This is a genomic window from Leisingera sp. G5_S3_59_S7 (genome assembly GCF_054968485.1).
The window spans coordinates 1-55,653 of sequence record NZ_JBQKUH010000002.1 but is presented as its reverse complement, the minus strand read 5'-3'; the positions used below and the strand labels follow the sequence as shown (position 1 = coordinate 55,653).

Below are 55,653 nucleotides of genomic sequence, written 5' to 3'. Positions count from 1 at the left end.
AGTTTTTTGCGTTGGAGGGCGTGACGCAGTTGATGCTGACCATCCGCGAAGTGCGCCAGTCTGCAAACCCGAACTTGCGGATCGAAGGAATCGTTTTGACGATGTTCGATCGGCGCAACAACCTGTCTCAGCAGGTGGAGCAGGATGCCCGCGATAATCTGGGGGATTTGGTGTTCCAGACCAAGATACCCCGGAATGTCCGGGTGAGCGAAGCACCCTCATATGCACTGCCCGTGCTGAACTATGACACCAATTCTCTGGGAGCGCAGGCCTATCGCGCCCTGGCGGAAGAACTCCTAAATAAACATCACAAGATAGCGGCCTGAATGCAGAATAAGAACCGGAGGCAACCATGGCAGACAAAAAGACGAAACCGCGCGGGCTTGGCCGGGGACTGTCGGCGTTGATGGCTGATGTGAACCCTGCACCGGTGAGCACACAGTCAGAGGCCCCGCGGAATGCAGAAGTGCTGGTGCCGATCGAGAAGATCGTTGCCAACCCGAACCAGCCCCGCCGTCAATTTCTGCAGGAGGACTTGGATGACCTGACTGCGTCGATCAAGGAGAAAGGCGTCCTGCAACCCTTGATCGTGCGTCCCAAGGCGGGAGGCGCCTACGAGATTGTTGCCGGTGAGCGCCGGTGGCGTGCATCGCAGGCGGCACAGCTCCACGAAGTGCCGGTCCTGATCCGGGAATACTCTGACCAGGAGATGATGGAAGTCGCCATCATCGAAAACATCCAGCGGTCTGATCTGAACGCAATGGAAGAAGCGCAGAGCTATAAGCAGCTCATGGAGAAATTCGGCCATACTCAGGAAAAGATGGCGGAGGCGCTTGGCAAAAGCCGAAGCCACATTGCCAATTTGGTACGCCTCCTGCATTTGCCGGAGGATGTGCAGATCCTGGTGCAGGAGCGCAAGCTCTCAGCCGGACATGCCCGGGCCCTGATTACCTCGGACAACGCGTCTGATCTGGCCCGGAAAATTGTAAAGGGCGGGCTGTCGGTCCGGGCAACTGAGTCCTTGGTAAAAAAGGATGCAGCGGGTATTCGTACGGCGTCGGCTAAGAAACCCAAGGCTGCTTCTGAGAAAGATGCGGACACCCGCGCCCTCGAAGGGGATCTGTCCGCGATGCTGAAGATGAAGGTGTCAATCAATCACAAGCCTGGTAGCGAGGCCGGTTCCGTAACGATCAGTTATGAGAATTTGGATCAGCTGGACGAGCTGTGCAATATGCTCAGCCGTTAGGGCGGGTCCAGATAAACGTCAGGACAGCTGTGAGAACCAATGCCTGGATGCCCAGCACTTGACAGGGCACGCCAAGCAGAAGGGATAACCCAAAGACGGCGGCAATCGAAACGGTTGCCGCCTTTTTTGCGCCTGGCCGAATGGCCCCGCGTTCCCGCCAATCCAGGATCATCGGGCCAAACACGTTATGGGCAACGATCCAGTTGTGCAGCCGGTCGGAGGAATTGGCAAAGAAGAATGCGGCGAGCAGGAGGAACGGTACGGTTGGCAAAAGAGGCAGTACAATCCCAATTGCCGCCAAGGCCACGCAGCACAGTCCCAAGCCGGCATAAAGGAAACGCATTGCCTCAATCCATCAACAGGTCGCGGAGCACCGCATTCAAAACTGCGCGCCCTTTGTGGGTCGTGCGAAGTCTCTGCTCAGAGATAGTCACCATACCCAAGTCCGCAAGATCTGCGAGCTTGCTTTTGCGGATGGGGCGGCCAGAAAGCTGGGCATAGCGTACCATATCCAGACCCTCTGTAAGCCTCATCCCCATCATAAGGTATTCAGCCGCAGCATCTTCCCGGGAAAGGAGTTCACGCAGGGATTCTCCATTTCCCTTGTTGACTGCCTCTATCCAGGCGCCGGGGGCGAGGTGGGTTTCGGTGGCGAAGCGGGCGCCGTTCAGGGTCAGGCGGCCATGGGCGCCGGGGCCGATACCAGCATAGTCTCCGTAGCGCCAGTAGATCAAATTGTGCCGCGACTCTGCCCCGGGCTTAGCGTGGTTGGAGACCTCATAACCGGCCATGCCATGAGCCGAGGTAATCTCCTGGGTGGCCAAGTACATATCCGCAGCGGTATCATCTTCCGGCAGGCCGCGCAGTTTTCCCCGGGCGTAACGGTCACCGAAGGCAGTGCCGTCTTCTATGGTGAGCTGGTAGAGCGAGACGTGGTCGATGGCCATAGAGAGCGCCTCATTCAGCTCCGCCTTCCAAGCCTCAAGGGTCTGACCTTGACGCGCGTAGATCAGATCGAAGCTGACCCGGTCAAAGCAATTGCGGGCGATGTCGAAGGCCGCCTTGGCTTCAGCGACACTGTGGATTCGGCCGAGCCGGCGCAGGTCCTCGTCGTTCAGAGCCTGAATACCCATGGAGACTCTGTTGACGCCGGCGTCCCGGTAACCGGCAAAGCGGCCGGCCTCGACGGAACCTGGATTTGCTTCCAGAGAAATCTCCATGTCATTGGCAAAAAGCCAGATTTCACGTGCCCGTTCTATAACGGCGGCAACGGTTTCCGGATGCATCAAGGAGGGAGTTCCACCGCCGAAGAAGATCGTGTTGAGCACGCGGCCGGAGAGCTGTTCTGAGAGCCTGTCAAGCTCAGCCAAGTAGGTTCTAACCCATAGCTTCTGGTCTATTTTTGCGGAGACGTGACTGTTGAAGTCGCAATAGGGGCATTTGGCCTGGCAAAAAGGCCAGTGCACGTAGAGGCCAAAGCCCCCATTGCGCCAGTCATCCACTGAAACAGCCTTGCACGAAGTGTGCCAACGCCTTGCCGCGGTGGCTGATCTTGTTTTTCTCCGCCGGGTCCATCTCGGCGCAGGTGATTTTATAGCCGTCGGGCTGGAACATCGGGTCATAACCAAAACCATGCTCGCCGCGGATCGGCCAGACCAGCTGGCCCGGCATCACGCCTTCAAACACCTCGTCATGGCCGTCGGGCCAGGCGACGACCAAGGTGCAGCGGAATTGGGCAGTGCGGGGCGCGTTCGCCCCGGCCGCAGTCAGCTCGTCATTGGCGCGGGTCATCGCCATCTTGAAGTCCCGGCCGTTCGGGGTCTCGGCCCAGTCGGCGGTATAGACACCAGGGGCGCCGTTCAGCGCGTCGATGGTGATGCCGGAGTCATCGGAGAGGGCAGGGAGACCGGTGGCCTTGGCGGCGGCATGGGCCTTGATCCGGGCATTGCCAACAAAGGTGTCTTCGGTCTCTTCCGGTTCCGGCAGGTCCATCTCGCCGGCACCGATCACCGTCACGCCGTAGGGGGCGAGGATTTCGGAAATCTCGTTCAGCTTGCCCTTGTTGTGGGTGGCGACAAGCAGCTTGCCGCCTTCCAGTTTGCGGGTCATTTGGACGCGGCCTTCTGCATCTCTGCAAGTTCGACAGTGCCTTTGACGGCCAGGTCCATGAGCTGGTCCATTTGATCGCGGGAGAAGACGGAGCCTTCAGCAGACATCTGCACTTCGATCAGCTTGCCGGAGCCGGTCATGATGAAGTTGCCATCGACGCCAGCTTCGGAATCTTCGGGGTAATCCAAATCGAGGATAGGCTGACCGGCGTAGATGCCGCAGGAAACGGCAGAGACCGGGTCCACCAGCGGGTCGATCTGAACGTCGCCGGCTTTCATCAGCTTGTTGACCGCGAGGCGCAGCGCAACCCAGCCGCCGGTGATGGAGGCGCAGCGGGTGCCGCCATCGGCCTGCAGCACGTCGCAGTCGACGGTGATCTGCCGTTCTCCCAAAGCAACGCGGTCTACGCCTGCGCGCAGCGCGCGGCCGATCAGGCGCTGGATTTCCACGGTGCGGCCGCCTTGCTTGCCCGAAGAGGCTTCGCGGCGCATCCGGGTGTTGGTGGCACGCGGCAGCATGCCGTATTCGGCGGTGACCCAGCCCAGGCCAGTGCCTTTGATAAATGGCGGCACGCGGTCTTCGATAGTGGCGGTGCACAGGACATGAGTGTCGCCAACCTTGATCAGGCAGGAGCCCTCGGCGTGTTTGGTAAAACCGGTCTCGATCGAGACGGGGCGCATTTCATTCAGTTCTCGTCCTGAGGGTCGCATGGCACATCCTTTGTTAGCTGGCTTGGGGATATCCCCCGGATGCGGGGCTATGCAAGCCCGATTGACCTTTTGACGCGCTGCTCTTTAATGACATCCGGGTAACGGGTTCCTATGTTTAAACCGTAAGAAATACTGGATGAACGATGAGCAATCCGAACAACATTCTGGAGGACTTGAACGACCGCTCCCGGGAGGTGTTCCGGGCGGTGGTCGAAAGCTATCTGGAAAGCGGCGATCCAGTGGGCAGCCGCACGCTGACACGCTCGCTGAGCGAAAAGGTCAGCGCTGCGACGGTCCGTAACGTGATGCAAGACCTGGAGTTTCTGGGACTGCTGGACAGTCCGCATGTCAGCGCCGGGCGGGTGCCGACACAGCTAGGGTTGCGGATGTTTGTCGACGGTCTGCTGGAGGTTGGCGACCTCAATATTAAGGACCGGGAGAAGATCGACGCGACGCTGGGCCGCAATGCCGGCGATGTGGGCGGAATGCTGGACCGCGTCGGGGCGGCGCTGTCAGGGGTGACGCAGGGCGCGTCGCTGGTGCTGACACCCAAGCATGAGGCCGAGATCCGCCACATCGAGTTTGTCTCGCTGGCGCATGACCGGGCACTCGTGGTGCTGGTGTTCTCGGACGGGCATGTGGAAAACCGGCTGTTCACCCCGCCGCCGGGGCAAACCCCCAGCTCAATGCGGGAGGCGGCGAATTTCCTGAATGCTCTGATCGAGGGCAAGACCTTGAGCGAAGTGCAGCGGCAGATCCAAAAGGAGATCAGGGCGCGGCGTCAGGAAATCGACAGTCTGGCACACGCGATGATTGAGAGCGGCCTCGCGGTTTGGGAAGATGACGGCAGCGAGCAGGCCCGGTTGATCGTGCGCGGCCGGGCGAATCTGCTAGCGGAGCCGGGTGCCGCGGAGGAGCTGGAGCGGATCCGAACCCTGTTCGACGACTTGGAGCGCAAGCGTGATATTGCCGAATTTCTGGAACTAACGGAAGACGGCGAAGGTGTGCGGATTTTTATCGGTTCCGAGAACAAACTTTTTTCACTTTCGGGTTCCTCTTTGGTGGTGTCTCCCTATATGAACGCGGATCGGAAGATAATCGGCGCGGTGGGGGTGATCGGCCCGACGCGCCTGAACTACGGACGGATCGTGCCGATTGTGGACTATACGGCACAACTGGTCGGCAAGCTTTTGTCGGACCGGAGTTAGAGGTGAAATATGGCAGAGCTCAAGAACGAAGACTTTCTGGATGACATCGCCGATGCCGAGGCTGAAGAGCTCGCGGCGCAGACCGAAGAAATTGACGACGATGCGCTGGAGATCGACGCGCTGCGGGCCGAGCGGGACGAGTTAAAGGACCGGTTCATGCGGGCGCTGGCGGATGCGGAAAACGCCCGCAAGCGCGGCGACAAGGCCCGCCGCGAAGCAGAGAACTATGGCGGATCGAAGCTGGCCCGCGACATGCTGCCGGTCTATGACAACATGAAACGCGCAATCGAAGCAGCAACTGACGAGCAGCGCGAAGTGTCTGCCGCACTGATCGAAGGTGTTGAACTGACCATGCGCTCGCTGCTGGGTGTTTTCGAGAAGCACGGCATTCGGGTTATTTCGCCTGAGGTTGGCGACAAGTTCGACCCGCAGGTGCATGAAGCGATGTTTGAGGCGCCTGTGCCGGGCACCAAGGCGGGCGACATCATTCAGGTGTCGGCAGAAGGCTTTATGCTGCACGACCGTCTGCTGCGTGCGGCGCAGGTTGGCGTTTCGTCGACTCCTGCCAGCTGATGAACAGGCCCTTGCGGGCCTGTGCCTCCGGCGGGAGTATTTCTGGAAAGATGAAAGAGCGGTCCCGATTGGGGCCGCTTTTGTTGTTTCAGTTAGTTGCTTCTTTCAGTTTGTAGAGCATTTCCAGGGCTTCCCGCGGAGACAGGTCGTCCGGGTGGATATTTGCGAGCATTTCTTCGGCAGGCGAAGGACCAGCCGCCGCCTTGGGCTGTGGCGGCGGGGCAGCCGCAAAAAGGGGCAGATCGTCGATCTGTATCTTTGACCCGCCCTCGCGGCTGCCTTGCTCCAGCATGTCGAGAACATCGCGGGCACGGGCGACAACGGACGCGGGGAGGCCAGCAAGCTGAGCGACCTGCACACCATAGGAACGGTCGGCAGCGCCCTTGCGCACCTCGTGCAGAAAGATCACCTCACCCTCCCACTCCTTCACCGCGACGGTGGCGTTATCTACACCTTCGAGTTTGGAGGCGAGCTGGGTCAATTCGTGGTAATGGGTGGCAAACAGCGCCCGGGAGCGGTTCACCTCATGCAGATGTTCCAGCGTGGCCCATGCAATGGACAGGCCGTCATAGGTGGCGGTGCCGCGGCCGATTTCGTCGAGAATGACCAGCGCGCGGTCGTCTGCCTGGTTCAGGATGGCGGCGGTTTCGACCATTTCCACCATGAAGGTAGACCGGCCGCGCGCTAGGTCATCCGAAGCGCCGACGCGGCTGAACAGCTGGCTGACGACGCCGATATGGGCGCTTTCCGCGGGCACGTAGCTGCCCATCTGGGCGAGCAGGGCAATCAGTGCGTTCTGGCGCAGAAAGGTCGATTTACCGGCCATGTTAGGACCGGTCAGCAGCCAGACAGCCGCACCGTCCTGAGCAGTGAGGTCACAGTCGTTGGCCACAAATGTCTCGCCGCCCTGCTGGCGAAGGGCTTGTTCCACCACCGGGTGGCGGCCGCCTTGCACGTGAAACGCGCGGCTGTTGTCGACCTTGGGGCGGGTCCAATTCTCGCCGCGGGCCAAATCAGCCAGGGCTGTCAGCAAATCCAGTTCCGCCAGTCCGCGGGCAGCGGTGTTAAGGCGCGCCGCAGCGTCCAGAATGGCACCGGATAGCCTTGCATAGAGCTGCTTTTCGATCTCCAGCGCCCGATTTCCAGCATTGAGGATCCGGGTTTCGATTTCGCTTAGCTCCACCGTGGTAAACCGCACCTGGTTGGCAGTGGTCTGCCGGTGGATGTAAGTTTCGTTCAGCGGCGGCGACATCATCTTGTCCGCATGCGTTGCGGTAGTTTCGATGAAATAGCCCAGCACGTTGTTGTGCTTGATCTTCAGCGAAGAAACGCCGGTGTGCTCCGCGTATTTCGTTTGCATGGCGGCGATGACCGAGCGGCCCTCATCCCGCAGCGTTCGGGCCTCGTCCAATTCCGGGTCATAGCCTGATGCGATGAAGCCGCCGTCGCGGGCCAGCAGCGGGGGCTCGGCAACAAGGGCTGCGTCAAGCAGCGAGAGCAGGCCGTCGAACCCTTGCAGATCCGCAATTGCATTGGCCATCAGCGCGGGCAGTTCCCTGCCGCCGCAGAGTTCCGCAATCACCTCTGCTTGGGACAGACCGTTGCGGATGGCCGCCAGGTCGCGCGGGCCGCCGCGCTCCAACGCAAGGCGGGAAAGCGCCCGGTCAAGGTCCGGCGTCTTGCGCAGGGCGGCGCGCAGGTCCTCGGCGGTCCGGGTGTTCTCAACCGCGAAATCCAGGGCTGCGAGGCGCTGATGGATGGTGTCCAGATTGCGTGACGGGCTGGACAGGCGCTGTTCCAGCAGCCGGGCGCCTCCGGGTGTCACTGTCCGGTCAATTACTGCCAGCAAAGAGCCTGCGCGGCCGCCGGACAGGGACCGGGTCAACTCCAGATTGCGGCGGGTGGCGGCGTCAATCTGCACAACGCGGTCCTGGGCTTCCTGCTGAGGCGGCTGCAGCAGCGGCAGCTTGCCCTTTTGGGTGATCTCCAGATAGTCGATCAGCGCGCCCATGGCGGAGACTTCGGCGCGGGTGAAGGTACCAAAGCCGTCCAGCGCGCTGACATTAAACAGGGTACAGATACGTTTCTCAGCTGCCGTGCTGTCAAAGCTCGCCTTGCCCAGCGGGGTCAGCGGGATCTTGTATTCATCGGCCAGCGGGCGGGCGGCGTCATAGGCCGGACCATCTGCGACAATCAATTCTGACGGCGCCAGACGGGCCAGTTCCGGCGACAGCCGTACACGCGCGACCGGCATCACGTGAAACGCGCCGGTGGAGATATCGGCCCAGGCCAGCGCGGCCTCATCCCGCAGTTCGGAATAGGACACCAGGAAGTTGTGGCGCCGCGCCTCCAGCAGAGAATCCTCAGTCAGGGTGCCCGGGGTGACCAGCCGCACCACATCGCGTTTCACGACGGATTTGGAACCGCGCTTTTTGGCTTCGGCCGGGCTTTCCAGCTGCTCGCCCACTGCAACACGGAAGCCCTTGCGGATCAGCGTCAGCAAATAGCCCTCGGCAGCTTGAACCGGCACGCCGCACATCGGAATGTCGTCGCCGTTGTGCTTGCCGCGTTTAGTCAACGCGATATCCAGGGCCTCTGCCGCGTTTACGGCGTCCTCAAAGAACATCTCGTAGAAGTCGCCCATCCGGTAAAAGAGCAGCGCGTCAGGATGCGCGGCTTTGATCTCCAGATACTGCGCCATCATGGGCGTTACGGTCATGAAAAGTCCCCCGGGTCGTCGTTGCCAGACATCTACAATGGGGGCGGTCTGAGGAAAACCCGGATGTGGCTGCCGCCGGTGACGCCGGCGGCAGCCTGCTGTCAGTAGAGATTGCGCAGGGTGTCGGGCATCGTGTTCACGATGGAGAGCGACAGGGTGCTGAGCTGCTGCTGCGCCTGCAGCGCCAGCAGCTTGGTCGCGGCTTCTTCCATGTTGGTGTCGATCATCGAGCTGACACCCCGGGTGAGCGCGTCCGACTGCTTGCTCACATAGTCACCCTGGCCTGCAAGCTGATTGGCGCTGGATCCCAGAGTTGCCGAACCTTCGATAGCATAGGCAAGAAAGCCTTCGATTTCTCCCAAGGCGGTCAGGGCACTGGCGCTGTCAGTGATTGCAGTCCGGCTGCCAAGGTCAAACTGCGGGCTGCCTTCAAAATCCACGCCATCCACACTGAGGGTGCTCAGGTTGCCGTTGCCGGATACCGCAGAGGGCACTGTCAGCGCGGTGCCGCCTGCGCCGTCGACATCGGTTTTCAGGAGGTTTACCCCGTTGAATTCTGACGACGAGATGATCGAATTGATCTGCTCGGTCTTCTTCGCCATGGCGGCCTCATACTTGCTGAAGTCGCCCATGCCGCTTGCCGCCATGACAGCCAGTGACCGCATCTCGGTAAGAGTTTCGGTAATCTGTTCGGCCCCGGCGGAGGCAACCGCCACCGTGGCCTCTCCCAGCGACAAAGAGTCCGAGACCGAGCGAAAGCCGGAGATATCAGAATTCATCAGTTCAGAGATCGCCCAGAGCGCCGCATTGTCTTGTGCGGAATTAATGGTTTTCCCAGTGGAGATGCTGTCTTGCGTGTGATCGAGCTGAGAATTGACTCCGCCCAATGTCTGCAAGGCCACCATTGCACCGGAATTGTTGTGGAAGCTTATCATTCCTCACTTTTCCTTTGATCCTATGCCCTTATACGGGCGGACAAACGCCATTCTGACCGTTGCTTACAGGCCTCTGACTTCCCGGCCTCAGCGCCACCTGGGAGGCAGGTGCGCGTTAATACCTATTAAGAAAATACAGCATTCCGCGGTCTGCTTTGAGGCGAAAACCTGACGGAATTTATCGTCTTTTAGCCGCTTTTTTCTAAAATCTGGCGATACAGATTCTTGAAACCGCGGATTGAGGGGCGCCGTGGGCTGGGCTAAGACGGTCCGCGACGAGGAGAGGACACGAGATTAAATGCCCAAGAACAAGATCACCGATGAAGAAGCCCTGGCGTTCCACCTGGAGCCTTCTCCGGGCAAATGGGAGATCAATGCCACCGTCCCGATGACCACGCAGCGGGACCTGTCGCTGGCATATTCTCCGGGCGTTGCGGTGCCTTGCGAGGCGATCGCGGAAAACCCCGAAACCGTCTATGACTACACCAACAAGGGCAACCTGGTGGCGGTGATCTCCAACGGCACCGCTGTTTTGGGGCTGGGCAATCTGGGCGCGCTGGGGTCCAAGCCGGTGATGGAAGGTAAGTCGGTCCTCTTCAAGCGCTTTGCCGATGTGAACTCGATCGATATCGAGCTGGACACCGAAGATCCGGACAAGTTCATCGAAGCGGTCAAGCTGATGGGGCCGACCTTCGGCGGCATCAACCTGGAAGACATCAAAGCGCCCGAATGCTTCATCATTGAGCAGAAGCTCAAGGAAGAGATGGACATCCCTGTTTTCCATGACGACCAGCACGGCACCGCGGTGATTTGCGCGGCCGGCCTGATTAATGCCCTGCACCTGTCGGGCAAGAAGATCGAAGACGTGAAAATCGTCCTCAACGGTGCCGGCGCTGCGGGCATTGCCTGCATCGAGCTGCTCAAAGCCATGGGGGCACGGCATGAAAATTGCATCGCCTGCGACACCAAGGGTGTGATCTATCAGGGCCGCACAGAGGGCATGAACCAGTGGAAATCGGCCCATGCGATCCAGACCGATCTGCGCACCCTGGAAGAGGCGATGCGCGGGGCTGACGTGTTCCTGGGGGTCTCGGTCAAAGGCGCGGTGACCCAGGAGATGGTGGCCTCGATGGCCGACAACCCGGTTATCTTCGCGATGGCCAACCCGGATCCGGAAATTACCCCGGAAGAGGCGCATGAAGTGCGTGTGGATGCCATTGTTGCCACCGGCCGCTCAGACTATCCGAACCAGGTCAACAACGTGCTGGGCTTTCCCTATCTGTTCCGCGGCGCGCTGGACATCCATGCCCGCGCCATCAACGACGAGATGAAGATCGCCTGCGCCCATGCGCTGGCTGCGCTCGCACGTGAGGACGTGCCGGATGAGGTGGCGCTGGCCTATGGCAAATCGCTGTCCTTTGGCCGCGACTACATCATCCCGACGCCGTTCGACCCGCGCTTGATCCACCGGATTCCGCCGGCCGTTGCCAAGGCCGGCATGGACACAGGTGCGGCGCGGCGCCCGATCGTGGACATGGACGCCTACGAGGTCGGCCTGAAATCGCGGATGGACCCGACAGCGTCGATCCTGCGCGGGTTGAACGCGCGCGCCCGTTCCGCCCAGTCGCGGATGATCTTTGCCGAAGGCGACGACCCCCGTGCGCTGCGCGCCGCGGTGATGTATCAGCGCTCCGGCTTCGGCAAGGCGCTGGTTGTGGGCCGGCAGGATGATGTGCGGGTCAAGCTGGAAAAGGCTGGGCTCGGCGATGCAGTGCGCGAATTGGAAATCGTGAATGCCGCCAACACGCCGCATTTCGAGATGTACAAGGACTTCCTGTACAACCGCCTGCAGCGCAAGGGTTTCGACCGCAAGGACATTCATCGCCTGGTGGGCCGGGACCGGCATGTGTTTTCCAGCCTGATGCTGGCGCATGGCCACGGCGACGGATTGGTGACCGGCGCAACCCGCAAGTCCGCGCATGTTCTGGACCGGATCAACCATGTATTTGATGCTGATGCCGATCACGGAGTGGCCGGTGTCACCGCGCTGCTGCACAAGGGCCGGATCGTGCTGATCGGCGACACGCTGGTGCATGAATGGCCGGACCAGAACCACCTAGCCAACATTGCTGAGCGGGCTGCTGTCGTTGCGCGCCACATGGGTCTGGAGCCGCGTGTCGCCTTTGTCAGCTTTTCAACCTTTGGCTATCCGGTGTCTGAGCGGGCGGAGAAGATGCATGTCGCCCCTACCGTTCTGGACCAGCGCGGCGTCGACTTCGAATACGAAGGCGAGATGACTGTGGATGTCGCCCTGAACGAGCGCGCCCAGCGGTATTACCCGTTCCAGCGCCTGACCGGCCCCGCCAACATTCTGATCGTGCCGGCCCGCCACTCGGCCTCGATCTCGGTCAAGCTGATGCAGGAAATGGGCGGCGCCACGGTGATCGGCCCGATCCTGTCGGGCATCGACAAGCCGATCCAGATCTGTTCGACAACCTCCACCACCAATGACATCCTGAACATGGCGGTGCTGGCGGCCTGCAACATCGGGTGATTTGATATGGCGATCTGGAACCTCGGTTCAATCAACGCGGATATGGTCTATTCCATGCCGCATCTGCCGGCGGCGGGGGAAACCCTGGCCGCCCTGCGGCTTGACCGGTTTCTCGGCGGCAAGGGCGCCAATATGTCCGTCGCCGCCACCCGGGCGGGCAGTGAGGTGCACCACATTGGCGCGGTCGGCCCAGACGGGGTCTGGGCAATTGAGCGGCTGAAGGCCTACGGTGCCGGCACGGACCACGTTTCCCAGGTGGCAACGCCGACCGGTCATGCCATCATCGCGGTGGAGCCTGAGGGGGAAAACCAGATCATTCTATTCCCCGGCGCTAACCGTGTGCTGAACAGCGTGCAGCTGGAGCAGGCGCTGGCCCAGGCAAGCGTCGGCGACATTCTGGTGATGCAGAACGAAACCAACCTGCAGGCAGAGGCGGCGCAGTTGGGCCGGCGGATGGGTCTGCGGGTATGTTATGCCGCGGCCCCGTTTGATGCGGACGCCGTGCAGGCGGTGCTGCCGTATCTGGATTTCCTGATCCTGAATGAGGTGGAGGCCCAGCAGCTGCAGCAGGACACCGGTAAGACGCCGGGTGAACTCGGCGTCAAGGACGTGATCATTACCCTTGGCTCCAAAGGCGCCCGTCACATCGACGGTGAAACCGGCGCCGTTCTGGACGTGCCCGCGCTGCCGGTCATGGCGGTCGATACGACCGGGGCCGGCGACACCTTCACCGGCTACGTCCTGTCGGGTTTGGACCAGGGGCTGGCGATGGCAGAGGCGATGGCTCAGGCCAGCCGTGCCGCGGCACTGATGGTTACCCGCCATGGCACTGCGGATGTGATCCCTGAGCTGGCAGAAGTTCGAGCCGCCCGTTTCTGATACGGGTGGCCCGCTTCTGTCTGGGCGCAACAAATTTTCGGGAAATGGCTGTCAGGCCAAGGAGGCAGGCTCTGCCTCAATACCCCTTGGCAAAAGGCGCCGCGTCGCCCCATAGTTTCGCCACCCTTGCGTCCCGGCCGCAGGCCTGGCGGTAACGCTTATAGGCCGCCGCCTGCCGCTTGGGACCAAAACGGGTGAAAACCAGGCTGTTCCCCTTGTAATAGTCCTGGTGATAATCTTCGGCCTTGTAAAAGGTCTTCGCCGGCAGAACAGGCGTCACGATTTTTTGCCCCAAGGCCTGCTGTGCTTCGGCTTTTACCCTGTCAGCCAAAGCTGTTTCCGCCTTGTTAGAGACAAAAACAGCTGTACGGTAGCTCTCGCCGCGGTCGCAGAACTGGCCGCCTGCATCGGTTGGGTCGACCGAGCGGAAGAACATCTCCAGAAGCCGCTGCCGGGACACTTTTGCCGGGTCAAAAATGATCTGCACCGCCTCGTAGTGGCCGCTGCCGCCGCGGGTCACGTCCTTGTAGGTCGGGTTCACTACCTTGCCTCCAGTGTAGCCTGAAACCGCTTCGATCACCCCAGGCACGCTTTCGAAATCGCTTTCCACACACCAGAAGCAGCCGCCAGCCACTGTAAGGACTTCAGTAGACTGAGCCTGCAGCGGATTAGTTTGCGCCGCGGTGCCGATGGCGATCAAACCCGCCAGAGCCAAAGGTTTAAGTCTCTCCAGAACACGCATCTCCGCCTCCATCCTGCTTCGATGCCACCCTGCCGGCAGTTGCCGCGCCTCTCAACCCGGCATGGGCAGTTCTCACAAACAGGTGACAGCAAGTTACCGCTTGGAAATTGGATCCAATCTTATTAACGTGCCGCCAGCAGGAGGATTCCATGACAAAAAAGATGAGCACCCACCAAGCCGAAGAAGATCAGCGCAATGAGGAGATCCTGATCTATCTGAACGGCGAAATCGTTCCCAAGGCCGAAGCCAAGGTGAGCGTCTATGACAGCGGCTTCATGCTGGGCGATGGTGTCTGGGAAGGGCTGCGGCTGTACAACGGCACCTGGGCCTTCATGGATGAGCATCTGGACCGGCTGTTCGAGGCTGCAAAGGCCATCGACCTGGACATCGGTATGGACCGGGAAGATGTCAAAGGTGCCTTGTTAGAGACACAAAAAGCCAATGGCATGACGACAGACGCCCATGCCCGGCTGATGCTCACACGGGGGGTGAAGACCCGGCCCTTCCAGCACCCCTCCCTGTCGCAGCAGGGGCCGACCATGACTATAATCATGGAACACTCGCGCCCGAACCTGCCGCGCCCGATCAAGCTGGCTACGGTACCGCATATCCGCGGCCTGCCGATGACCCAGGACCCCAAGCTGAACTCTCATTCCAAGCTGAACTGCATTCTCGCCTGTATTGCGGCGGAAAAAGCCGGTGCGGATGAGGCGCTGATGCTGGACGTGAATGGCTTTGTAAACACCACCAACGCCTGCAACTTCTTCATCGTGCGCAAGGGCGAGGTTTGGACCTCCACCGGGGATTATTGCATGAACGGCATCACCCGGCAGAAGGTGATAGACCTATGCCGGGACAACGGCATCCCGGTGTTTGAGCGTAACTACTCGCTTGTAGACACCTACGGCGCAGATGAAGCCTTTCTCACCGGCACCTTCGGCGCCCAGACCCCGGTGGGAGAGATCGACGGGCGGCAGATCGGCAGCGGTCAAATGGGTCCCGTAACCGAACGTATCCGGGGCCTCTACAAGCAACTGATTGAAAAGGAGTGCGCGTGATGCGGGTTGCTATGTGGTCAGGACCGCGGAACCTGTCGACCGCGATGATGTATGCCTTTGGCAACCGCGGCGATTGCGCCGTGGTGGACGAACCATTCTATGCCGCCTATCTGGCGATGACCGGGCTCGGCCATCCGATGCGAAGCGAGATTCTGGACAGCCAGCCGCAGAATCCTGAGGCGGTGGCGGAGGCGCTGCTTGGACCGGTGCCTGGGGCAAAGCCTCACTATTATCAAAAGCACATGACCCAGCACATGATTCCGGGCGTGCCGCGGGACTGGATGCGGGAGGCTGTCAACGTCTTTCTGATCCGCCATCCGGCGCGGGTGATTGCCTCTTATGCGGCAAAACGGGAAAACCCCACACTGGAGGATATCGGCTTCCGCCAGCAAGCAGAACTGTTTGAGCTGGTGCGCGGCTGGGGGCAGACGCCGGTGGTGGTGGACAGCCACGATATCCGTGCCAACCCGGCTGCCAAGCTGGAGCAGCTTTGCGAAGCAATCGGCATCCCCTATTCCCCGAAGATGCTGAGCTGGCCCAAAGGCGGGCACAAGGATGACGGCGTCTGGGCTGAGCATTGGTATGGCGCGGTCTGGAACTCCACCGGGTTTGCCGGCGCCGAGGGGCCGTTGCCGCAGGTGCCGGACGCGCTGCAGCCCGTGCTGCGGGCGGCAATGCCCTATTACAAGCAGATGAAAGCCGTGAAGATCTGACGCGCGCAGGGGGCTTTGCCCCCTCGCGCCTGCGGCGCTCACCGCCAAGGATGTTTGGCGCAGGAGGAAGCAGTTCAGCCGATCAGCTTGCTCAATTTCATGGCGACGCCCATGTCGCCGGAAACCTTGATCTTGCCCATCATCACCGCGGTCATCGGGTTCAGCTTGCCGGCGAGCAGCTTTTGCAGGTTGTCTGCGGACAGGCGCAGCGTGCAATCGGTGTCCCGGTCCAGGGTTGTGGCATCCCCCTGTGAGAGCACGATGACGCCGTCATCGCCGCAATCGAATTTCAGCGAGCCATCGAAAGTTTTGCCGGCGAGCCCAGTGCGGATGCCCGCTGCGATATCTTCAAGTGCCATGGTGTCCTCCCTTGCCTGACGTGAGCGTTAGGCAGGCAAGGCGGTCCGGGCAATATTGACCAAAGGGGAAGCTGGCGGATTACCCGCCGGCAAGCGCGTCCTGGGTGAGCGGGCAGGGTTGGCCATCATAGAAGGCGACAAGCACCTCCCGAAACTCTGCCGGCGCGCCGGGCACGGCGGCAAACAGCGTCATCGAGGAGCGCAGTTTCTTGGCGTCGATGCTGCCAAGGATCTGTTCCGGCGCTTTGCCGCGATGCTGCAGCATCAGCTGGCTGACCTCGACCAGGCGGGCGCGGAGTTTATCGTGGTTCAGGTAGGCGGTAGCCTCCGCCAGATCCTCGATCCCGTAAAGCTGCGCCATGTGGGAGCGGCAGAGTTCGGCCAGCTGGGGAAAGACGAACCACATCCAGTGGCTCGTCTTCTGTCCTGCTGAGAGCTCACTCAGGACAGCCGCCCAGACGGTGTCCTGAGCCTCGACGAACATGTCCAGCTCTTCCGCGAAATCATCCTCGAAATCGCCGTCTATGCCGTCTTGATCACTCACTTTTTGATCCGGCGCTCGCGGGCGGCCAGCAGCTTGAGACGCAGGGCGTTCAGCTGGATGAAGCCTGCGGCGTCCTTCTGGTCGTAGGCGCCGGCGTCTTCTTCAAAGGTCACATGCGCCTCGGAGTAGAGCGAGTTGTCCGACCAGCGGCCAACGGTAGAGGCCAGGCCCTTGTAGAGCTTCACGCGCACGGTGCCGGAGACGAATTCCTGGCTCTTGTCGATGGCGGCCTGCAGCATTTCGCGTTCCGGCGAGTACCAGAAGCCGTTGTAGATAAGCTCTGCGTATTGCGGCATCAGCTGGTCCTTCAGGTGCATCGCGCCGCGGTCCATTGTGATGGATTCGATACCGCGGTGGGCTTCCAGCAGGATGGTGCCGCCCGGAGTCTCGTAAATGCCGCGGGACTTCATGCCGACGAACCGGCCTTCGACCAGGTCGAGGCGGCCGATGCCGTGCTTGCGCCCGTATTCGTTCAGTTCGGTCAGGATGGTGGCCGGGCTCATCGCTTCGCCGTTGATGCTGACCGCATCGCCCTTCTCGAAGCCGATCTCGATGTATTCGGGAGTGTCGGGCGCGTCCTCGGGGTGGACGGTGCGCTGGTAGACGTAATCGGGCGCTTCCAGCGCCGGGTCTTCCAGCACCTTGCCCTCGGAGGATGTGTGCAAAAGGTTCGCATCAACCGAGAAGGGTGCTTCGCCGCGCTTGTCCTTGGCGACGGGGATCTGGTGCGCCTCGGCAAACTCCAGCAGTTTGGTGCGCGAAGACAGGTCCCATTCGCGCCACGGCGCGATTACCTTGATGTCGGGGTTCAGCGCATAGGCGGCCAGTTCGAAACGGACCTGGTCGTTGCCCTTGCCGGTGGCGCCATGTGCAACCGCGTCGGCGCCAGTGGCCTCAGCAATCTCAACCAGGCGCTTGGAGATCAGCGGGCGGGCGATGGAGGTGCCCAGCAGATAGAGGCCCTCATAGACCGCATTGGCGCGGAACATCGGGAACACGAAGTCGCGGACAAATTCCTCGCGTACATCCTCGATGAAGATGTTCTCCGGCTTTATGCCCAGCATTTCCGCTTTCTTGCGGGCGGGCTCCAGCTCTTCACCCTGGCCGAGATCGGCGGTGAAGGTGACAACTTCGCAGCCGTATTCGGTCTGCAGCCATTTCAGGATGATCGAGGTGTCGAGGCCACCGGAATAGGCGAGCACAACTTTCTTGGGCGCGGACATGGAATTCCCTCTCAGGTCAGAACGCCTGCGGCGTATCGGGTTTTGGCCGCAAGGGCAAGGTTTTCCGGGGTTTCGCGCACCGCGTTCGGTAACTAGGGTTCGCGCCAGAACGTGATTTTCATACTGGAGCAGATTTTCATGAAACCATGGGCCCTATTCAGCCATTCTGTCGGAATGCTGGCGCGGAACTTCGGCGATATGCTGCGGGTTTTTCTGGTTCCCACGCTGTTGATCGTTGCGCTGTTTGCAACGTTTTTAAAGATGACTGGGGTGTGGGAAACCTTGCAGTGGGGCGTGGTAACCCCGATGCCAGAGAATTCAGGCTTAAGCGGCCCGCTGTTCCTGGTTTCAGTCCTTTCGCTCTTGATTGGGATGTGGAGCGTTGTTGCTTGGCACCGCTTTGTCCTGCTTGAGGAAATGCCGCAGGGCTGGCTGCCGCGCCTGGAGGGTAGCCGGGTAATGGCTTATTTCGGCCGGTCTTTGCAGATTGCACTGGTCCTGATCTGTATGATGATCCCCGTAATGCTCGTGGCTCTTCTGGTGACAACCATCCTCAGCGGGGCAGGGCCGGCTGCCCTGCAATGGATCAGCCTGCCGATTGCAATCTTCACCACCTATCTGATCCTCAGGCTGTCGGTAATACTGCCCGCGGCGGCGCTGGGCGCGGGGATGGGGCTTCGGGATGCCTGGAACTCCACCTCAAACGCCTTCGGCGACTTGCTTGGACTGGCCGCCATTCTGGTTGCGGCCCAGTATGCAGCTCAATTCATCGCAACAGCCTTGTCAGCTTCTCCGTCGCTGGCCGCTGGTGTTTCAATCCTGATCTCAGCTGCGTTGGCGCTGTTGAACATCAGCCTGCTGACCACCCTTTACGGCCACTATGTCGAAGGCCGCCCGGTCTGAATGCCGGTATTCTTATGTATGCTTTGCACCCGCCTCTTGCCTTAGGGGCGGGCATACGCCACTGAAGGATACATGAGCGATTTCAAGACCCAGGCCCGCGCCGCTGAACAGGCGATGCGCGATGTGTTTCCCGCGACACCCTTGCAGCGCAACGTGCATCTGTCCGAACGCTTCGGCGCTGACATTTACCTCAAGCGCGAGGACCTGAGCCCGGTCCGTTCCTACAAAATCCGCGGCGCGCTGAATGCGATGCGCAAGCAGCCGGACCAGGAGCTGTTCGTCTGCGCCTCTGCAGGGAACCATGCCCAGGGCGTTGCCTTCATGTGCCGTCACATGGGCAAGCGCGGTGTGATCTTTATGCCGGTCACAACGCCGCAGCAGAAGATCCAGAAGACCCGGATGTTCGGTGGTGACAATATCGAGATCCATCTGGTTGGCGACTATTTCGACATCTGCCTGGCGGCAGCGCAGGAATGGTGCGCGCAGGAAGGCGGGCATTTCCTGTCACCCTTCGACGATGCGGATGTCATCGAAGGCCAAGCCTCCATTGCGGTTGAAATTGAGGCTCAGTTTGGCAAGGCCCCGGATCACGTTCTGTTGCCGGTGGGCGGCGGCGGCATGTCAGCGGGCGTTTCCTCCTGGTTTGGTGAGGATGTGCACAGCCTGTTCGTGGAGCCTGAAGGCGGCGCCTGCCTGCGCGCAGCGCTGGCGGCGGGCAAGCCGGTGCCGCTGGACACCGTCGACACCTTTGTCGATGGTGCGGCGGTGGGGCGGATCGGCGATCTGCCCTTTGATATTCTGAAGGATGTGCCGCTGCCGGATGTGCTGGCAATCTCTGAAGACCGCATTTGCGCGACCATCATCGAGATGCTGAATGTCGAGGGTATCGTGCTGGAGCCGGCGGGCGCGCTGTCGGTCGAGGCGCTGCAGGATGTGCGCTCCTGGATCCGCGGCAAGACTGTGGTCTGCGTCACGTCCGGCGGTAATTTCGATTTTGAACGGCTGCCCGAGGTCAAGGAACGGGCGCAGCGCTATTCCGGGGTGAAGAAATACTTCATCCTGCGGCTGCCGCAGCGGCCTGGCGCGCTGAAGGAGTTTCTGGGCATCCTGGGCCCTCAGGACGACATCGCCCGCTTTGAGTACATGAAGAAATCAGCCCGCAATTTCGGCTCTGTCTTGATCGGGATCGAAACCAAACGGCCGGAAAACTTTGAGCAGCTGTTCGCGCGGCTGGATGCTGCTGGGATGACCTATACGGACATCACACGGGACGAAACACTGGCGCAATTCGTGATCTGAGGCTAGCGGCCGGGGTCAGAATTTTTCCGACATGCCGGTCAGAAAGGCAGACTTGGAAGCCTGAAACTTGGTGATGATGGCAGGGAGATCCACATCGTCTGCGCCGCCCTGCGCTGATTTTCTCTCGCCGTCCAGGCAGAGTGCGGAAAAATCTGCAAACCCGAGGTTGAGCGCGCTGCCTTTCAGGAAGTGCAGGTCCTGCTCCAGCTGGCTGCGGTCGCCGTCTTGCAGCTTACCGATAACCTCTTCGACTTCTTCGAGAAATATCTCTACGACTTCCTCGAAATCTTCTGCACCCACTTCTTCGCGCAGCTCGGTCACGCGCGGCCAGTCAATCATGTATCTTGTCCTTACGATCAGTCGCCATGCGCGATTTCTTAAGTTGATTGCAGTAAAAATATAGTGAAATAAAGGGGGAAGCTCAAATTTTAGGTTTCACCGCCTGTTAAATTTCTGGACCGATAGTATCACAAGACTGTCTGATTTTGCCATTTGTGAGGTGCCTTCGGTGCTGCCAGAAAGTTCGATGGACAACGAGGACCACACAGTGGCCGGATCAATACGCCGTGTGCTGGTTGTCGATGACAGCCGCCTGCAAAGACGCATCCTTGTGGCTTCACTGAAGAAATGGGGTTTTGAGGTCGTCGAGGCCGAGAGCGGCGAGGCCGCGATGGAGATCTGCCAGGCGGAAACACCGGATCTGATCCTCAGCGACTGGATGATGCCGGGGATGAACGGGCTGGAGTTCTGCCGCGCCTTCCGGGCCCGCTCAAGCGAGGATTACGCCTATTTCATCCTGCTGACCTCCAAAAGCGAAAAGAACGAGGTCGCCGAGGGGCTTGATGCCGGCGCCGATGACTTCCTGACCAAGCCGGTGAGTTCTGATGAACTGCGCGCGCGCATCTCCGCGGGGGAGCGGATCCTGCGCATGCAGCGGGAGCTGTCAGAAAAGAACCGCATTGTCTCCGAAACGCTGGGCGAGCTGCAGCGCGTGTATGACGCGATCGACAAGGACCTGATCCAGGCCCGCAAGATCCAGGAATCGCTGGTGCCGGAACTGTCCAAGACTTTTGGCTCTTCCACCGTCAGCCTGCTGCTGAAACCCTGCGGACACATCGGTGGCGACCTGGTGGGCATGTTCTCACCGGGCGTGAACCGAATCGGCTTCTACTCCATCGACGTGTCGGGTCATGGCATCACCTCCGCGATGATGACGGCGCGGCTGGGCGGTTATCTATCCTCCAATTATTTCGATCAGAACGTCGGGATGGAGAAACGGTTTAACCGCTTCTACGCCCTGCGCCAGCCGGAGGAGGTGGCCAGCCTGCTGAATGCCAGGCTGATCGCCGACACCGGCATCGAAGAATACTTCACCATGGCTTACTGCATTGCTGACCTGCGCAGCGGGGTCGTCAAGATGGTGCAAGCCGGGCATCCGCACCCGCTGCTGCTGCGGAAAAATGGCGAGATGGAATTCATCGGCAAGGGCGGCGTCCCGGTGGGTCTGGTGCCGGATATCGGTTACAGCCAGGAAGAATTCACCATGGAGCGCGGCGACCGCCTGCTGCTGTTTTCAGACGGCTTCACCGAGGCGCGGCTGGAAGGTGGTTCCATGCTGGAACCCGAAGGCCTGCTTGAGCTGGTGGGAAAATGCGGATCCGGCCAGAGCGGCAAAGAGTTCCTGGACGATCTGTACTGGCACCTGACCCAGGTGATGAGCAAGGAACACGGGCTGGAAGATGATGTCTCAGCGACCTTGTTCGAGTATCAAGGTCCCTGAACCTGCCACAGCTTCAGTCTGATGGTGTCCTGGCCGCGGCTGGGATTTTGTGTATTTGGGAGGTGGGTTTAGCCCGAATTCACAGGCGTGCTGCCAGCCGGGCTGCGAAATGGCGGTCGCCGGCGTTGCCCAGCCTGACGGCGGCCTCCTGCGGATCAACCCACAGCGCTTCATGCCCGTCTTCCAACGGCGGGCCAATGCGGCGCAGCGGCCGGGCAATGTAAATATGGCACAGCTTTTCGGCCCACAGATCGTATTCCGGCATATAGGCGAAACGCCGGAACATCCCCAGCTTGCGCGGGGCGGATATCTTCCAGCCGGTTTCCTCATACACCTCGCGGTGCAGGGCAGGGATCGGCGATTCGCCAGGGTCGATGCCGCCGCCCGGCAGCTGCAGGTCAGGGTGGGGGTCGTACTGGCAGGTGATCAGCAGCTTGCCGCCCCGCGGCAGCAGCGCATAAGCTCCCGGCCGCATCCGGTAGCGCCGGCCTTTTTGCGGCGTATCGCCAAAACGTCTGATCACGGGCCGGCCCCTTCACTCCAGTATCATTTCTCCTATATAGCCCCGGTATGCCAATCCCCGGCGCGTAAGGAAACCCCATGACTCTTGGTTCGAAAATCGCGTGGGACGACACCGTCCTGCCCTTCCAGCTTGATGTATCCGACATGCGCGGCCGCGTGGCGCGGCTGGACGGTGTGCTGGATGGTATCCTGAAACAGCATGACTATCCGCCAGCGGTTGAGGCGCTGGTCGCCGAGATGGCGCTGCTGACGGCGCTGATCGGTCAGACCATTTCGCTGCGCTGGAAACTGTCGCTGCAGGTGCAGTCCAAGGGTGCGGTGCGGATGATCGCCACCGACTATTACGCGCCGCAGAAGGAGGGCGAGATCGGCCAGATCCGCGCCTACGCCAGCTTTGACCGCGAGCGCCTGACCGATGGCGATCCGTTCGAGCAGGTGGGCGAAGGCTATTTCGCGATCCTGATCGACCAGGGCAACGGCACCCAGCCTTATCAGGGCATCACCCCTCTGGCGCAGGGTTCGCTCAGCGCCTGCGCAGAGGCCTATTTCGCCCAGTCCGAACAGCTGCCCACCATGTTCAAGCTGAGTTTTGGAAAATCGGCTGAGCCGGGCGTGCCCGAGCATTGGCGCGCAGGCGGCGTGATGCTGCAGAGCATGCCCAAGGCGTCGCCTTTCGCGGCACAGAGCGAGGGGACGGGAGAGGTCCTGCAAGCCTCCGATCTGGTCACCGGTGACGAGGAAGAGAACTGGAACCGGGTCACCATGCTGCTGAACACGGTGGAAGATCTGGAACTGATCGGACCGTCGGTCACCCCCACGGACCTGCTGATCCGATTGTTTCACGAGGAACAACCGCGGGTCTACGATTTTCAGCCGGTGCGCTTCGGCTGCACTTGCTCGGAAGACCGCGTGCGCCAGAGCCTGTCGATCTACTCGGCCAAGGACATCGAAAAGATGACCACCGATGACGGCCGGGTGACCGCGGACTGCCAGTTCTGCGGCGCGCATTACGACCTGGACCCCGCGTCGCTGGGGTTTGACGCGGAAAACCCGCCCAGTGAGTGAGCCCGCACAAGATCTTACGGACAAAATAGCCGCCGCGCTGAAGCTGGAGGGCGGCGGCTCTTCCGATTTCGATCTCAACCCCGGCACGGTGCTGCCGGAAGGGCGCAAGCTGCGGGATGCCGGCGTTCTGGTGCCGGTCTCCATCGCCTCCGGCACGCCCCGGCTGATCCTGACCAAACGGTCCTCGGCGCTCAAGCACCACCCGGGACAGATCGCGTTTCCCGGCGGCAAGGTGGACGCGGGCGACAAGGACGCCTGCGCCGCCGCCCTGCGCGAAGCCTGGGAGGAAATCGGCCTGCCGCAGGACCTGCCTGAGATTCTCGGCTGCCTGCCGGAGCATGAGACGGTGACCGGCTTCTCCGTGACCCCGGTGGTTGCCTTGATCCGCGAAAGATTTGCCGCACGCCCGGAAGCAGGGGAAGTGGCCGAAGTTTTTTCTGTTCCGCTAAGACACGTTCTGCACACGGAAAACTACATTATCGAGTCGCGCCGCTGGCGCGGGACCCGCCGGCGCTATTATACCGTACCTTATGGGCCCTATTACATTTGGGGCGCCACCGCGCGGATGCTGCGCGGCTTTGCGGCACGGATGGAGAGCTGATGCGGATCGACCAGCCCTGGCTTAAGGATCAGGCAACTCAGGCGGTTTTCGAGGCCGTTACCGCAGATGGTGCGCAGGTGCTGTTTGTTGGCGGTTGCGTGCGCAACGCGCTGCTGTGCGAGCCGGTCTCCGACATGGATATCGCCACCGATGCGCGGCCGGAGCAGGTATTGGAGCTCGCCGCCCGAGCCGGAATCAAGGCGGTGCCGACCGGGATCGACCACGGCACCGTGACCCTGATCAAAAACGGTATCCCGCATGAGATCACCACCTTTCGCAAGGACGTGGCCACCGACGGCCGCCGGGCTGTGGTGGCGTTTTCAACCGATATAGCCGAGGACGCCCGCCGCCGCGATTTCACCATGAATGCGATTTACGCGCGCCCGGATGGCGAAGTAGTCGATCCGCTGGGCGGCCTGCCGGATCTGACCCAGCGCCGGGTGCGGTTTATCGGAACGGCGGAAAACCGCATCCGTGAGGATTACTTGCGCAGCTTGCGGTATTTCCGCTTTCATGCCTGGTACGGCGATCACACAGAAGGCTTTGATCCGGATGCGCTGGCGGCGATTGCTGCCAATCTGGACGGGCTGGCGTCGCTGTCCAAGGAGCGCGTCGGCGCGGAGCTGTTGAAGCTGCTGGCGGCTCCCGATCCTGCGCCCTCGGTTGCAGCAATGCGGCAGACCGGCGTCCTGGCTCAAATTCTGCCGGGTGCCGATGACCGCGCCCTGGCGCCTCTGATTCACCTGGAGGCGGGGCGTCCGGCTTCCGGTATCCGCCGCCTTGCTGCGCTGGGCGGGGGAGGTCTGCAAGAGGCCCTGCGGCTGAGCAAGGCACAGGCCTCTCATCTGGCCGCAATCCGCGCGGCCGCATCTGGCACCGCGGCGGCGGGGGAGCTGGGATACCGGCTCGGCGCGGAGAAGGCACTGGATTCACTGCTGCTGCGCGCTGCGCTGCTGGAGCAGCCGTTTTTCCCCGATTTAGAGACTGAAATCGCGCTGGGCGCGGAGGCAGTTTTCCCGGTGAAAGCCCGGGATCTTCTGCCGGATCTGCAAGGGCCGGCTTTGGGTGCGGCAGTAAAGAAGCTGGAAGCGGACTGGATTGCGTCGGGGTTCACCCTCAGCCGCGAAGAGCTGCTGGGCACCCTCCGCTGACAAGGGGTGTCAGCAGCGTCACAACCTTGGGGGGTGACAAAGCTGCCAATCTTGCGTACCCATAGGGCAGCCACCACATGACGGAGGAATGCTGATGTATTACGGGATCTGGTTTCTTTAACGCCTGAGACCTTGCCCCGTTTGACGTGGGAGCCTTGGGCCGCCCGCTGTCTGCATCTGTATTCCGATTTGCTCGAACGCCAGGAGCACCCGCATGTTTCGCTATTTTGAAAACCTCATTGACCCCTATTGCGCCTACCCGGAAAGCAACACGCCGCCGACGCGGCTGTGGCCGTTCCTGCGCGACTACTCCAAGCCGTTCAAATCCGTCTTTATCCTGGCTGCGCTGATGTCGGTCGTGGTCGCGGGGATTGAGGTTGGCTTGATCTATTATATGGGCCGTATCGTTGACCTGATGTCGGGCACCCCGTCCGAGGTCTGGGAGGCGCATGGCACAGAATTGATCGTGGTCGCCCTGTTCATTCTGCTGTTGCGGCCGCTGATCCAGCTTTTGGACGTTGTGCTGCTGAACAACACGATCCTGCCGAACTTTGGTACCCTGATCCGCTGGCGGGCACACAAGCACGTGCTGCGCCAGTCGGTGGGCTGGTTCGAGAACGATTTTGCCGGGCGGATTGCCAACCGGATCATGCAAACCCCGCCCGCTGCGGGAGAGGTGGTCTTTCAGGTCTTTGACGCCATCACCTTCTCGCTGGCCTATCTGGTGGGCGCGGCAGTGCTGCTGTGGGTTGCCGATGTGCGTCTGATGCTGCCTCTGGCGGTCTGGTTTGTCCTCTACGCGCTACTGGTGATGTGGACGGTCAAACGGGTCGGCCCGGCCAGCCAGGCATCGTCTGACGCGCGCTCTACCGTGACGGGGCGGGTGGTCGACAGCTATTCCAACATCCACTCGGTCAAGATGTTCGCCCATCACGACCGGGAGCTGACCTATGCCCGCGAGGCAATCGAGAACACCCGCAAGACGTTCCAGACAGAGATGCGCATTTTCACCATCATGGATGCCACGCTGGTCACGCTGAACGGACTGCTGATTGTCGGTGTGGTTGGCTGGGCCGTGATGCTGTGGATGCAAGGCAGTGCTTCGGTGGGTCTGGTGGCAGCGGCCACGGCGCTGACCCTGCGGCTGAACGCGATGACCGGCTGGATCATGTGGGCGCTGACCTCCTTCTTCCGCCAGCTGGGGGTTGTGGCCGAGGGGATGGAGACTATTGCCCAGCCCATCGACCTGGTGGATGCCGCCAATGCGGAGCCGCTGCGGCTCACCAAGGGCGAGATCGAGCTGCGCAACCTATCGCACCATTACGGGCGGGAGGCCGGCGGGCTGGACAGGATCAGCCTGACCATCCAGCCGGGCGAGAAGATCGGCCTGATCGGGCGCTCGGGCGCCGGTAAATCGACCCTGGTGAAACTGCTTTTGCGATTCTACGACGCCGAGAGCGGGCAGATCCTGATCGACGGCCAGGACATCCGGGCGGTGACACAGGACAGCTTGCGCAGCCACATCGGCATGGTCCAGCAGGACAGCGCGCTGATGCACCGCTCAGTGCGGGACAACCTGCTGTACGGACGTCCGGACGCGACAGAGGCGCAGATGATCGCCGCCGCAAAACAGGCGCAGGCGCATGAGTTCATTCTGGACCTTGAGGATCCGGAGGGGCGCAAGGGATATGACGCCCATGTCGGCGAGCGCGGCGTCAAACTGTCCGGCGGGCAGCGCCAGCGGGTGACCTTGGCGCGGGTGATCCTGAAGGACGCGCCGATCCTGGTGCTGGACGAGGCCACCTCGGCGCTGGATTCCGAGGTCGAAGCAGCGATACAGGAAACGCTCTACGGCATGATGCAGGGCAAGACGGTGATCGCCATTGCACACCGGCTGTCCACCATCGCGCAGATGGATCGTATCCTGGTGATGGATCAGGGCCGTATAGTTGAAGAAGGCTCGCATGAGGCGCTATTGCAGGCGCAGGGGCTTTATGCACAGCTTTGGGCGCGCCAGTCCGGCGGCTTCCTGAACATCGAGGCAGCAGAATGAACATAGGCAACCTGATCGACGCCTTCCGCCCGGCAGAGGGCCCGCCGCCGCAACGGCTGGGGTCCTTCTTGCGCTGGTGCCTGGCCGGCGCCTGGCCGATGCTGCTGCTGGCGGCGGCATTCTCGGCGCTGGCCGGCGGAATGGAGGCGGGCACAGCCTTCATCCTGGGGATGGTCATCGACACCGCAATTTCCAGCGGACCGGAACAGTTTTTTTCGGCTGGCAATGTGGCTGTCATCGCACTCGCGCTGGGCTTTTTCCTGATTGTGCGCCCTGTGCTGTTCGGCCTCTCTGCAGCCTCCAATGCCATCGTGGTGCAGCCTAATGTGAACCCGCTGGTGCTGTCGCGTCTGAACCGCTGGACATTGGGCCAATCGGTTCGGTTCTTTGACGACGATTTTGCCGGGCGGATCGCCCAGAAGCAGATGCAGACGGCAACCGCCGTCACCTCCGTGACCACCGAGATGATCAATGTTGTCGCCTTTGCATTGGCGTCTCTTGCTGGCTCTTTGGCCTTGTTAGGGTCTATTGATTGGCGCATTACCGGGGTGTTTCTGGTCTGGCTGATCGCCTATTTCGCGCTGATCCGCTGGTTTCTGCCACGCATCCGCAAGCGGTCCGGCGCACGGGCCGGGGCGCGGGCGATGGTGACCGGGCAGGTTGTCGACTCGATTACCAACATCAAGACGGTCAAGCTGTTTGCCCATGCCGACCATGAGGAGCGCACCGCCCAGGACGCCATGGTGCGGTTCCGCGATAAGTCACTGCATTTCGGCTATCTCTCCGCCAGCTTCCGGTTTTGCCTGATGTGCCTGGCGGGCGTTCTGCCGGTGTTGCTCATCGGCGCGACGCTGTTGCTGTGGCAGTCCGGCACGGCGACCGAAGGCGACATCGTGGCGGCAGGCGCGGTCTCGATCCGCATCGCCCAGATGACCGGCTGGGTCAGCTTCACGCTTATGGCGATTTACTCCAACGTCGGCGAGATCGAGAACGGCATGAAGACACTATCCGTCCGCGACAGGGTAGAGGATACGCCCGGCGCCAAGCCGCTGGAGGTCACCGAAGGCGAGATCGTCTTTGACCAGGTCGAGTTTGCCTATGGCCGCGACGTCGGCGGCGTGCAGGGCATCGACCTGACTATTCATCCCGGCGAAAAGCTGGGCATCGTCGGGGCCTCAGGGGCGGGGAAATCCACGCTCGTGTCGCTGCTGCTCAGGCTTTATGACGGAGAGAGTGGCCGGATTCTTATCGACGGTCAGGATATTGCGACGGTCACCCAGAACTCACTGCGCAGTCAGATCGGCATGGTCACCCAGGAGACCGCCATGTTCAACCGCTCGGCGCGGGAAAACATTCTCTATGGGCGGCCGGATGCGTCTGAGGAAGAGGTCGCCGCGGCGGCACACAAGGCCGAGGCGCATGAATTCATCACCGAGCTGGAGGATGGCCAGGGCCGCACCGGCTATGATGCCTTTCTGGGTGAGCGCGGAGTGAAACTGTCCGGCGGGCAGCGGCAGCGGATCGCATTGGCCCGCGCCATTCTGAAGGACGCGCCCATCCTGGTGCTGGACGAGGCCACCTCGGCACTGGATTCGGAGGTTGAGGCCGCGATCCAGGCAGCGTTGCACCGGGTGATGGAAGGCAAAACGGTGCTGGCGATTGCCCACCGTCTGTCGACGCTCAGCGAGATGGACCGGATCATCGTGATGGAGAAGGGCCGCATCGCTGAAAGCGGCAGCCATGATGAACTGCTGGCCAGGGGCGGTCTGTATGCACAGTTCTGGGCGCGCCAGTCCGGTGGTTTCATCTGCACCGACGAGGAGCAGGCGGCGGCAGAGTAACCTGACCGGCGCATTTTGCTTTTGCTGATCCCTGTGCCGCGCTATTGAGCCGCCATGACTGATGCAGCCAGAACCACAGCAACAATCAGCCGGCTGGGCCATCAAGGCGATGGCGTGGCCGATGGCCCTTTGTTTGCCCCGCGCACCCTTCCGGGCGAGACTGTCAGCGGCATTGCCGAGGGCAGCCGTTTGACCAGCATCCGCATTGAGACGCCCTCGGAGCACCGTGTGCAGCCGCCCTGCCGCCATTACAAGTCCTGCGGCGGCTGCCAGCTGCAGCACGCCAGCGACAGCTTTGTGGCGGAGTGGAAGACGGATGTGGTGCGCAATGCACTGAGCGCGCAGGGGCTGGAGACGGAGTTCCGGCCCATCCACACCTCGCCGGCCCGGTCCCGCCGCCGCGCAACGCTGGCGGTGCGGCGCACCAAGAAAGGCGCGATGGCCGGGTTTCACGGCCAGGCGTCGGACGTGATCACCGAAATTCCCAACTGCCAGCTGCTGGAGCCGGCCCTGATGGCTGCGATTCCGGTGGCGGAAGCGCTGGCCCTGGCAGGGGCCAGCCGCAAAACGCCACTTGCGGTGACAGTCACCACGTCGGAAGCGGGTCTCGACATGCTGATCAAAAACGGCAAGCCGCTGGACGGCCCGTTGAGGATCGAGCTGGCGCAGCTGGCCGACAGACACCGGATTGCCCGGCTGACCTGGGACGACGAGCCGGTGGCGATGGAGCAGCCTCCGGTGCAGCCTTTTGGAAAGGCCCTGGTCTGCCCGCCTCCGGGTGCTTTTCTGCAGGCCACGCGTGAGGGCGAGGCGGCCCTCCTGGACGGGGTGCTGGAAATCACCAAAGGTGCCAAGCGGATCGTCGATCTGTTCGCCGGATGCGGTACCTTTGCGCTGCCTTTGGCGCAGGCTGCTGAGGTCCACGCGGTGGAAGGCGAACGAGAAATGGTAGCGGCGCTTGATGCCGGCTGGCGCAAGGCAAAGGGACTGAAGAAGGTCACAACCGAAACCCGCGACCTGTTCCGCAATCCGCTGCTGCCCGAGGATCTGAACCCATTCGGTGCAGCCTTTGACGCGGCGGTAATCGACCCGCCCCGGGCCGGCGCCGAAGCGCAGGTTGCGCAGTTGGCCAAGGCCCGCACGCGGTTGATCGCCTATGTCTCCTGCAACCCGGTGAGCTTTGCCCGCGATGCAAAGACGCTGGTTGCAGCGGGCTATAGCCTTGACTGGGTCCAGGCCGTTGACCAGTTCCGCTGGTCGGCGCATACCGAACTGGTTGCTCGGTTCACACTGAAAGACTGATATGACGGATACCCAAGCGATGACACCAACCCAACGGCTGGCAGCCATTCTGGACAGTGACCTTTTCGGCCGGTTCATCATCGCGGTCATTCTGGTCAACGCGGTGACCCTGGGACTGGAGACGTCGCCATCGGTCATGGCCAGGGCCGGCGGTCTGATCCATCTGATCGACAATACCTGTCTGACGATCTTCGTGGTGGAGATCCTGGCCAAGCTTTATGTGCGCCGGCTGCGGTTTTTCCTGAACGGCTGGAGCGTGTTCGATTTCGTGATTGTCGGCATCGCACTGGCACCGGGGGCCCAGGGGCTGTCGGTGCTGCGGGCGCTGCGCATCCTGCGGGTTCTGCGGGTGATTTCGGTCGCGCCGCGGCTGCGCCGTGTGGTCGAAGGCTTCATCACCGCACTGCCCGGAATGGGGTCGGTGTTCCTGCTGATGGCGATCATCTTCTATATCGGCGCGGTGATCTCCACCAAACTATTCGGCCAGGACTTCCCGGAATGGTTCGGCGACCTGGGCCTCAGCGCCTATTCGCTGTTCCAGATCATGACACTGGAAAGCTGGTCGATGGGGATCGTGCGGCCGGTAATGGAGGTGCATCCTCACGCCTGGGCCTTCTTTGTGCCCTTCATAATGGTCACCACCTTTGCGGTGGTGAACCTCCTGGTCGGCCTGATCGTGAATTCGATGCAGGATGCCCACCACGAGGAGGAGGGCGAGCGCACCGATGCCTACCGGGACGAAGTGCTGAGCCGGCTGGAGGCCATCGAGCAGAAAATTTCCAGCCTCGCAGAAGAAGACAGGAAATTGTGAATTTTCTTAATCCCGGTTTCGCGGTATGGCCTGAATAGAGGCAAACAAGAAATACAGGCTGAACAATGAACAGAAGGGCATTCGGGGTCGGTGCTGCCGCAAGCCTTGCACTGGCAGGTTGCAGCAGGTCAGGCGGCGCGGCGCGCAGGTTCCAGTTCTATGAAGGACCCAAGGTCACTTCGGTGGTGATCAATAAGGGCTCGCGCAAGATGTATCTGCTGCACAATGAAGAGGTGCTGCGGGAGTACGACGTTGATCTGGGTTTTGCGCCGCAGGGCCACAAGCAGTTCGAGGGCGACGGTAAAACCCCGGAAGGCACCTATAAGATCGACCGCCGCAACCCCAACAGCCGGTACCATCTGTCCGTCGGCATTTCCTATCCGAATGGGCAGGACAGGGCCAAGGCGCATGCGGCGGGCAAGCAGCCCGGCGGCGAGATCTTTATCCACGGGCAGCCCAACAACCCCAAGGAGCGCAAGCGCGCGGCGCGGGTCAGCGATTGGACCGCGGGCTGCATTGCGGTGTCAAACGACGAGATCGAAGAGATCTATGCCATGGTGCAGGACGGAACCACCATCGCCTTGCGGCCCTGAACCGCAATCAGGCGGCGGCGGGCTCCCGCGCCTGCAGATGCGCCGGCAGGGCCGGCACCTCTTGGCAGCCTTGGGCATGGCGCCGTGCTGGCTCAGCTGCCCATCACCAGCGTCCACCAGATTTTGCCATTCGGCTCCTGAAACCAGGAAAAGCCCATATTCGCGGCCTTCGGATCCAGAATCACCGCGCGGGTTGCGGGACGTTCCAGCCAGGCGGTCAGCGTCTGCTGCTCATTTTCGTAGGTTTCCGAGATATTCTCGCCCAGCAGCGTGCCGGTGTAGCCCGCCCGCGTGACCCGGTCGAGCGGCGAGGAGCCGTCGGAGCCGAAGTGCCAAGGCCGGTTTTGCACCGACATATCGCGCGAGTGGGTCGCGGCGGCGGCGGTCAGCTCAGCGTTCAGCTGAACTGCTTGCGCACCTGCGGCCTGGCGCAGCGCATTGACGGAATCTAGCATCCGGATCTGGACCTTGTCCGCATTGCGGATGCGGTAGGTGCTGCTGGAGTCGGTTGCAGGCGTGCAAGCGGCCGCAACAGTCAGAATGGCCGCAGCCATAAGCAGAAAAACGCGATTCATAATTCTCTCATGCTCCGTCAGTTGCTTTTGCACTTATCCTTCCTGTGGCCGGGAGGCAAACGGGGTGGCAGAAATATGCGGACCGGGGTGACGGATTGGTTTGCGACTGCGGCTTTCCGGCCATAAAATGCTAAAATCCTGTATCCCGATTGCGCAAGTTGGAATGAACCATGTCCCGTATCCCATTTAAGACCTTCAGCAGGCGGCACTTTCTTGCCGGCGGCGCCGCCCTGATTTCCTCCTCCGCGCTGGCGCAGGAAGATTCCGGAAACTCTCAGCAGGCTTTCGACCCGCTGCGGCCGCCGCCGGAGCCGGAACCGCCGGTCCAGCGCAATATCTCTGCTTTCCGGGCTAAGACGTGGCGGCCGTATTTCGACAATTTGCGCAACGGCGCGATTCTTGTCGATATCGACAGCCGGGCGCTGCACTACTGGTCTGCGGATGGAACCACGTACAAGCTTTTTCCCTCCTCGGTGCCGCTGTCTGACGATCTGACACGCCGCGGCCGCACCAAGGTGGTGCGCAAGGTGGAAGGGCCCAGCTGGTCGCCGACGCCGAACATGCTCAAACGCAATCCGGAATGGCCCGCATACGTGCCGCCGGGACCGGACAACCCGCTTGGCACCCATGCGCTGTACCTCAGCTGGAAGTATTACCGGATCCACGGAACCCATGACACGCGCAAAATCGGACGTAAATCGTCCAATGGCTGCATCGGGCTTTACAATGAACACATCGCCGAACTGTTCAGCTTCGCCAAAGTGGGCACACAGGTGTTGCTAATTTGACGCCACGGGAACAAGCGCTAGCCTGTTAACTATAACAAGCATTTGCAATCGCGCGATTTTGCTGGTTAGAAAAAAATACGAGGTATGTCTTGGGTGCGCGGTTCAGCTTTATGGCCCGCGCAAATTCTGGAGGTTAACATGAAAAAACTCGTTATCGCTGCCGCGCTGACCGCTGCTGCTTCGACCGCAACTGCAGGCAACCTGTCCGAGCCGGTTGTAGAACCGCCGGTCATCGTTGAAGAAGCACAGGGCTCGTCCAGCGGCATCCTGCTGCCGCTGCTGCTGCTGGTTCTGGTTGGCGCAGCTGTTGCATCGAACTAATTTCGATACACGGTTACAGAGAAGGCGGTGGTTCTCCACCGCCTTTTTTGTTGCCTGCACACCTCTGCGATAAGGGCAGTCAGACTGCTTCCACCTCGCGCATGATCTTGTCCAGAACACTGGTGATCATGTTTGCGTCATCCGAATCTATTGTCAGGGGCGGGCGGATTTTCAGGATATTGTCCTTGGGACCTTCGCTGCCGATCAGGATCCGGTGATCGCGCATCCGGTTTTTGATGTATGAACAGATCTCCGTGGCTTCGGAGCCATCCGGATTGATCAGCTCCACCCCCAGAAAGAGGCCCATTCCGCGCACATCGCCGACGCAAGCGTGCTTCTCCTCCAGTGCCTTCAACCCGTCAAACAGCTGAGCGCCGACCACTCGGGCATTTTCCTGAAGTTGTTCGTCATCGACGATATCCAGAACTTCCTTGCCGATTCGGCAGGAGAGGGTCGAGCCGCCAAAGGTTGAGAAAAACTCAATCCCGTTGTCGAAGCTCGCGGCGATTTCCTTGGTTGTGGCCAATACGCCTAGCGGGTGCCCATTGCCGATCGGTTTGCCCATCACAATGATATCCGGCAGCGCCCCCTGATGCTCAAAGCCAAAGTAGTATGCCCCCAAACGGCCCAGGCCGGTTTGCACTTCGTCAGCGATGCAGACACCGCCTGCGGAGCGGATTTTTTCATAAACCGCAGCCAGGTAGCCTTGTTGCGGGATGATCTGGCCGCCGACAGATGGAAAGGTTTCGGCTATGAAACCGGCAACACCGTGGCCCTTTTCCCGCAGACGGGCGATTGCCGGGTCTACGAGATCCGCGAACTTCTGCGCCCGGTCCGGATCGCCGCGCCGGTACGAGCCGCGATAGTCATCGGCAACTTCCACCAGCTCAACCCAATCCGCCTGCCCAACGCCGCCGGGCTTGTTGAACTTGTAGGCGGAGATGCTGATCGCTCCGGTGGTGTTGCCGTGGTAGCCGTGATCGGGCGTCACCATGCCCTTGGCGCCGGTATGGGCGCGAGCCAGGCGCAGGGCCAGCTCATTGGCCTCGGTGCCGGAGTTCACGAAAAAGCAGACCTCGAACCGGTCCGGCAGTTTTGACAGCACCTTTTCCGCAAAGGCGGTCTGTGCCGGATGCAGGTAGCGGGTGTTGGAGTTCATCCGTTTCAGTTGATCCGCCGCCACCGCCTGAATACGCGGATGGGCGTGGCCGACGTGCGGGACGTTGTTGTAAGCGTCCAGATAAGGCCGCCCCCATTCGTCGAACATGTGATGTTTCCAGCCGCGCAGCAGCATCACCGGGTCTTTGTAGGTAAGGCTCAGGTTGCCGCCGAAATGGGCGCGGCGGCCTGCCAGAACATCGTTTTTGCTGACCGGGTGATAGCGGACCTTTTCATCCGGCAGGTTCAGCAGCGCCGCCGGATTCGGACAGAGAGCCTGCCACAAATACATCTCATCAGGATCGCCGACGCCGGGCCAATCGGCCTCAATTCCGTCGGTGGTCAGCGCAAGCTGGAAGTGCACATGCGGCGCCCAGCCGCCGTTTTGGCCGGGATCGCCCAGGCGGCAGAGTTCCTCGCCTTTCTCGACGATACTGCCGGGCTTCAGCCGGTCGAGGAATTCTGGGTCCAGATGGCCGTATAGGGTATAGAACGGATCGCCCTCCGGCGTCTCGTGCCGCAGGATGATCACGCCGCCGTAGTCCAAGTGACCGTCGCGGTATTCGGCTGCAAAGACCTCACCGCGCAAGGGGGCAAACATCGGTGTGCCGGCCGTGGCAAAGGCGTCGATGGCCAGATGCACGGTACGCCGGTTGCTGGCTTTCCACGGTCCTTTGCGAAAAGCAGCATCCGTGTAGATTAGCCGCGGCTCATGATAGTAGCCCAGCCAGATCCGGCCATTGTCCTCGAACTCCTCGCCGACCCTGGCGGCCTCCTCCAGCGGCATATGGAACGGGTTCTGCGGCCAGGCGGAGTCCTCGACCGACAGCGCCCCCATCGGTGCGTCCGACAGGTCCTGCCCCATTAACGGGGCGAAGTTGCCGCGTTCCTTCTCCAGCCAGGCCATCACCCTGTCAGCGCCCTCCACCACCGGCAGGCCGCAGGCTGCACGCAGACGGGCCGTCAGCAGACTGCCATGCAGCGTATTGCCTTCCAGGAACCGCCAGGCCGGCGCTTGCGATATGGTGACATAGGAGTCGTCCGGGTTGTCCGCCGCCATCAGGGTGGAGTTCACCACGCTGACAGCCAACCGCGCGCGCAGCAGCGGCCATATCATGTCTACTTCGCCGGGTGTCAGCGGGCAGGCTTCATGGTAGCCCGCCACCAGCGCCGCAAGCGCAGCCTCCGGCGACGGATGGTCCAGCACGATATAGGCCGCGGCAATCGCCAGGTCGCAGACCCTTGGCGCGGCGCACATATCGCCGAGGTCGATAAGCCCCGACACCCGACGCGGCTCGCCCAGTTTTCCCGCCACCATGATGTTATAGTCATTGGCGTCATTGTGGATGGCCTGCTTGGGCAGCTGCGTCAAAACAGGCTCTAACTTGGCGAAATCCGCGCAGATCTCTTCAAGAATTGCACGGCGTGCGGGATCGGTGACGCAGGAAAGCCGGTCCTTAATCCAGCCTGCGCGCACCAGGTCCCATTTGAAATCACGCTCCAGACCTTCGTGCCGGAAATCCGCCAGCGCTGTGGCAGATCCGCCGAGCACTTGGCCCACCTCATGGATCAGCGCATCGCTTTTCGGCTCGGCCTTGGCATAGCAGCGCCCAGGCAGCTGGTTCAGCACCCAGACCAGCCGGCCCTGGCCGTTCTCGTCCGGGAGTGTCAGCAGAGAGCGGCCGTCAGCAGAGGAGATCACCCGCGGACAGGGCAGTTTGGGCTGGCGCATGGCGATATGCTCCAATGCCTTCACCTGCATGTCGACCAGCCAAGTCTCGCAGCCGGGGCGCATGGCCTTCAGGATATAGCCCTGACCATCTGCCTTCCGCGCCAGAAAGTTCAGGTCATACTCCCCATCAAGGCGGCTTAGTTCCGCCTTGATCCCCCAATACTGTTCAAGGGCGGCGGCCCAATGCGCAAGCGTCATCCAAACTCTCCCCGGTCTGCCGGCGTGCCCGGCGGTCCAATATTGGATCCTATTTGAACCGGGAAAGCGGTTTAGTCCAGCCAGCCTTGCAGGTTCTGCTCGATAACCCCGGCGAGTGCGGCGATATGGTCATCATCATCGTTGAGGCAGGGGATATAGAGGAAGTCCTCGCCGCCTGCGTGCTCAAAGCTTTCGCGGATTTCCTCGTTGATCTCTTCCAGCGTCTCGATGCAGTCGGCAGAGAAGGCCGGCGCAATCACCGCAATGTTCTTCTTACCTTCCTTGGCGAGCGTCGCGACGTGATCCACCGTGTAGGGTTTCAGCCATTCCTCGGGCCCGAAAACCGACTGGAAAGTCGAGGTGATCTGGGTGTCGTCCCAGCCCAGGCGCTCCTTCAGCAGGCGCGTCGTTTTCTGGCACTGGCAATGATAGGGGTCGCCCTGCATCAGATAGCGTTTCGGCATCCCGTGGTAAGACACCACCAAGATATCCGGGCGTTTTTCTGCCTTGGCATAGGCCTCCTCCACCGACCGCGCCAAAGCGTCGATATAGGCAGGCTGGTCGAAGTAGGGCGCGATCGTGCGCGCGGCGGGCTGCCAAGCTTCTTCCATCAGGGCGCGGAAGAACTGGTCGTTGGCAGTGCCGGAGGTCGCGCCGGCATATTGCGGGTAAAGCGGCACGAACAGGATCTTCTGGCAGCCGGCCTCCACCATCTGCCGCACCTTGGATTTGGTCGAGGGGTTGCCGTAGCGCATGCAGAAATCGACCATCACCTGATCGCCGTACCGCGCCTTCATCACCTCAGCCATCTTGGCGGTCTGGTCCTTGGTGATGGTCATCAGCGGGCTTTCGCCCTTGTCATGATTCCAGATCGACTTGTACGCCGCACCGGAGGAGAACGGGCGCTTGGTCAGGATGATCAGCTGCAGCAGCGGCTGCCATTTCCACGACGGGTAGTCGATCACCCGCTTATCGGACAGGAACTCATTCAGATACCGGCGCATCGGCCAATAGGAATGATCGTCCGGCGTGCCAAGGTTGGCCAGCAGGATGCCGACCTTCTCCGCCGGGATCTTGGGGTGATCGGCAGGGGCGTGGGCAGGGCATTTGGCGGTCCGGGCGGCGTCCAGCATGGGCAGGTCCTGTGGGGCTGAGAATTTCGGTGTTGGCGGCAAACTACTGTCTTTACGCGCAGAAGGCCAATTGGATCACATTGGCGCAGCCATAGCGGAAAGTTATCAGGGGTCGAGCTTGGTTTCCGGCACCTTCAGCGCATCGGCCAGGCGCATCTGGGCAGAGCCGGGGCGCAGGGGCTTTTGCTGGCTGTCCGACGGCGACCAGCCGGTGAGGCAGACCAGCTCAAATGTTGCGGGCAGCCGGCCGTCAGCGGTGGCGAAATGCTCGCGGTAGATGTGATCGGCCAGCTGGAACAGGCCGCGCGGCGCCGGGTGTTTCAGGCGCTGGGCAAGGGCGTTGGTCTCCCCCATGCCGCGCAGGTCGTGGATCAGATGGGTCAGGTCGCGGTATTCAGCGGTCAGCGGCACCAGGTCCGCCACCGGCAGTGCAAAACCGGCCCGCTGCAGCAGCCCGCCCAAGTCGCGGATCTCTCCCATCGGGGCAACGCGGGGGGACAGTCCGCCCATCACAACGGTCTCAGCTTCTGCCATGGCCGCGCGCAACTCATGCAGGGTCTGGCCGCCCAGCAGAATGACCAGCAGCAGCCCGTCTTCCGTCAGGGCGCGGCGGCATTGGATCAGCTGCCCGACCGGATCATTGGCCCAGTGCAGGCACATGGCATGGATCACCACATCATGCGCGCCTTGTTCCAAAGCCAGAACGTCCGTGTCGGCCACAATCTCCGCGTCCGGCTGAAACCCTTCCCAGACCTCCGGGAAAGGGGAGACCACGGCGGGTGCTGTAAAGGTTCTGTTAACCAGGCTCAGGCGATCCTCGGCCTCATCCCGCGCCATCTGGTGCAGGAACAAGGCGTCCGCGCGCCGGCGGGCGCGGCGGGCCGCCAGTGCGCGGCGGTCGAAGAGTTGTGCGGGCGCTTGTGTCATGGGGGCTATTTAGATGCTGCTGGCGGGGATTCAAACCGCTGTTTCACTGATCTATCCAGCCCAGTGCCTGGGCTGCGGCGGGCTGGTCGGCAGCGACTTTGGCCTGTGCGGCACGTGCTGGTCCGGGATGCGCTTCATCAGCGGCACTGTCTGCGAGGGCTGCGGTTCCCCGTTGCCGGGGGAGGGGGACGGTTTCCGCCTGGAATGCGACAGCTGCCTGCGCCATCCGCGGCCTTGGAGCCGGGGGCGCTCGGCGCTGTTATATGAGGGGCAGGGACGCAAACTGGTGCTGGCCCTGAAACACGGGGACCGGACTGAAATCGCCATGACCGCCGCGGTTTGGCTTGAACGCGCAGCGCAACCGCTTTTGCAGGATAATCCGGTCATCTGCCCAGTGCCGCTGCATTGGACGCGGCTGCTGAAGCGCAAGTACAACCAGTCTGCACTGCTGGCAGAGGCGCTGGCGGGACGCGCGGGTTTGGAGCATTGCCCGGACTTGCTGCGCCGAATCCGGCAAACACCTGCGCTGGAGGGCAAGACGCGGGACCAGCGCTATCAGCTGCTGGGGTCTGCGATCTGCGCGCATCCGGGCCGGCTGGACAGGATCAGGGGCCGCAGCGTGCTGATCGTGGATGACGTGATGACTTCTGGCGCGACGCTCAGCGCCTGCACTGACGCCTGCCTGCGGGCCGGCGCAGCCGAGGTGCGGGTGGCGGTACTGGCCCGGGTCACGCAAACGTGAGGCATTCCGCCTGCCTCTGGCAATTGTTGCAATGAATCCCCAATTCCTCCACAACCTTCGAAACCAGAATATGGGGTCCTGAATGAAAACGGTTGAAATCTACACCTCGCCTCTGTGCGGCTACTGCCATGCGGCCAAACGGTTGCTGAACCAGAAAGGCGTGGCTTTTTCCGAAGTTAACGTTCTGGAGCAGCCGGAGCGCAAGGCAGAGATGATCCAGCGCGCCAACGGCGGCCGCACAGTGCCGCAGATCTTCATCGGCGATACCCACGTGGGCGGCTGTGACGACCTTTTTGCGCTGGAACAGGCGGGAAAGCTCGACCCGCTGCTGGCGGCCTGATCCCGGAGAGACACAATGCGCGCAGCTCTGCTTCAGATGACATCCACCGATAATCCGGCTGAAAACCTGGAAACGGTGAAAGCAATGATGGCGGAGGCTGTGCGCGGCGGGGCCGGTTTTGTGCTGACCCCTGAGGTCACCAATTGCCTCTCCGGCAGCCGGACCCATCAGAATGGCGTTCTTTGCCACGAGGAGGGCGACCCGACCCTGGCCGCCCTGCGGGAAGAGGCGTCCAAGCACGGGGTCTGGCTGCTGCTGGGCTCGCTGGGGGTCAAGACCCAAGACGCGGACGGCCGCTTTGCCAACCGGCAGTTCCTGATCAGCCCGCAGGGGGAAATCACCGCGCGCTATGACAAGATCCACATGTTTGATGTGGAGGTTACGCCGGAAGAAACCTACCGCGAGTCCGATGGCTACCGCCCGGGCACCAAAGCCGTCGTGGCAGCAACACCCTTTGCCAACATCGGCATGACCATCTGTTACGATGTGCGCTTTCCGCACCTCCACCGGGCGCTGGCCAAAGGCGGGGCGCAGATCCTTACGGTGCCGGCGGCGTTCTCCTATGTGACGGGCGAGGCGCATTGGCATTCGCTGCTGCGCGCCCGGGCAATCGAGACCGGCTGTTTCGTGCTGGCACCGGCGCAGACCGGCACGCACCCGGCCTCGCGCGGGCCCAGCCGCAAGACCTATGGCCATTCTCTGGCTGTCGCTCCCTGGGGCGAGGTGCTGGCGGATGCGGGCCAGGACCCGGGCGTGACGTACGTTGATCTCGACCTCGAAAAAGTGGCAGAAGCACGCAAGCGTGTGCCTTCCCTGACCCACGACCGGGAGTTCGACGGACCCTGATGGATGAAACCCATTCCCTGGCGGTATCGCTGTTCAGCGAGATACTTATGGCTGACCAGCTGGCCCGGTCACGCCTCAGCAAGGTGCTGCCTAAGGGTATGGAGTTGTCACATTTTTCGGTGCTGAACCACCTGGCCCGCGCCGGGCTGGAACGCTCGCCCGCACAACTGGCCAAGGCCTTCCACGTGACACGCGGGGCGATGACCAACACCCTGAGCAAGCTGGAAGTCGCGGGATATATCCATGTCCGCCCCGATTGGGATGATGCGCGGCGCAAGATGGTGGCAATCAGCCCGGCAGGCAAACAGGCCCGCGATGCGGCGCTGGCGGGGATCATTCCGGTGATCTCAGAAGTGGTCGGGGAGCTGGGCAGCGACCGGGTCCGGGCCACCTTGCCGATCCTGCGCGAGCTGCGCGGCAAGCTGGAAGAAAGCGGCTGATCCGGCCGGTCCCCGCAACCTGTTGATTGAAATGAGTGCACGAAAAAGAAGGACGCCCGCAAGCAGGCGCCCCTCTTCCCCATCAGTCCCCATCATTCCGTGAGTGGCGGTCCTGGCAACCTTTGGGCGGACCCGCCGGAAACAGCGGTAAGCAATTAGTAAATTCAAGGGCTTTGCCCCAAACGGACCGGGTAACATTCCAAGTCCGTTACCTGACGTTAACAATCAGGGCGGTGCAACTAAAGGGTGCATAAGGATTACCACCTATCCTTAAGGATAGGCGGCCGTGCGGGCAGGGCGATGACAGGGGCGGCTCAGCCGGGCTTCACGCTGGCAGTCACGTAGTTCACCGACAGGTCCCGTTCGGAGATCGACCAATTCCAAGTGATCGGGTTGAACACGAACCCCTTGCGGTCCACCGGCTTCAGTCCGGCCTTGCGCAGCAGTTCGAACAGCTCGTCCGGGGTGATGAACTTGGACCATTCATGGGTCCCGCGCGGCAGCCAGCGCATGATCACCTCGGCACCGATGATGGCCATGGCAAAGCTCTTGGGGTTGCGGTTGATGGTCGAGCAGATCTCCAGCCCGCCGGGCTTCAGCAACTGCTGCGTCGCGGTCAGATAGCTGAGCGGATCAGCCACATGCTCCACCACTTCCATGTTGAGCACCACGTCGAACTGCTCGCCAGCCCCGGCCAGCGCTTCGGCAGTGGTGTGGCGGTAGTCGATCTCCAGCCCGGATTGCTCCGCATGGATACGCGCGACCGGCAGGTTGCCCTCGGCGGCATCAGCGCCCACAACCGTGGCGCCCAGCCGCGCCATTGGCTCGCTCAGCAAGCCGCCGCCGCAGCCGATATCCAGCAGCCGCAGCCCCTCAAACGGGTTCCGTGACGTCAGGTCGCGGCTGAATTCGGCGGCAATCTGCTTGGTGATGTAGTCGAGCCGGCACGGGTTCAGCATGTGCAGGGGCTTGAATTTGCCATGCGGATCCCACCACTCCGCCGCCATCGCCTCGAATTTGGCGATTTCCGCTGGGTCGACCGTGGATTGAGGCGCTTGCATTCCTGTCTCCGTGTGCTCTTTTGTAGTCTGACGTCTCACTAAGGTCAGTAATGGATAGATACCCGGACCAAAAGCGCGCAGTGCATTATCTTTACCCGCCGGTCGAGCCCTTTGACCAGCGCATGATCGACGCAGGCCAAGGGCACCGTATATATGCAGAGCAGAGCGGGAATCCAAACGGCATACCCGTGATTGTGTGCCACGGCGGCCCCGGCGGCGGCAGCAGCCCGGCGATGCGGCGCTATTTCGATCCCGATGTCTACCGGATCATTCTGTTTGACCAGCGCGGCTGCGGACGATCGCGCCCCTATGCCTCCTGCGAGGACAACACCACCTGGCATCTGGTCGCGGATATGGAGCTGATTCGCCGCCAGATCGGCATCGAGTCATGGATCTTGTTCGGTGGCAGCTGGGGGGCGACCCTGGCGCTGATCTATGCCCAGACCCACCCCGACCGGGTGCAGCAGATGATCCTGCGCGGCGTCTTCCTGATGACCAAGGCTGAGCTTGACTGGTTCTATGGCGGCGGCGCCGGCAAATTCTGGCCTGAAACCTGGGCCAAATTCGTCTCGCTGATCCCCGATGGCGAGCGCAATGACATGATCGGCGCCTATCACAAGCGGCTGTTTTCCGGAAATCTGGACGAAGAAGTGCGCTATGGCCGCGCCTGGTCGTCGTGGGAAAACGCGCTGGCGTCCGTGCATTCCAACGGCCAAAGTGGCGAAAGCCCCGGGGACTACGCCCGCGCCTTTGCCCGGCTGGAAAACCATTATTTCCGCAATGGCGGCTTCCTCGATTACGACGGTCAGATCCTTGCCAACATGGGGCGGATCTCCCATATCCCCGGCGTGATCGTGCAGGGCCGCTATGACATGATCTGCCCGCCGTCTTCCGCCTGGCGCCTGAATGAGCTGTGGCCAAACGCGGAGTTGAAGATGGTGCGCAATGCAGGCCATGCTTTGTCCGAGCCGGGAATCAGCGCAGAGCTGGTCCGGGCGATGGACCGGATTGCAGGAGAGCTTGTGCCATGACGCGCATCGACCGCCGCGCGCTGTTCACCTCGGGTGCTGCCGCTGCCCTGCTGGCGGCTGCCGGCGGATCGGTCCATGCTTCGCCAAAGGCCGGCGGCGTGCTTCGGCTGGCGGTTCCGCGCGATGGCGGGATGCTGGAACAGGCCGCCCGCGGCGCGATTTATGACACGCTGACCGAAATCGCCCCGGACGGGCTGCTGCGCGGCGAGCTGGCCACAGGCTGGCACTCGACAGCGGATGCCCGGACTTGGACCTTCAACTTGCGTGAAGGGGTGGCGTTTCACGATGGCAGCCCGCTGACGGCGGATGATGCTGCCACCTCGCTCTTGGCGCAGGGAATCACCGGTGCAGAGGTGCAGGCCATTACCGCGCTAGGCAGCCATCAGCTGCTGGTGGAGCTGTCGCAGCCCAACCCGCATCTGCCCTACTTGCTGGCCAGCGCCGATCAGATGATTGCGGCCGGCGGCAATCTCCCCATGCCGCTGTCAATTGCGATGGGCACCGGCTGCTACAAAGTGGAGCGTGCCCAGGAAGGCCGGCATTTCCGCGCGTCCAGGGTGGCGGATCACTACAAGGCCGGAACTGCCGGGTGGGCGGATGCGGTGGAGATCATCGTGATCCCCGACGCGGCTGTCCGGGCTGAGGCTTTGCGTGATGGTTATGTAGACGTGGCGGCCCTGCCGGAACCGCGCGGACTGCTGCGCCGGGGCGAGTTTTTGTATCACCCTTCGTCCAGCGATATGGCACTGGCTGCCCGGCACAACGTCGGTATCCCGCGCAAGGTGGGCCAACGCGCGCCGCTGGATGACGGCCGCATTGCCGAGCGTTGGTGGATGATCTGAGTTCAGATCCCTTCCGCAATTTGCCGTTCATATTCCCCGGCATCAAACCAGCCGCGTGATTCGGCGACTTTTCCTTCAGCGTCGAGATCCCACTCTTCCCATCCCGGCACTCTTACCTTTTGACCGGTTCCAGAGTGGGTTCCTTCCAGTGTCCAGCCGAACATAACGTGATTTCCGGCGACACGAAGGTGGTCAAGCAATACGATCAAATCCGGAAATTCCGCATAAAACCCTGCAGCCATTTCTGAAACTGCTTTGCGTCCCTCAATCGGATCTCCTCGGTTGATTGTGATGGAGCCGTTCTCGGCGTAGTGGGATGCAACAGCGTCCGGATCACCGGAACTCCAAGCCTCCGCATACTTTCTTGCCGTATCCGCTATATTCATTGTCCCGCTCCTCTTTTCCGTCACCATCCAACGATATCATTCACGTTCGGCATTGTGGGATCGTTTCCCTTGCAGTTTTCCCCAATCCCCCCTATATGGCTTTGACAACAGCGGCGCGTTGAACCTCTGGCTCAAGGCTCCACCGGGAATTTCGACGGGCCGCGCGCCCGTTTTTTTGTGTTTGCAGGTTCGCGCCTGCCGCTCCAAGTGGAGGTCTGATGACCAACGACCTGATTGCCAAAGCTGCCATCGACCGGCGCCTGGCCGAGATCGTCACCCCGGTGATCGAGGATCTGGGCTATGAGCTGGTGCGAATCCGGCTGATGTCTGGTAAGTCGACAACGCTGCAGATCATGGCCGATAAGCCCAACGGCGGCATCGAGGTGGATGATTGCGCCGATATCTCGAATGCCGTCAGCGCGGTGCTGGACGTCGAGGACCCGATCATCGACGCCTATGCCCTGGAGGTCTCCAGCCCGGGCATTGACCGTCCGCTGACTCGGATGAAAGACTTCGAGATGTTCGAGGGCTACGAAGCCAAGCTCGAAACCGCCGAGATGGTCGGCGGCCGCCGCCGCTTCAAGGGCGAGCTGGCAGGCACCGAAGAAGACGAAGTCCTGATCAACATCGAGGATCAGGGCGAGACCGTGACCATCGGACTGAAGTTCGACTGGCTGAGCGATGCCAAGCTGGTTCTGACCGATGATCTGATCAAGGAAATGCTGCGTCAGCGCAAAGAGGCCGGGACGCTCAACGAAGACGCATTCGACGAAATCGAGACCGAAGAGTCCGAAGAGGAGAAAAAGTAATGGCTATCACCTCTGCAAACCAGCTGGAGCTGTTGCAAACCGCCGAGGCCGTGGCGCGCGAAAAGATGATCGACCCGGGGCTGGTGATCGAGGCGATGGAAGAGAGCCTCGCCCGTGCGGCCAAAAGCCGCTATGGCGCCGAGATGGATATCCGGGTGTCGATCGACCGCAAGACCGGCCGCGCCACCTTTACCCGCGTGCGCACCGTTGTGGCGGATGAGGAGCTGGAGAACTACCAGGCCGAAATGACCGTTGAGCAGGCGCGCCAGTACATGGCGAACCCCGAGGTGGGCCAGACCTATGTCGAGGAAGTGCCGCCGGTTGAAATGGGCCGGATCGCCGCCCAGTCGGCCAAGCAGGTGATCCTGCAGAAGGTCCGCGAAGCAGAGCGCGACCGCCAGTACGAAGAGTTCAAGGACCGCGCCGGCACCATCATCAACGGCCTGGTCAAGCGCGAGGAATACGGCAACGTCATCGTCGATGTGGGCGCTGGCGAAGCGATCCTGCGCCGCAACGAGAAGATCGGCCGTGAAAGCTACCGCCCGAACGACCGCGTGCGCTGCTACATCAAGGACGTGCGCCGCGAGCCGCGCGGCCCGCAGATCTTCCTGTCGCGCACCGCGCCGGAGTTCATGGCTGAACTGTTCAAGATGGAAGTGCCGGAAATCTATGACGGCATCATTGAGATCAAGGCGGTCGCCCGCGACCCCGGTTCGCGCGCCAAGATTGCTGTTGTCTCCTACGATGGCTCGATCGACCCGGTCGGCGCCTGTGTGGGTATGCGCGGCTCCCGCGTGCAGGCCGTCGTGAACGAGCTGCAGGGCGAGAAGATCGACATCATCCCGTGGAACGAAGATCAGCCGACCTTCCTGGTTAACGCGCTGCAGCCCGCGGAAGTCTCCAAGGTGGTGCTGGACGAGGAAGCTGGTAAGATCGAAGTTGTGGTGCCGGAAGAGCAGCTGTCGCTCGCCATCGGCCGCCGCGGTCAGAACGTGCGCCTGGCGTCGCAGCTGACCAACCTCGACATCGACATCATGACCGAGGAAGAAGAATCGGCCCGCCGCCAGAAGGAATTCGAGGCGCGCACGAAATTGTTCATGGAGACCCTTGATCTGGACGAGTTCTTTGCCCAGCTTCTGGTGTCTGAGGGCTTTACCAACCTGGAAGAGGTTGCCTATGTCGAGCTCGACGAACTGCTGGTCATTGACGGTGTTGACGAAGGCACCGCCGAAGAGCTGCAGGCGCGTGCCCGCGACTATCTGGAAGCCCAAGCCAAGGCAGCGCTGGATGCAGCCCGTGAGCTTGGCGCCGAGGATAGCCTGATCCAGTTCGAGGGCCTGACCCCGCAGATGGTCGAAGCGCTGGCCAAAGACGATGTGAAATCGCTGGAAGATTTCGCCACCTGCGCTGACTGGGAGCTGGCCGGCGGCTGGACCTCCGATGGCGGTGAGCGGGTCAAGGATGACGGCATCCTGGAGCCCTTCGGCGTGTCGCTGGAAGAGGCGCAGGACATGGTCATGACCGCGCGCATCATGCTGGGCTGGGTGGATCCGGCTGAGCTGGAAGCGGAAGCGGCGGAAGACGAAGACGCTGGCGAAGAGGAAAGCGAAGCCTGATCCCGGGCTTTGCAGAGGAGACCTGAATGACACGCGGCGGCGTTCAAAAAGACCGGTCCGAAGGCAGCGAGCGCAAGTGCATCGCAACCGGCGATACCGAGCCCAAACAGGGACTCATCCGTTTTGTGATGGGGCCCGAAGGCCAGGTCGTGCCCGATGTGATGGGCAAGCTGCCGGGCCGCGGCGTCTATGTGGCCTCCAGCCGCGCGGCGCTGGAAACCGCCGTCAAAAAGAAGCTGTTCGCCCGCGGCTTCAAATCGCAGGTCCAGGTCTCCGCCGGGCTTGCCGGAGAGGTGGAGGACCAGGTGGTCCGCCGCCTGGTCGGGCTGATCAGCCTGGCGCGCAAGTCGGGCGACGCGGTGGCCGGGTATGAAAAGGTCAAGGACTGGCTGGCCAAGGAACAGGCCCGGGTGCTGATCCAGGCCTCTGACGGGTCGGGCCGCGGAAAGTCGAAGCTGAGCACGCCCTACAAGGGCAAATTCATCGGCTGCCTCACGGCGGACGAGCTGGGAATGGCATTTGGGCGCCAAACTGTGATACATGCCGCCCTCGCCTCTGGCGGACTCAGCAAACGTGTTGTAGATGAGGCGCAACGACTGCAAGGTTTGCGCGAAATGGTGGGCGGCAGCGGCCGCACGGAAGGATAAGTAGCTTTATGAGCGATAGTGACGGCAAAAAGACACTGGGTCTGCGTGGGAGTTCCCGTCCGGGGAACGTGAAACAGAGTTTCAGCCATGGACGGACCAAGAATGTCGTAGTGGAAACCAAGCGCAAGCGCGTGGTGGTTCCCAAGCCGGGTGCGGCCAAAAGCGGCAGCGGTGCTGCACCGGCAGCGTCCGGATCCCGCCGGCCTGCCGGCATCAGCGACGCAGAGATGGAGCGCCGCCTGAAGGCGCTGCAGGCCGCCAAGGCCCGCGAGGCGGAAGAAACCGCGCAGCGTGAAGCCGAGGAAAAGGCCCGCGCCGAAGAGCGTGAGCGCCGCCGCGCCGAAGCGGAAGCCAAGGAACGCGAGCAGCGCGAAGCCGAAGAACGCGCCCGCCAGAAAGCCGAAGAGGAAGAGCGCAAGCGCGCCGAGGAAGCGGAGGCCGCCAAACGGGCTGCCGCTGCGCCTGCGCCTGCCCCCAAGGCAGAGCGTCCGGCACCGAACAAACCGGCTCCGGCTGCAACTCCGCGCAAGTCCGAGCGAGAGCGCGATCAGCGCCCGTCCCGCGGCAAGGGCCGTGACGACAACCGCCGCTCCGGCAAGCTGACGCTTGGCCAGGCTACTGGCGGCGAAGGCAACCGCCAGCGTTCGATGGCAGCAATGAAGCGCAAGCAAGAGCGTGCGCGCCAGAAGGCTATGGGCGGCTCGGTCGAGCGGGAAAAGGTTGTGCGCGATGTGCAGCTGCCGGAGACCATCGTGGTTTCCGAGCTGGCCAACCGTATGGCTGAACGCGTTGCCGATGTGGTGAAATCGCTCATGCAGATGGGTATGATGGTCACCCAGAACCAGTCGATCGACGCCGATACCGCCGAACTGATCATCGAGGAATTCGGCCACAAGGTGACCCGTGTCTCCGACGCCGACGTCGAGGACGTGATCAAGGAGGTCGAGGACAAGGACGAGGATCTGAAGCCGCGTCCGCCGGTCATCACCATCATGGGCCACGTCGACCACGGCAAGACCTCGCTGCTGGATGCAATCCGTGACGCCCGCGTTGTGGCTGGCGAAGCCGGCGGCATCACCCAGCACATCGGCGCCTATCAGGTGACGACCGAAAGCGGTACCGTGCTGAGCTTCCTGGATACCCCGGGCCACGCGGCCTTCACCTCGATGCGCTCGCGCGGTGCGCAGGTGACCGATATCGTGGTTCTGGTTGTCGCTGCGGACGACGCGGTGATGCCGCAGACCGTCGAGGCGATCAACCACGCCAAGGCGGCCGGAGTCCCGATGATTGTGGCGATCAACAAGATCGACAAGCCGGCTGCGGACCCGACCAAAGTGCGCACCGACTTGCTGCAGCACGAAGTTGTCGTGGAAGCCATGTCCGGCGAAGTGCAGGATGTGGAAGTTTCCGCCGTCACCGGTCAGGGCCTCGACGAGCTGCTGGAAGCCATTGCGCTGCAAGCGGAAATCCTGGAGCTGAAAGCCAACCCCGACCGCGCCGCACAAGGCGCCGTGATCGAGGCGCAGCTGGACGTGGGCCGCGGCCCCGTGGCCACCGTTCTGGTTCAGAACGGCACCCTGCGCCAGGGCGACATCTTTGTTGTGGGTGAGCAGTACGGCAAGGTCCGTGCGCTGATCAACGACAAGGGCGAGCGGGTTGAGGAAGCCGGTCCGTCGGTTCCGGTCGAAGTGCTGGGCCTGAATGGCACCCCGGAAGCGGGCGACGTTCTGAACGTCACCGAAACCGAAGCCCAGGCGCGCGAAATCGCCGAGTACCGCGAACAGGCGGCCAAGGACAAGCGCGCCGCAGCCGGTGCAGCGACCACGCTGGAGCAGCTGATGGCCAAGGCCAAGGAAGACGAGAACGTCTCCGAGCTGCCGATCCTGGTCAAGGCCGACGTGCAGGGCTCTGCCGAGGCCATCGTTCAGGCGATGGAAAAGATCGGTAACGAGGAGGTGCGCGTGCGCGTGCTGCACTCGGGCGTCGGTGCGATCACCGAAACCGATGTCGGCCTTGCCGAAGCCTCCGGTGCGCCGATCATGGGCTTCAACGTCCGTGCCAATGCCTCCGCCCGCAATACCGCGAACCAAAAGGGCGTGGAGATCCGCTACTATTCGGTGATCTATGACCTGGTGGATGATGTTAAGGCGGCCGCCTCCGGCCTGCTGTCGGCGGAGATCCGCGAGAACTTCATCGGCTATGCGCAGATCAAGGAAGTCTTCAAGGTCACCGGCGTTGGCAAGGTTGCCGGCTGTCTGGTCACCGAAGGCGTTGCCCGCCGCTCGGCCGGCGTGCGCCTGCTGCGCGACAACGTGGTGATCCACGAAGGCACGCTGAAGACCCTGAAGCGCTTCAAAGACGAAGTCGCCGAGGTTCAGTCCGGTCAGGAATGCGGTATGGCGTTCGAGAACTACGACGATATCCGTCCGAACGACGTGATCGAGATCTTCGAGCGCGAGGAAGTGACCCGCACCCTCGACTGATCAGTTTGCGATCCGGAAAGCGGAAAGGCCCTGGCGCAGATGCCGGGGCCTTTTTTATTGCGCGGGGCAGGTAAAGCCGGCGCCGGGAAGCTCGTGCAGCAGCTGACGAAGCGTCTGGGGTTCGGCGGCCGGCTCTTACTGGGGCTGGCGGCCGATCGTAACAGGCCCTTCGCTGCTGCATAGCCACAGTGCCCGTGTCGGCCTTTGAATGGAAGCTGGCGAAAGGACGGCCTTCCGTAGCAAACGGACAGGCGTCCTATCCTGAAAGTCAGGTTCCGCGACAGGCATTTCCTGGCAGAGAGCCTGTAAGGAAAAGGGCAGCTGATGTCAGCTGCCCCTTCTTTCTGCCTGACGTGCGTGAGTGGCGGCTCAGGCGGCTGGTGTCACTGGCTGACCCTGATAGGTCTTCGAGCCAACCCGCACCGCGATTCTCCCATCCGGGAGTGCCCGTATGAAGCTGCCTTGAACGAGGGAAAACTTGCCTACTGCGATTGTTCTAAGCATGGTCTGATCCCGCCTATTTGCAATTCAGGGTAGTGGCTTGCTCCGTGTACTCATGCTTGCTGAGATTGATTAACAAAGCATTACCCATGCGGGCGGCAGCAGTTAAATGCCCGGTAAACCGCGGAAAACCGGACCTGCCGGGCAGTCTGGAGGACGGGGCCGGGCGTCTTACAGCCAGTCGCGCAGGATCGGGATCAGCGGGATATCGGCCGGCGGCATCGGAAAGTCGCGCAGGTCCTGCGGGCGCACCCATTTCAGGGTCTGGCCTTCCTTGGCTTGCGGAATGCCTTCCCACTTGCGGCAGGCAAACAGCGGCATCAGCAGGTGAAAATCCTCGTAAGAGTGGCTGGCAAAGGTCAGCGGCGCCAGGCAAGAGGCCCAAGTGCCGATCCCCAGCTCCTCATGCAGCTCGCGGATCAAAGCGGCTTCCGGCGTTTCGCCCGCCTCGATCTTGCCGCCGGGAAACTCCCACAGGCCCGCCATCGATTTCCCCTCGGGGCGCTGCGCCAGCAGAACCCTCCCATCCGCATCAATGAGCGCAACAGCCGATACCAGAACCGTTTTCATGACCGGTAATCCGCGTTGATTGAGATGTACTGATGGGTCAGATCGCAGGTCCAGACAGTGGCCTGGCCGCTGCCGAGGCCCAGATCCACCTTGATGGTGATCTCCTGCTTCTTCATCTCCGCCGCGCCCAGCTCTTCCTTGTAGCCGGGCGAGACCCAGCCCTTTTCCGCGACCAGAACATCACCAAAGGAGATCGACAGCAGGTCACGGTCCGCTGCGGCGCCGGACTTGCCGATCGCCATAACCACACGGCCCCAGTTCGGGTCCTCGCCGGCAATGGCGGTCTTCACCAGCGGCGAGTTGGCAATCGCCAGGCCGTGCACCTTGGCATCGGTGTCTGAGGCGGCACCGGTCACCTGGATTTCCACGAACTTGCTTGCACCTTCACCGTCGCGCACCACCTGGTGCGCCAGGTCCAGCATGACCCGTTCCAGCCCGGACGCAAACTCCGCGTTTCCGGTGGCATCCACGCCGGAGGCGCCCGTTGCGCACAGCATCAGGCTGTCGGAGGTGGAGGTGTCGCTGTCCACGGTGATGCAGTTGAAGGTCCGGTTGCAGATCTCTGCCAGCTGCGCCTGCAGCGCCGCCTGCTCCACCTTGGCGTCAGTAAAGATATAGACCAGCATCGTCGCCATGTCCGGCGCGATCATGCCGGAACCTTTGGCAATGCCGGCTATCTTGATGGTTTTGCCCTCAATCCCGACCGTGGCGCTGGCGCCTTTGGCAAAGGTGTCGGTGGTCATGATCGCCCTGGCGGCGCCTTCCAGCGCGGTTTCGTCCAAGGCATCGTTCAGCTCACTGATCTTCGCGACGATGCGGTCGTGCGGCAGCGGCTCGCCGATTACACCGGTAGACGCGGTAAAGACGCGCTCCGCCGGCAGGCCTGTTGCTGCGGCGACAGCAGAGGTGATCTCTGCCACCGAGGTTTGCCCGTGATGGCCGGTAAAGGCATTGGAGTTGCCCGAGTTCACCAGGATTGCCGCGCCGGCATCCGCGCCGCCGCCCAGCTTGGCCTGGCAGTCCCGCACCGGGGCCGACCGGGTCTTGGAGCGGGTGAACACCCCGGCAACAGTGGTGCCCGGATCCATCACCGCCAGCATCACATCTGTCCGGCCTTGGTACTTCACCCCGGCAGCGGCAGCGGCAAAGCGCACCCCTTTGACGACCGGCAGAGCGGGAAAGCTGGCAGGGGCCAGCGGCGAGACGGGCAGGGATTTCGCCATGATCAGTTCCTTACCAGGCTGAGGTCTTGGAGAATGGCCGGGTCCAGATCCTCGATTTCGGGCCGTTCGATCTCGGCCGCGGCGGTCAGTTCGTTGACGCGTGCCTCCACCGCCCTCTGGCGCAGTTCGCCGGCAATTTGCTCGCGCACTTCTTCGAACTCAGGGGCCTCGGTCTTGCGGCGCTCATGCAGCAGGATCACGTGCCAGCCGAACTGGGTCTGCACCGGAGCGGAGACCTCGCCAGAGCGCAGTTCCATCACCGCTTCTTCGAATTCCGGCACCATGCGGCCAGCGGTGAACCAGCCCAGATCGCCGCCGCTGGGGCCGGAGGGTCCAGTGGACTGCTCCTTGGCGAGGGTGGCAAAATCGGCGCCGTCGTCCAGCTCCTTGATGACGTCCAGCGCGTCCGCCTCGGTTTCAACCAGAATATGGGCGGCGTGGAATTCATCGCCGCCGTCGCCGGAGGAATACTTCTCGTCATAGGCCGCGCGCAGCGCCTCTTCGCCGCTGGCATTGTCCATTACCGTCTCAAGCACATCGGCCGCCAGCATCGCGCGCTCTTCGTTTTCGACCGACAGCTCCACGTAATGGGGCACCTCGCCATGCAGCTGCTGTTTCAGCGCCGTCTGCTGCACCAGCTGATCGAGGATCGCGTTAAACAGCACGTCATCCGGCAGCTGCTTGTACTGCGCCGGCAGGTTTTCGCGTGCCATGATCATATGGCCGATGGTGATTTCCTCGCCATTGACCGCGGCGACCACCGTGTTGGCATGCGGCGCGGCGACTGCCGCAAGCGGAAGCGCTGCGCAGGCCGCCACTGCCATACCGCACAGAAATGTGAGACCTTTACGCATAGAAACCTTCCTATTCTTTGGCCGCCGGGGGGCGTGCCGTTGACACTCCAAACCCTGCCGCTTACATCGCTTTGAGGCCATTGGCAGGACCGTCTTTCCACCTTTGTTTATGGGTTGCGGACACGGCGGGCAAGCCTGCCCGATGCAAAGGCCGGAGATAGGATCGCTGGAGAAAACATGCTTGGTTTCGGAACACTCGCCAAAAAGGTTTTCGGTACGCCGAACGACCGTAAGATCAAGGCGACACGGCCGCTGATCGCACAGATCAACGCGCTGGAGGATGAGTTCGCGAAGCTCAGCGATGACGGGCTGATCGGAAAGACCGAAGAACTGCGCAAGCGCGCCCTGGGCGGCGAAAGCCTGGACGCTCTGCTGCCGGAGGCCTTTGCCAACGTGCGCGAAGCGGCCAAGCGGGCCTTGGGTCTGCGCGCTTTTGATACCCAGCTGATGGGCGGCGTATTCCTGCACCAGGGCAACATCTCCGAGATGAAGACCGGCGAGGGCAAAACCCTCGTGGCGACTTTCCCGGCCTATCTGAACGCGCTGACCGGCAAGGGCGTGCATGTGGTCACCGTGAACGAATACCTGGCCAAGCGCGACAGCGAATGGATGGGCAAGGTGTTCGCCCAGCTTGGCATGACCACCGGCGTGATCTGGTCCGGCCAGGCCGACCCGGAAAAGCAGGCTGCCTATGGCTGCGACGTCACCTATGCCACCAACAACGAGCTGGGCTTTGATTACCTGCGCGACAACATGAAACCGTCGCTGGATCAGGTGTTCCAGAAGCAGCACAACTTTGCCATCGTCGACGAGGTGGACTCGATCCTGATCGACGAGGCCCGGACGCCGCTGATCATCTCCGGCCCGGCTGAAGACCGCTCGGAGCTCTATTCGACCATCGACAAGATTATCCCGCTCCTGTCGGAGGAGCACTATGAGATCGACGAGAAAACCCGCGGCGTGACTTTTACCGAGGACGGCAACGAGTATCTCGAGCAGACGCTGCGCGAGCATGGGCTGCTGGAAGAAGAGGCCTCGCTTTACGATCCGGAAAGCACCACTGTGGTGCACCACGTGAACCAGGCGCTGCGCGCGCACAAGCTGTTCCAGCGCGACAAGGATTACATCGTCCGCGACGGCCAGGTGGTGCTGATCGACGAATTCACCGGCCGCATGATGCCGGGCCGCCGCCTGTCCGAAGGGTTGCACCAGGCCATCGAGGCCAAGGAAGACGTGCAGATTCAGCCGGAAAACACCACCCTGGCGTCTGTGACTTTCCAGAACTACTTCCGCCTTTATGACAAGCTGTCGGGCATGACCGGCACCGCGATGACCGAGGCCGAAGAATTTGCCGAAATCTACAGCCTCGGCGTGGTCGAAGTGCCGACCAATCGCCCGATCGCTCGGGTCGACGAAGACGATCAGGTCTACCGTACCGCCCGCGAGAAATACGAGGCGATGATCAAGGAGGCCAAAAAGGCGCATGAAAAGGGCCAGCCGGTTCTCCTGGGCACCACCTCGATCGAGAAATCCGAACTGCTGAGCCAGTTGCTCGAGAAGGAAGGCATCCAGCACAACGTGCTGAACGCCCGCCACCACGAGCAGGAAGCGCAGATCGTTGCCGATGCCGGCCGCTTCGGCGCGGTGACCATCGCCACCAACATGGCCGGCCGCGGCACTGACATTCAGCTGGGCGGCAACGTCGAGTTGAAGGTGCTGGAGGCGCTGGAGGCAAACCCAGAGGCCGACCCGGCCGAGCTGCGCGCGGCTGAGGAAGCCAAGCACGCCGAAGAAAAGCAGAAGGTTCTCGACGCCGGCGGCCTGTTTGTGATGGCGTCGGAGCGCCACGAAAGCCGCCGCATCGACAACCAGCTACGCGGCCGCTCCGGCCGTCAGGGCGACCCGGGCCGCACCCGCTTTTACCTCAGCCTCGAAGACGACCTGATGCGCATCTTCGGCTCCGAGCGGCTGGACAAGCTGCTGTCGTCGCTGGGCATGAAGGAGGGCGAGGCGATCATTCACCCCTGGGTGAACAAGTCGCTGGAACGCGCCCAGGCCAAGGTTGAGGGCCGCAACTTCGACATGCGCAAGAACGTGCTGAAGTTCGACGACGTGATGAACGACCAGCGCAAGGTGATCTTCAGCCAGCGCCGCGAGATCATGGCGGCGGAAGACCTGTCCGAGATCGTCGATGACATGCGCCACGAGGTGATCGACGACCTGCTCGACACTCACATGCCACCCAAGACCTATGCCGACCAGTGGGACACCGCGGGCCTGCAGGAACAGGTGCGCGAAATGCTGGGCGTCGAGGTGCCGGTGGCCGAATGGGCTGCCGAGGAAGGCGTCGATGACGAACAGATCCGCGAGCGCCTGGTGGAAGCCTCCGACAAGCTGATGGCGGAAAAGGCCGAAGCCTTTGGCCCGGAAAACATGCGCAACATCGAAAAGCAGGTGCTGCTGCAGACCATCGACAAGAAATGGCGCGAACACCTGCTGACGCTGGAGCATCTGCGCTCTGTGGTCGGTTTCCGCGGCTATGCGCAGCGCGATCCGCTGAACGAGTACAAGAACGAAAGCTTCCAGCTGTTTGAAAGCATGCTCGACTCCCTGCGGGAGGAAGTGTCCCAGCAGCTGAGCCGGGTGCGTCCGATGACCGAGGAAGAGCAGCAGCAGATGCTGATGGAAATGGCAGCCCGGCAGGCCGCGATGCAGAAGATGGCGGCCGAGCCTGCCCCTGCTGAAGCCGCGGCAGAAGACCCCGCACCGGGGTTTGTCGAAGATGACCCCTCCACTTGGGGCAACCCGTCGCGAAACGACAAATGCCCGTGCGGTTCCGGCAAAAAGTTCAAGCACTGCCACGGCAGCCTCGCCTGACCGCATGGTATGAATTCTCAGGTTCCTGCCCAAAGCCGGAGCCTGCCACCCGGCCGCGGA

Annotated in this window: 53 protein-coding genes (1 of these 53 only partly in view); 32 read left to right on the top strand and 21 right to left on the bottom strand. The window is 61.8% G+C overall.

All coding sequences use genetic code 11. From position 1 onward, the window contains the following. Together ACTRWG_RS01540 and ACTRWG_RS01535 are read left to right on the top strand one after the other, a co-directional pair. Positions 1-326, top strand: the 3' end of a protein-coding gene (locus ACTRWG_RS01540) for a ParA family protein (RefSeq protein WP_027235924.1). It extends 484 nt beyond the left edge of the window; the window shows 326 of its 810 coding nt (coding positions 485-810); the start codon falls outside the window, past its left edge; its stop codon occupies positions 324-326. Positions 327-352: 26 nt separating this feature from the next. Continuing rightward, entirely contained in the window at positions 353-1,246 is an 894-nt protein-coding gene (locus ACTRWG_RS01535) for a ParB/RepB/Spo0J family partition protein (protein ID WP_027235925.1), read from the top strand. On the opposite strand, the gene ACTRWG_RS01530 is transcribed toward ACTRWG_RS01535, so the two are convergent. Genes ACTRWG_RS01530 through rph form a run of 4 tightly spaced genes read right to left on the bottom strand, consistent with a single transcriptional unit; the run spans position 1,236 to position 4,065 of the window. Further along, positions 1,236-1,589, bottom strand: a complete 354-nt coding sequence (locus ACTRWG_RS01530) for a YbaN family protein (protein WP_027235926.1) — start codon at positions 1,587-1,589, stop codon at positions 1,236-1,238. The genes ACTRWG_RS01535 and ACTRWG_RS01530 overlap by 11 nt on opposite strands. A gap of 4 nt (positions 1,590-1,593) precedes the next feature. Continuing rightward, positions 1,594-2,748, bottom strand: coding sequence for a radical SAM family heme chaperone HemW (gene hemW / locus ACTRWG_RS01525; RefSeq protein WP_027235927.1), 1,155 nt, complete (start codon positions 2,746-2,748; stop codon positions 1,594-1,596). Further along, a complete protein-coding gene (gene rdgB, locus ACTRWG_RS01520; RefSeq protein ID WP_462828860.1) occupies positions 2,741-3,355 on the bottom strand; it encodes an RdgB/HAM1 family non-canonical purine NTP pyrophosphatase in 615 nt (204 codons plus the stop codon). The genes hemW and rdgB overlap by 8 nt, the downstream gene beginning before the upstream one ends. Continuing rightward, positions 3,352-4,065: a ribonuclease PH gene (gene rph / locus ACTRWG_RS01515; protein WP_027235929.1), complete on the bottom strand. Its 714-nt coding sequence runs from the start codon at positions 4,063-4,065 to the stop codon at positions 3,352-3,354. Before rph ends, rdgB begins: the two co-directional genes overlap by 4 nt. A 143-nt stretch (positions 4,066-4,208) precedes the next feature. Between rph and hrcA the strand changes: the two genes are divergently transcribed. After that, complete coding sequence (gene hrcA / locus ACTRWG_RS01510; protein ID WP_260002422.1) at positions 4,209-5,273, top strand: heat-inducible transcriptional repressor HrcA; 1,065 nt, start codon at positions 4,209-4,211, stop codon at positions 5,271-5,273. Between the two features lie 9 nt (positions 5,274-5,282). Beyond that, positions 5,283-5,846 (top strand): nucleotide exchange factor GrpE, encoded by a 564-nt coding sequence (locus ACTRWG_RS01505; protein ID WP_027235931.1) that lies wholly within the window; start codon positions 5,283-5,285, stop codon positions 5,844-5,846. An 88-nt stretch (positions 5,847-5,934) separates the two neighbouring features. On the opposite strand, the gene mutS is transcribed toward ACTRWG_RS01505, so the two are convergent. Beyond that, positions 5,935-8,565 carry a DNA mismatch repair protein MutS gene (gene mutS, locus ACTRWG_RS01500; RefSeq protein WP_462828859.1) on the bottom strand — a complete coding sequence of 877 codons (2,631 nt, stop codon included), beginning with the start codon at positions 8,563-8,565 and terminating at the stop codon, positions 5,935-5,937. A 101-nt stretch (positions 8,566-8,666) separates the two neighbouring features. Next, a complete protein-coding gene (locus ACTRWG_RS01495; protein WP_027235933.1) occupies positions 8,667-9,500 on the bottom strand; it encodes a flagellin in 834 nt (277 codons plus the stop codon). Between the two features lie 298 nt (positions 9,501-9,798). Here ACTRWG_RS01495 and ACTRWG_RS01490 point away from each other — a divergent pair, with 298 nt between their 5' ends. Further along, on the top strand, positions 9,799-12,054 hold the full coding sequence (locus tag ACTRWG_RS01490) for an NADP-dependent malic enzyme (RefSeq protein WP_027235934.1): 2,256 nt from the start codon (positions 9,799-9,801) through the stop codon (positions 12,052-12,054). A 6-nt stretch (positions 12,055-12,060) separates the two neighbouring features. Continuing rightward, positions 12,061-12,933, top strand: a complete 873-nt coding sequence (locus tag ACTRWG_RS01485) for a ribokinase (protein WP_027235935.1) — start codon at positions 12,061-12,063, stop codon at positions 12,931-12,933. 76 nt (positions 12,934-13,009) lie between these two features. Here ACTRWG_RS01485 and msrA read toward each other — a convergent pair whose 3' ends face one another. Next, a complete protein-coding gene (gene msrA / locus ACTRWG_RS01480) occupies positions 13,010-13,675 on the bottom strand; it encodes a peptide-methionine (S)-S-oxide reductase MsrA (protein WP_027235936.1) in 666 nt (221 codons plus the stop codon). A 149-nt stretch (positions 13,676-13,824) separates the two neighbouring features. Between msrA and ACTRWG_RS01475 the strand changes: the two genes are divergently transcribed. Further along, complete coding sequence (locus tag ACTRWG_RS01475; RefSeq protein ID WP_027235937.1) at positions 13,825-14,733, top strand: D-amino acid aminotransferase; 909 nt, start codon at positions 13,825-13,827, stop codon at positions 14,731-14,733. Further along, the gene (locus tag ACTRWG_RS01470) at positions 14,733-15,446 is read left to right on the top strand and encodes a sulfotransferase-like domain-containing protein (RefSeq protein WP_027235938.1); all 714 of its coding nucleotides are present in this window, start codon (positions 14,733-14,735) and stop codon (positions 15,444-15,446) included. The genes ACTRWG_RS01475 and ACTRWG_RS01470 overlap by 1 nt, the downstream gene beginning before the upstream one ends. 74 nt (positions 15,447-15,520) lie before the next feature. On the opposite strand, the gene ACTRWG_RS01465 is transcribed toward ACTRWG_RS01470, so the two are convergent. The 3 genes from ACTRWG_RS01465 to ACTRWG_RS01455 form a co-directional block, all read right to left on the bottom strand. Next, complete coding sequence (locus ACTRWG_RS01465) at positions 15,521-15,805, bottom strand: SCP2 sterol-binding domain-containing protein (protein WP_027235939.1); 285 nt, start codon at positions 15,803-15,805, stop codon at positions 15,521-15,523. Positions 15,806-15,884: 79 nt separating this feature from the next. Continuing rightward, positions 15,885-16,349 carry a DUF1810 domain-containing protein gene (locus tag ACTRWG_RS01460; protein ID WP_462828858.1) on the bottom strand — a complete coding sequence of 155 codons (465 nt, stop codon included), beginning with the start codon at positions 16,347-16,349 and terminating at the stop codon, positions 15,885-15,887. Then, positions 16,346-17,572 (bottom strand): argininosuccinate synthase, encoded by a 1,227-nt coding sequence (locus ACTRWG_RS01455; RefSeq protein WP_462828857.1) that lies wholly within the window; start codon positions 17,570-17,572, stop codon positions 16,346-16,348. Before ACTRWG_RS01455 ends, ACTRWG_RS01460 begins: the two co-directional genes overlap by 4 nt. Positions 17,573-17,746: 174 nt before the next feature. Between ACTRWG_RS01455 and ACTRWG_RS01450 the strand changes: the two genes are divergently transcribed. Beyond that, on the top strand, positions 17,747-18,475 hold the full coding sequence (locus ACTRWG_RS01450) for a hypothetical protein (protein WP_027235942.1): 729 nt from the start codon (positions 17,747-17,749) through the stop codon (positions 18,473-18,475). 72 nt (positions 18,476-18,547) lie between these two features. Beyond that, the gene (gene ilvA / locus ACTRWG_RS01445) at positions 18,548-19,774 is read left to right on the top strand and encodes a threonine ammonia-lyase IlvA (protein WP_027235943.1); all 1,227 of its coding nucleotides are present in this window, start codon (positions 18,548-18,550) and stop codon (positions 19,772-19,774) included. A 15-nt stretch (positions 19,775-19,789) separates the two neighbouring features. On the opposite strand, the gene ACTRWG_RS01440 is transcribed toward ilvA, so the two are convergent. Then, the gene (locus ACTRWG_RS01440; RefSeq protein ID WP_027235944.1) at positions 19,790-20,113 is read right to left on the bottom strand and encodes an Hpt domain-containing protein; all 324 of its coding nucleotides are present in this window, start codon (positions 20,111-20,113) and stop codon (positions 19,790-19,792) included. Positions 20,114-20,300: 187 nt separating this feature from the next. On the opposite strand from ACTRWG_RS01440, the gene ACTRWG_RS01435 reads away from it, so the two are divergent. Then, entirely contained in the window at positions 20,301-21,554 is a 1,254-nt protein-coding gene (locus ACTRWG_RS01435; protein ID WP_154667839.1) for a PP2C family protein-serine/threonine phosphatase, read from the top strand. 79 nt (positions 21,555-21,633) lie between these two features. Here ACTRWG_RS01435 and ACTRWG_RS01430 read toward each other — a convergent pair whose 3' ends face one another. Then, complete coding sequence (locus ACTRWG_RS01430; RefSeq protein WP_027235946.1) at positions 21,634-22,077, bottom strand: NUDIX hydrolase; 444 nt, start codon at positions 22,075-22,077, stop codon at positions 21,634-21,636. Between the two features lie 77 nt (positions 22,078-22,154). On the opposite strand from ACTRWG_RS01430, the gene hslO reads away from it, so the two are divergent. The 8 genes from hslO to ACTRWG_RS01390 all read left to right on the top strand — a co-directional run bounded on the left by hslO (position 22,155) and on the right by ACTRWG_RS01390 (position 31,493). After that, a complete protein-coding gene (gene hslO, locus ACTRWG_RS01425) occupies positions 22,155-23,141 on the top strand; it encodes an Hsp33 family molecular chaperone HslO (protein WP_027235947.1) in 987 nt (328 codons plus the stop codon). Further along, positions 23,134-23,742, top strand: a complete 609-nt coding sequence (locus ACTRWG_RS01420; RefSeq protein ID WP_027235948.1) for a CoA pyrophosphatase — start codon at positions 23,134-23,136, stop codon at positions 23,740-23,742. The genes hslO and ACTRWG_RS01420 overlap by 8 nt, the downstream gene beginning before the upstream one ends. Then, on the top strand, positions 23,742-24,893 hold the full coding sequence (locus tag ACTRWG_RS01415) for a CCA tRNA nucleotidyltransferase (RefSeq protein ID WP_027235949.1): 1,152 nt from the start codon (positions 23,742-23,744) through the stop codon (positions 24,891-24,893). The genes ACTRWG_RS01420 and ACTRWG_RS01415 overlap by 1 nt, the downstream gene beginning before the upstream one ends. A 214-nt stretch (positions 24,894-25,107) precedes the next feature. Continuing rightward, positions 25,108-26,946, top strand: a complete 1,839-nt coding sequence (locus tag ACTRWG_RS01410; protein ID WP_027235950.1) for an ABC transporter ATP-binding protein — start codon at positions 25,108-25,110, stop codon at positions 26,944-26,946. After that, positions 26,943-28,787: an ABC transporter ATP-binding protein gene (locus tag ACTRWG_RS01405; protein ID WP_027235951.1), complete on the top strand. Its 1,845-nt coding sequence runs from the start codon at positions 26,943-26,945 to the stop codon at positions 28,785-28,787. The genes ACTRWG_RS01410 and ACTRWG_RS01405 overlap by 4 nt, the downstream gene beginning before the upstream one ends. 54 nt (positions 28,788-28,841) lie before the next feature. After that, the gene (locus tag ACTRWG_RS01400; protein WP_027235952.1) at positions 28,842-30,089 is read left to right on the top strand and encodes a class I SAM-dependent RNA methyltransferase; all 1,248 of its coding nucleotides are present in this window, start codon (positions 28,842-28,844) and stop codon (positions 30,087-30,089) included. A gap of 1 nt (position 30,090) precedes the next feature. Continuing rightward, positions 30,091-30,900, top strand: coding sequence for an ion transporter (locus tag ACTRWG_RS01395; protein WP_462828856.1), 810 nt, complete (start codon positions 30,091-30,093; stop codon positions 30,898-30,900). 65 nt (positions 30,901-30,965) lie between these two features. Then, positions 30,966-31,493 carry a L,D-transpeptidase family protein gene (locus ACTRWG_RS01390; protein ID WP_462828855.1) on the top strand — a complete coding sequence of 176 codons (528 nt, stop codon included), beginning with the start codon at positions 30,966-30,968 and terminating at the stop codon, positions 31,491-31,493. Between the two features lie 92 nt (positions 31,494-31,585). Here the strand turns inward: ACTRWG_RS01390 and dalA are convergent, their stop codons facing one another. Further along, on the bottom strand, positions 31,586-32,068 hold the full coding sequence (gene dalA / locus ACTRWG_RS01385) for a divisome-associated lipoprotein DalA (protein ID WP_027235955.1): 483 nt from the start codon (positions 32,066-32,068) through the stop codon (positions 31,586-31,588). 170 nt (positions 32,069-32,238) lie between these two features. On the opposite strand from dalA, the gene ACTRWG_RS01380 reads away from it, so the two are divergent. Continuing rightward, positions 32,239-32,856: a L,D-transpeptidase gene (locus ACTRWG_RS01380; RefSeq protein WP_027235956.1), complete on the top strand. Its 618-nt coding sequence runs from the start codon at positions 32,239-32,241 to the stop codon at positions 32,854-32,856. A gap of 138 nt (positions 32,857-32,994) precedes the next feature. Next, the gene (locus tag ACTRWG_RS01375) at positions 32,995-33,177 is read left to right on the top strand and encodes a hypothetical protein (protein WP_024092111.1); all 183 of its coding nucleotides are present in this window, start codon (positions 32,995-32,997) and stop codon (positions 33,175-33,177) included. A gap of 79 nt (positions 33,178-33,256) precedes the next feature. Here the strand turns inward: ACTRWG_RS01375 and ACTRWG_RS01370 are convergent, their stop codons facing one another. The 3 genes from ACTRWG_RS01370 to ACTRWG_RS01360 form a co-directional block, all read right to left on the bottom strand. Beyond that, positions 33,257-36,265: an aminotransferase class III-fold pyridoxal phosphate-dependent enzyme gene (locus ACTRWG_RS01370; protein ID WP_462828854.1), complete on the bottom strand. Its 3,009-nt coding sequence runs from the start codon at positions 36,263-36,265 to the stop codon at positions 33,257-33,259. Between the two features lie 71 nt (positions 36,266-36,336). Continuing rightward, positions 36,337-37,398: a ferrochelatase gene (hemH, locus tag ACTRWG_RS01365; protein ID WP_027235958.1), complete on the bottom strand. Its 1,062-nt coding sequence runs from the start codon at positions 37,396-37,398 to the stop codon at positions 36,337-36,339. Positions 37,399-37,503: 105 nt separating this feature from the next. Next, positions 37,504-38,325: a methyltransferase domain-containing protein gene (locus ACTRWG_RS01360; protein WP_462828852.1), complete on the bottom strand. Its 822-nt coding sequence runs from the start codon at positions 38,323-38,325 to the stop codon at positions 37,504-37,506. Between the two features lie 13 nt (positions 38,326-38,338). Between ACTRWG_RS01360 and ACTRWG_RS01355 the strand changes: the two genes are divergently transcribed. The 4 genes from ACTRWG_RS01355 to ACTRWG_RS01340 all read left to right on the top strand — a co-directional run bounded on the left by ACTRWG_RS01355 (position 38,339) and on the right by ACTRWG_RS01340 (position 40,693). Then, complete coding sequence (locus tag ACTRWG_RS01355) at positions 38,339-39,067, top strand: ComF family protein (protein WP_027235960.1); 729 nt, start codon at positions 38,339-38,341, stop codon at positions 39,065-39,067. 82 nt (positions 39,068-39,149) lie between these two features. After that, the gene (grxC, locus tag ACTRWG_RS01350; RefSeq protein WP_027235961.1) at positions 39,150-39,407 is read left to right on the top strand and encodes a glutaredoxin 3; all 258 of its coding nucleotides are present in this window, start codon (positions 39,150-39,152) and stop codon (positions 39,405-39,407) included. 15 nt (positions 39,408-39,422) lie between these two features. Continuing rightward, positions 39,423-40,253, top strand: coding sequence for a carbon-nitrogen hydrolase family protein (locus tag ACTRWG_RS01345; RefSeq protein ID WP_027235962.1), 831 nt, complete (start codon positions 39,423-39,425; stop codon positions 40,251-40,253). Beyond that, the gene (locus ACTRWG_RS01340) at positions 40,253-40,693 is read left to right on the top strand and encodes a MarR family winged helix-turn-helix transcriptional regulator (protein ID WP_024092104.1); all 441 of its coding nucleotides are present in this window, start codon (positions 40,253-40,255) and stop codon (positions 40,691-40,693) included. Before ACTRWG_RS01345 ends, ACTRWG_RS01340 begins: the two co-directional genes overlap by 1 nt. Before the next feature lie 314 nt (positions 40,694-41,007). Here the strand turns inward: ACTRWG_RS01340 and ubiG are convergent, their stop codons facing one another. Continuing rightward, positions 41,008-41,754 carry a bifunctional 2-polyprenyl-6-hydroxyphenol methylase/3-demethylubiquinol 3-O-methyltransferase UbiG gene (gene ubiG / locus ACTRWG_RS01335; RefSeq protein ID WP_027235963.1) on the bottom strand — a complete coding sequence of 249 codons (747 nt, stop codon included), beginning with the start codon at positions 41,752-41,754 and terminating at the stop codon, positions 41,008-41,010. A gap of 50 nt (positions 41,755-41,804) precedes the next feature. Here ubiG and pip point away from each other — a divergent pair, with 50 nt between their 5' ends. Both pip and ACTRWG_RS01325 read left to right on the top strand, forming a co-directional pair. Continuing rightward, the gene (gene pip / locus ACTRWG_RS01330) at positions 41,805-42,785 is read left to right on the top strand and encodes a prolyl aminopeptidase (RefSeq protein WP_027235964.1); all 981 of its coding nucleotides are present in this window, start codon (positions 41,805-41,807) and stop codon (positions 42,783-42,785) included. Next, positions 42,782-43,627 carry an ABC transporter substrate-binding protein gene (locus tag ACTRWG_RS01325; protein ID WP_027235965.1) on the top strand — a complete coding sequence of 282 codons (846 nt, stop codon included), beginning with the start codon at positions 42,782-42,784 and terminating at the stop codon, positions 43,625-43,627. The genes pip and ACTRWG_RS01325 overlap by 4 nt, the downstream gene beginning before the upstream one ends. 2 nt (positions 43,628-43,629) lie before the next feature. On the opposite strand, the gene ACTRWG_RS01320 is transcribed toward ACTRWG_RS01325, so the two are convergent. Continuing rightward, the gene (locus ACTRWG_RS01320; protein WP_027235966.1) at positions 43,630-44,013 is read right to left on the bottom strand and encodes an SgcJ/EcaC family oxidoreductase; all 384 of its coding nucleotides are present in this window, start codon (positions 44,011-44,013) and stop codon (positions 43,630-43,632) included. A gap of 218 nt (positions 44,014-44,231) precedes the next feature. On the opposite strand from ACTRWG_RS01320, the gene rimP reads away from it, so the two are divergent. The 4 genes from rimP to infB are packed head-to-tail and all read left to right on the top strand — an operon-like array spanning position 44,232 to position 49,568. Next, a complete protein-coding gene (rimP, locus tag ACTRWG_RS01315) occupies positions 44,232-44,822 on the top strand; it encodes a ribosome maturation factor RimP (protein ID WP_027235967.1) in 591 nt (196 codons plus the stop codon). Beyond that, positions 44,822-46,438 carry a transcription termination factor NusA gene (nusA, locus tag ACTRWG_RS01310; protein ID WP_027235968.1) on the top strand — a complete coding sequence of 539 codons (1,617 nt, stop codon included), beginning with the start codon at positions 44,822-44,824 and terminating at the stop codon, positions 46,436-46,438. The genes rimP and nusA overlap by 1 nt, the downstream gene beginning before the upstream one ends. Positions 46,439-46,464: 26 nt before the next feature. Continuing rightward, entirely contained in the window at positions 46,465-47,085 is a 621-nt protein-coding gene (locus tag ACTRWG_RS01305; protein WP_027235969.1) for an RNA-binding protein, read from the top strand. Between the two features lie 8 nt (positions 47,086-47,093). After that, on the top strand, positions 47,094-49,568 hold the full coding sequence (gene infB / locus ACTRWG_RS01300; protein ID WP_027235970.1) for a translation initiation factor IF-2: 2,475 nt from the start codon (positions 47,094-47,096) through the stop codon (positions 49,566-49,568). Between the two features lie 672 nt (positions 49,569-50,240). Here infB and mutT read toward each other — a convergent pair. Genes mutT through ACTRWG_RS01285 form a run of 3 tightly spaced genes read right to left on the bottom strand, consistent with a single transcriptional unit; the run spans position 50,241 to position 52,716 of the window. Then, complete coding sequence (gene mutT / locus ACTRWG_RS01295) at positions 50,241-50,639, bottom strand: 8-oxo-dGTP diphosphatase MutT (RefSeq protein ID WP_027235971.1); 399 nt, start codon at positions 50,637-50,639, stop codon at positions 50,241-50,243. Next, the gene (gene argJ / locus ACTRWG_RS01290) at positions 50,636-51,862 is read right to left on the bottom strand and encodes a bifunctional glutamate N-acetyltransferase/amino-acid acetyltransferase ArgJ (RefSeq protein WP_027235972.1); all 1,227 of its coding nucleotides are present in this window, start codon (positions 51,860-51,862) and stop codon (positions 50,636-50,638) included. The genes mutT and argJ overlap by 4 nt, the downstream gene beginning before the upstream one ends. Before the next feature lie 2 nt (positions 51,863-51,864). After that, a complete protein-coding gene (locus tag ACTRWG_RS01285) occupies positions 51,865-52,716 on the bottom strand; it encodes a peptidylprolyl isomerase (RefSeq protein ID WP_027235973.1) in 852 nt (283 codons plus the stop codon). 177 nt (positions 52,717-52,893) lie between these two features. Between ACTRWG_RS01285 and secA the strand changes: the two genes are divergently transcribed. Then, positions 52,894-55,593, top strand: a complete 2,700-nt coding sequence (gene secA / locus ACTRWG_RS01280) for a preprotein translocase subunit SecA (RefSeq protein ID WP_027235974.1) — start codon at positions 52,894-52,896, stop codon at positions 55,591-55,593. Positions 55,594-55,653: the final 60 nt, after the last annotated feature.

What these genes read in the sequence shown, in the direction of transcription:
- ubiG (WP_027235963.1), bottom strand. Translation starts at nt 41,754, where the DNA reads ATGCAAGCGCCTCAATCCACGGTCGACCCAGCGGAAATCGCCAAATTC.
- ACTRWG_RS01485 (WP_027235935.1), top strand. Translation starts at nt 12,061, where the DNA reads ATGGCGATCTGGAACCTCGGTTCAATCAACGCGGATATGGTCTATTCC.
- msrA (WP_027235936.1), bottom strand. Translation starts at nt 13,675, where the DNA reads ATGCGTGTTCTGGAGAGACTTAAACCTTTGGCTCTGGCGGGTTTGATC.
- ACTRWG_RS01495 (WP_027235933.1), bottom strand. Translation starts at nt 9,500, where the DNA reads ATGATAAGCTTCCACAACAATTCCGGTGCAATGGTGGCCTTGCAGACA.
- ACTRWG_RS01375 (WP_024092111.1), top strand. Translation starts at nt 32,995, where the DNA reads ATGAAAAAACTCGTTATCGCTGCCGCGCTGACCGCTGCTGCTTCGACC.
- ACTRWG_RS01325 (WP_027235965.1), top strand. Translation starts at nt 42,782, where the DNA reads ATGACGCGCATCGACCGCCGCGCGCTGTTCACCTCGGGTGCTGCCGCT.
- ACTRWG_RS01410 (WP_027235950.1), top strand. Translation starts at nt 25,108, where the DNA reads ATGTTTCGCTATTTTGAAAACCTCATTGACCCCTATTGCGCCTACCCG.
- ACTRWG_RS01505 (WP_027235931.1), top strand. Translation starts at nt 5,283, where the DNA reads ATGGCAGAGCTCAAGAACGAAGACTTTCTGGATGACATCGCCGATGCC.
- ACTRWG_RS01355 (WP_027235960.1), top strand. Translation starts at nt 38,339, where the DNA reads ATGCTGCTGGCGGGGATTCAAACCGCTGTTTCACTGATCTATCCAGCC.
- ACTRWG_RS01405 (WP_027235951.1), top strand. Translation starts at nt 26,943, where the DNA reads ATGAACATAGGCAACCTGATCGACGCCTTCCGCCCGGCAGAGGGCCCG.
- infB (WP_027235970.1), top strand. Translation starts at nt 47,094, where the DNA reads ATGAGCGATAGTGACGGCAAAAAGACACTGGGTCTGCGTGGGAGTTCC.
- ACTRWG_RS01400 (WP_027235952.1), top strand. Translation starts at nt 28,842, where the DNA reads ATGACTGATGCAGCCAGAACCACAGCAACAATCAGCCGGCTGGGCCAT.
- rph (WP_027235929.1), bottom strand. Translation starts at nt 4,065, where the DNA reads ATGCGACCCTCAGGACGAGAACTGAATGAAATGCGCCCCGTCTCGATC.
- ACTRWG_RS01530 (WP_027235926.1), bottom strand. Translation starts at nt 1,589, where the DNA reads ATGCGTTTCCTTTATGCCGGCTTGGGACTGTGCTGCGTGGCCTTGGCG.
- secA (WP_027235974.1), top strand. Translation starts at nt 52,894, where the DNA reads ATGCTTGGTTTCGGAACACTCGCCAAAAAGGTTTTCGGTACGCCGAAC.
- nusA (WP_027235968.1), top strand. Translation starts at nt 44,822, where the DNA reads ATGGCTATCACCTCTGCAAACCAGCTGGAGCTGTTGCAAACCGCCGAG.
- ACTRWG_RS01450 (WP_027235942.1), top strand. Translation starts at nt 17,747, where the DNA reads ATGCTGGCGCGGAACTTCGGCGATATGCTGCGGGTTTTTCTGGTTCCC.
- ACTRWG_RS01345 (WP_027235962.1), top strand. Translation starts at nt 39,423, where the DNA reads ATGCGCGCAGCTCTGCTTCAGATGACATCCACCGATAATCCGGCTGAA.
- ACTRWG_RS01340 (WP_024092104.1), top strand. Translation starts at nt 40,253, where the DNA reads ATGGATGAAACCCATTCCCTGGCGGTATCGCTGTTCAGCGAGATACTT.
- grxC (WP_027235961.1), top strand. Translation starts at nt 39,150, where the DNA reads ATGAAAACGGTTGAAATCTACACCTCGCCTCTGTGCGGCTACTGCCAT.
- ACTRWG_RS01370 (WP_462828854.1), bottom strand. Translation starts at nt 36,265, where the DNA reads ATGACGCTTGCGCATTGGGCCGCCGCCCTTGAACAGTATTGGGGGATC.
- ACTRWG_RS01440 (WP_027235944.1), bottom strand. Translation starts at nt 20,113, where the DNA reads ATGATTGACTGGCCGCGCGTGACCGAGCTGCGCGAAGAAGTGGGTGCA.
- ACTRWG_RS01285 (WP_027235973.1), bottom strand. Translation starts at nt 52,716, where the DNA reads ATGCGTAAAGGTCTCACATTTCTGTGCGGTATGGCAGTGGCGGCCTGC.
- hemH (WP_027235958.1), bottom strand. Translation starts at nt 37,398, where the DNA reads ATGCTGGACGCCGCCCGGACCGCCAAATGCCCTGCCCACGCCCCTGCC.
- ACTRWG_RS01305 (WP_027235969.1), top strand. Translation starts at nt 46,465, where the DNA reads ATGACACGCGGCGGCGTTCAAAAAGACCGGTCCGAAGGCAGCGAGCGC.
- ACTRWG_RS01465 (WP_027235939.1), bottom strand. Translation starts at nt 15,805, where the DNA reads ATGGCACTTGAAGATATCGCAGCGGGCATCCGCACTGGGCTCGCCGGC.
- ACTRWG_RS01470 (WP_027235938.1), top strand. Translation starts at nt 14,733, where the DNA reads ATGCGGGTTGCTATGTGGTCAGGACCGCGGAACCTGTCGACCGCGATG.
- hrcA (WP_260002422.1), top strand. Translation starts at nt 4,209, where the DNA reads ATGAGCAATCCGAACAACATTCTGGAGGACTTGAACGACCGCTCCCGG.
- pip (WP_027235964.1), top strand. Translation starts at nt 41,805, where the DNA reads ATGGATAGATACCCGGACCAAAAGCGCGCAGTGCATTATCTTTACCCG.
- ACTRWG_RS01360 (WP_462828852.1), bottom strand. Translation starts at nt 38,325, where the DNA reads ATGACACAAGCGCCCGCACAACTCTTCGACCGCCGCGCACTGGCGGCC.
- ACTRWG_RS01390 (WP_462828855.1), top strand. Translation starts at nt 30,966, where the DNA reads ATGAACAGAAGGGCATTCGGGGTCGGTGCTGCCGCAAGCCTTGCACTG.
- ACTRWG_RS01415 (WP_027235949.1), top strand. Translation starts at nt 23,742, where the DNA reads ATGCGGATCGACCAGCCCTGGCTTAAGGATCAGGCAACTCAGGCGGTT.
- mutT (WP_027235971.1), bottom strand. Translation starts at nt 50,639, where the DNA reads ATGAAAACGGTTCTGGTATCGGCTGTTGCGCTCATTGATGCGGATGGG.
- ACTRWG_RS01535 (WP_027235925.1), top strand. Translation starts at nt 353, where the DNA reads ATGGCAGACAAAAAGACGAAACCGCGCGGGCTTGGCCGGGGACTGTCG.
- ACTRWG_RS01455 (WP_462828857.1), bottom strand. Translation starts at nt 17,572, where the DNA reads ATGTCCGCGCCCAAGAAAGTTGTGCTCGCCTATTCCGGTGGCCTCGAC.
- hslO (WP_027235947.1), top strand. Translation starts at nt 22,155, where the DNA reads ATGACTCTTGGTTCGAAAATCGCGTGGGACGACACCGTCCTGCCCTTC.
- ACTRWG_RS01475 (WP_027235937.1), top strand. Translation starts at nt 13,825, where the DNA reads ATGACAAAAAAGATGAGCACCCACCAAGCCGAAGAAGATCAGCGCAAT.
- ACTRWG_RS01320 (WP_027235966.1), bottom strand. Translation starts at nt 44,013, where the DNA reads ATGAATATAGCGGATACGGCAAGAAAGTATGCGGAGGCTTGGAGTTCC.
- ACTRWG_RS01490 (WP_027235934.1), top strand. Translation starts at nt 9,799, where the DNA reads ATGCCCAAGAACAAGATCACCGATGAAGAAGCCCTGGCGTTCCACCTG.
- ACTRWG_RS01380 (WP_027235956.1), top strand. Translation starts at nt 32,239, where the DNA reads ATGTCCCGTATCCCATTTAAGACCTTCAGCAGGCGGCACTTTCTTGCC.
- mutS (WP_462828859.1), bottom strand. Translation starts at nt 8,565, where the DNA reads ATGACCGTAACGCCCATGATGGCGCAGTATCTGGAGATCAAAGCCGCG.
- dalA (WP_027235955.1), bottom strand. Translation starts at nt 32,068, where the DNA reads ATGAATCGCGTTTTTCTGCTTATGGCTGCGGCCATTCTGACTGTTGCG.
- ACTRWG_RS01395 (WP_462828856.1), top strand. Translation starts at nt 30,091, where the DNA reads ATGACGGATACCCAAGCGATGACACCAACCCAACGGCTGGCAGCCATT.
- rdgB (WP_462828860.1), bottom strand. Translation starts at nt 3,355, where the DNA reads ATGACCCGCAAACTGGAAGGCGGCAAGCTGCTTGTCGCCACCCACAAC.
- ACTRWG_RS01435 (WP_154667839.1), top strand. Translation starts at nt 20,301, where the DNA reads ATGGACAACGAGGACCACACAGTGGCCGGATCAATACGCCGTGTGCTG.
- argJ (WP_027235972.1), bottom strand. Translation starts at nt 51,862, where the DNA reads ATGGCGAAATCCCTGCCCGTCTCGCCGCTGGCCCCTGCCAGCTTTCCC.
- ilvA (WP_027235943.1), top strand. Translation starts at nt 18,548, where the DNA reads ATGAGCGATTTCAAGACCCAGGCCCGCGCCGCTGAACAGGCGATGCGC.
- rimP (WP_027235967.1), top strand. Translation starts at nt 44,232, where the DNA reads ATGACCAACGACCTGATTGCCAAAGCTGCCATCGACCGGCGCCTGGCC.